Consider the following 57,671-nt stretch of genomic DNA (forward strand, 5'->3'; position numbering starts at 1 on the left):
GCTGACGTCGTCCAGGGCGTGCACCGTGCCGCGTCGCAGCGCGATGTCGGTACGCAGGTGCCGCAGTTCCAGCAGCGATCCGGACCGGTCGGACGCCTGCGCGGCCCCGGCGGTCGAGTTGATCGGTGCGCTCATTTCCCTACTTCCCCTAGCGGCGCCGGAGGCGGACCTCGAAGGCGTCCCTCAGCCCGTCGCCCATGAAGTTGAAGGCGAGCACGATGAGGATGATGGCGATTCCGGGCGGATACAGCAGCCACCAGTGGCCGCTGTAGGTGTCCGCGAGCCCGTCGGAGAGCATCCCGCCCCAGTTCGCGGCCGGCGGCGGGACACCGAGGCCGAGGAAGGACAGGTAGGCGACGTAGAGGATCGCGTCGGCGACCTGGAAGGTCGCGTTCACGATCACCGTGCCGATGGCGTTCGGCACGATGTGCCTGCGTACCGCCCGGCTGCCGGTGCCGCCCATCGCCCGCATCGCCTGGACGTACTCCCGGGAGCGCAGGCTCAGTGCCTCTCCCCGGACCAGCCGGGCCGGGCCGAGCCAGGCGAAGGCGCCGATGATGAGGATCAGCATCGGCACGCTCGGCGTGACGATCGCGGCCAGCAGCATGAAGAGGAAGAGCGACGGGATCGACATCATCGCGTCGACCACCCGCATCATCGCGGTGTCCACCCAGCCACCGGCGAAACCGGCGACCGCGCCCCAGACCGTGCCGAGGAAGGTGGCCAGGATCCCCGCCGCCAGCCCGACCACGATCGAGGTCTGCCCGCCGAGCATCAGCCGGCCGAGCTGGTCGTAGCCGACCCCGTCGGTGCCGAGCGGGTGCCCGGCGCCGGGCGCCAGGTGCACCTGCGTGAGGTCGGTGTGCACCTGGTCGGTGTGGTAGAGGAGCGGCCCGAGGAAGCAGACCCCGGCGAGCAGTACGAACAGGCCGAGGCCGACCAGGGCCAGCCGGTTCTCGCAGAAGACCGCCACCCCCTGCCGCCACAGGCCGCGTACCGGGGCGTCGTCGGGGGCGGCCGGCTGCGGTGCGCGTACCGGGCCGGTGGCGCCCACCTCGGTCAGGGTGGTCACGAGGTGCTCCCCCGGAGTCGTACCCGCGGGTCGACCGCGGCGTAGAGCAGGTCGGCGATCAGCGCACCGAGCACCGTCGCCACCGAGAGGATCAGGGTGACGCCGAGCAGGATCGGGAAGTCGCGTTTGAGTGCCGCCTGCCAGAACAGGTGCCCCATGCCCGGGAAGTTGAACAGCGACTCCACCACCAGGGCACCGCTGAACAGCGCCGGCAGGTACATGCCGAGCAGGGTGATGACCGGGAAGAGTCCGTTGCGCAGGGTGTGTCGGACCACCACCCGCCGCTCGGAGAGTCCCTTGCTGCGGGCCGTCCGGACGTAGTTCTCGTTGAGGTTGTCGACCATCGAGGAGCGGACGTAGCGCGAGTAGACCGCGATGGTGACGATCGCCAGGGTGACGGTGGGCAACACCAGCCCGGCCGGGTCGGCCAGCACCTCGCCGACGGTGAAGCCCTGCGGTGCCTCCGGCGGCAGGATCGGCCAGAGCTGGGAGAATCCGATGATCAGCATCAGCCCCATGAAGAAGATCGGGGTGGCGTACGCCAGCAGCGACAGCGAGGTGATGGCGTAGTCCGGCCAGCGGTTGCGGCGTACCGCCTGGATCACGCCGAGCGGGATGGCCACCACGATCGCCAGCAGGGTGGAGAGCAGCGACAGCACCATGGTCTTGGGCAGCCGCTGGCTGATCGCCTCGGTGACCGACTGGTTGAGCTGGAACGAGTAGCCGAGGTCGCCGTGCAGCAGGCGCTGCACGTACATGCCGTACTGCTGGATCCAGGGCCGGTCGTAGCCCATCTCGTGGTTGAAGGCCGCCAACTGCTCCAGCGTCGCCTCCTTGCCCAGCGTCGCCCGGGCGGCGCCGCCGGGGAGCAGGTGCAGCAGAACGAACGCGATCACAGTGACGAGTACGACGACGATGAGAGCCTGGCCCAGGCGCGTGACGAGGTACCGGACCACGGGCGGATCCTCCCCGGTCGGGGGCTCCGGCGACGCTCGCGAGGGGCGCCGCCGGAGCCGGGACGGTCAGTTTCTGCCGACTACTTCCAGGACCAGTCCTGGAAGTACATGTTGTTCATCGGGTCCTGCGGTTCGACGCCCTGCAACCCGGACTTGTACGCCGAGATCTGGAACACCGGGTTCGGCATCCAGAGCACCGGCAGGTCCTTGGCCAGGAAGTCGTTGTACGCCTTCAGCGCGGTGTCGTCGCCGGAGAACTGGGTCGCCTCGATGAGCTGGTCGGCCTGGGAGTTGCTGTAGCTGCCCAGGTTCACCGGCGCGTCGGTGGCGAAGAGCCGCTCGCCGCTGGCGAAGGCCGGGTAGTACCAGCTGCCCTGCGAGCCGAAGAAGGACATGTCCCACGAGCAGGTCGCCTCGGTCGGCTTGCAGGCCGGGGTGACCGCGACCGAGTCCGGCACCTCCTTGATGGTCAGCTCGATGCCGAGCTTGGCCATCTGCGACTTGATCTCGGCGAACATCTTGGTGGTGGCGGCGAACCCGCTCTGGCTGGTGACGGTGAAGGCCAGCGGGGTGCCGGCGGCGATGCCCTCGCCGCACTGGTTCGCCCCGGCGCCCGCGCTCTGGCAGGTGGTCTGGCCGTCCGGTGCCACCTTCCAACCGTGCGTCTCCAGCAGTTCCTTCGCTTTGTTCGGGTCGAAGGAGTAGACGCAGCCGTTCTCGGCCGAGCCGGCGGTGCCCGGCTTGGGCGGCACCGGACCGCAGGTCGGTTCGGCCATGCCGGACCAGATGACCTTGTTGATGGTCGGCTGGTCGATCAGCATCTGCATCGCCTGGCGCAGGTAGTCCTGCTTGAACAGCACGCCCGTCTTCGGGTTGTTGAAGTTGAGCTGGAGGTAGGTGATGGACCAGCCGTACCAGGGAGCGATCGTGTAGTCCTTGGACTCCAGGTAGGACTTCTGGGACAGGTTGGCCGCCGGCACGTAGCCGTAGTCGATCTCACCGGCCCGGAGCACGTTGAACTCGGCGTCGTCGCTGGTGAACGGCCGCAGCACGATCTTCGACAGCTTCGGCTTGTCGGTACCGGAGTAGCTCGGCTGCGCGGCGAGCACGACCTCGCCGTTCGGGACGTACTTCTCCAGCTTCCACGGGCCGCTGTTGACCTTCCAGAGGTCGTTGCTGGCGTACGTCTTGGGGTCCTTCGAGGCCGCCATCAGGAAGTCGAAGACCTTCTTCGCCCCTGCCGGGGTCTTGTCCAGGTCGCTCACGCTCGCGGTGGCGGAGTCCTTGTCCCAGACGTGCTGCGGCATCGGGGTGATCCGGTTGAGCTGGTTCCCGACGAACCACGCGGTGTTGTAGACCTGGGTGGTCGTGACCGAGAAGGTCTTCTCGTCCTTGATCGTCCAGGCGGCGATGTTGTCCGGGAAGCCGCCCTTGCGGTACGACGCCCACTTGTCCTTGTTCGCCGTGACGACGTTCCACCAGAAGTCGATGTCCCGGGTGGTGATCGGCTTCCCGTCGGACCAGGTGTTGTCCTTCAGCGTGATCGTCAGGGTCTTGCCGCCGTCGCTCACCTCCGGCGGGTTGGCCAGCGACCGCTCGGTGTCGATGTTGTACTTCGCCGTACCGTCGAGCCGGTACTGGTAGAGCGGGCGGTACTGGGCGTTGCCGAAGATGGCGTTCTCGCCCTGGGTGAAGCCGGGGGCCGAGATGGGCAGGATCCAGTTCGGGGTCCGGAAGGCGACGGTGGCGGTGTCCTTGCCCTGACTTCCGCCCTTCCCCGACGAACTGCTGTCGCCGCTACAGGCGGCGAGGCCCAACCCGAGGGCGAGCGCGCTGGCCACGGCCACGGTGCCGCGGAGTGCGCCCCGGTGGAATCTGCTCCTCATGAGTCTCCTCGATCGATGTGCGCGTGCCCCGCGTCGCCGGGCGCGAGGGGCGTCGCGTCCAGCCACCTGGTGCTTCCCGAGCGATCAATGCGGAGAATGTATAGGCGATTAAGTTTCTCGTCAACGAAATTAACCTACTTCCTTCGCAGACTTCGGTCAGGCTAGGATCAAAGCCGCCGAAGCTCGTCCGCTAACCTTCGCGGTGATCCCCGTCCCGTACCTGCGGTAGCCGCAAGGGAACCCGGACGATCCGGCTGGAAGAAGGAGAGGTATGTCGGACCCGTCGATCTCCGCGACCCTGCGCGACCAGACGCTCAGCCTGCTGGCCAGCGGCGAGGCCACCTCCCGGGCCGACCTCGTCGAGGCGTTGCGGGTGGCGCCCTCGACCGTCACCGGAGTGGTGCGCCGGCTGCTCGACGAGGGCGCCATCCTGGAGGAGGGCGTCGGCCGCTCCACCGGCGGGCGGCGGCCCCGGATCCTGCGACTGCGGGGGCCCGAGGGCGTCTTCGCCGTCGCCGAGCTCGGTGCCCGGCACGCCCGGGTCGGCCTCTGCACCCCGGACGGCCGGCTGCTCGCGGCCGAGGAGATCGGCATCGACATCGCCGCCGGCCCCGGCGAGGTCTTCGAGGTGGTCGGGGACGCCTTCACCCGGATCCGCGCCGCGACCGCCCCCGGACAGGCCCTGCTCGGGATGGGGGCCGCCATGCCCGGCCCGGTCGAGTTCCCCCGGGGCCGGCTGATCGGCCCCGCCCGGATGCCGGGCTGGAGCGGCGTCGACGCCCGGGCCGAACTCGGGGCGCGGTTCGACGTACCGGTGGTGGTCGACAACGACGCCAAGGCCGCGGCGATCGGCGAGTACGTCACCCGGGGCCGGGACACCGGCGACATGATCTACGTCAAGGCGGGTACCGGCATCGGCGGCTGCCTGGTCAGCGGCGGCCAGATCTACCGGGGCGGCCGGGGGCTCAGCGGCGACGTCACCCACGTACGGGTGGCCGACAGCGGTGAGCGGCAGTGCTCCTGCGGCAGCCGGGGCTGCCTGGAAACCGTCGCCAGCGGTGCCGCCCTCGCCGCCCAACTGGCCGAGCAGGGCCAGCCGATCAGCACCACCCGGGACGTCATCGCCGCGGTCGTCGACGCCGAACCGGCCGCGGTGACGCTGGTCCGGCGGGCCGGCGGGCTGCTCGGGGTTGCCCTCTCCGGCCTGGTCAACTTCCTCAACCCCGACGCCGTGGTCATCGGCGGAGCCCTGTCCAGCCTGGACGTCTACGTCGCGGCGGCCCGGGGGATGCTCTACGAGCGGTGCCTGCCGTCGATGACCCAGTCCCTGTCCATCGAGGCCAGCCTCGCCGGCCCGGATGCCGGCCTGGTCGGCCTCGGGCATCTGGTCCGCGCCGTGACCGACGCCCGACCCGCCTGAGGAGTTCCACCCGTGCACCGTCCCCTGCGGATCGCCATCGGCGGCATCCACATCGAGTCCAGCACCTTCTCGCCGCACCTGAGCACCGCCGACGACTTCGAGGTCACCCGGGGCGACGCGCTGCTGGCCCGCTACGCCTGGCTCTCCCCGGCCCAGCCGTGGGCCGCCGACGTCGAATGGCTGCCGCTGGTGCACGCCCGGGCGCTGCCCGGCGGCGCGGTCGACGCGGCCAGCTACGACGGCTGGGCCGCCGAGATCGTCGACGGGCTCACCCGGCTCGGCCCGGTCGACGGGGTACTGCTGGACATCCACGGCGCGATGAGCGTGGTCGGCCGGACCGACGCCGAGGGCGACCTGGTCAGCGCCATCCGGTCGATGATCGGGCCACAGCCGTACGTCTCGGCCGCGATGGACCTGCACGGCAACGTCTCGCCGGTGCTCTTCGCCGGCTGCGACCTGCTCACCTGCTACCGCACCGCGCCGCACGTCGACGTCTGGGAAACCCGCGAGCGGGCGGCCCGCAACCTGGTCGAGGCGCTGCGCCGGGGGCAGCGCCCGCACAGGGCCCTGGTGCACGTGCCGATCCTGCTGCCCGGCGAGATGACCAGTACGCGGGTCGAACCGGCCCGCGGACTCTACGCCCGGATCCCCGAGATCGAGGCCCGGGGCGGCATCGTCGACGCCGCGATCTGGATCGGCTTCGCCTGGGCCGACCAGCCCCGCTGCCGGGGCGCGGTGGTGGTGACCGGCACCGACGCCGAGGCGACGACCCGGGCGGCCCGGGAACTCGGCGAGCACTTCTGGGCGGCCCGCGACGAGTTCGCCTTCGTCGCACCGACCGGCAGCCTGGACGAGTGCCTCGACACGGCACTGGTCGCGATCGGGGACCCGGCCCGGCGCCCCTTCTTCGTCAGCGACTCCGGTGACAACCCCGGGGCCGGCGGCGCCGACGACGTCACCTACGCGCTGGCCCGGATGCTGGCCCGCCCGCAGATCCGGGACGGCGGGGTCCGCGCGGTGTACGCCTCACTGGTCGACCCGGACGCCGTGGCGCAGGTCGCCGACCAGCCGCTCGGCGCCCCGGTCAGCGTCCCGGTCGGCGGCCGGATCGACACCCGCGAACCCGGTCCGGTACGCCTCGACGGCGTACTGGAGGCGGTCGCCGAGGACCCGGACGGCGGGCGGTGCGTCAGCGTACGGGTGGGTGGCCTCAGCGTCTTCGTCACCTCGCGGCGGATGCAGTACCGCCAACTGGCCTCGTACGCCCGGCTGGGCGTGACGGTGGACGACGTCGACCTGGTGGTGGTGAAGATCGGCTACCTCGAACCCGAACTCTTCGAGGCGGCCGGCGACTGGCTGCTGGCGCTGACCCCGGGCGGGGTCGACCAGGACATCGAGCGGCTGCCGTACCAGCGCCTGCTCCGGCCGGTGTTTCCGCTGGACCGCGACTTCGCCGCGGACCTCACCGTGGCGACCCGGTGATTTCGCCGATCGTCAGCGCCCGGTCCGACACCTCGCCTCCCGGGGACCCGTCCGCCGGTCGCTGCGTCCTCGCGGTCGACGTCGGCGGGACGACCATGAAGGGCGGCGTCTTCGACTCCGACGGCCAGCTCCGGCACTCGGTCGTGGTGCCGTCCCGGGCCGACGGCGACCCGGTCGGCGCGCTCCGGGACCTCTGCCGGCGGTTGCGCGACGCGGCCCTCGCCGGCGGCGCCACGCCAGCCGGGATCGGAGTGGTCACCCCGGGCATCGTCGACGAGGACGCCGGCCTGGTGCGGTACGCCTCGAACATCCGGTTCCGCGACGTACCGCTGCGCGCGCTCGTACACGACGACCTGGGGTTGCCGGTGGCGATCGGGCACGACGCCCGGGCGGCCGGCGTCGCCGAGGCGGTGGCCGGGGCCGGCCGAGGGTTGGCCAACTTCGTGCTGCTGCCGCTCGGCACCGGCATCGCCGCCACGGTGGTGCTGCACGGCGAGCCGGTACCCGGCACCGCCTGGTCGGCCGGGGAGGTCGGGCACATGCCGGTGCACCCCGGCGGGGAGCCGTGCCCCTGTGGCCAGCGCGGCTGCCTGGAGGTGTACGCCTCGGCCGGCGGCCTGGCCCGGCGCTACGCCCGGCTCGGCGGCACCCCGGGGCTGGACAGCCGGGCCATCGCCGCGGCCGCCTCGACCGATCCGCTGGCCGGCTCGGTGTGGGACACCGCGACCCACGCGCTGGGCATCGCGCTGGCCACCCTGACCCTGACGCTGGACCCGGCCCGGATCGTGCTCGGCGGCGGTCTGGCCGAGGCCGGCGCCCAACTCTTCGACCCGGTACGCGAGGCGCTGCGCGCGGCGCTGGCCTGGCGGACCGCGCCCGAGGTGGTGCCCTCGGCCTTTGGTGTCCAGGCCGCCCAGGTGGGTGCCGCGATCCTGGCCCGGCGTGCGGCCGGGCTGCCCGTGCCGGACGGTTGGGCGGCACCGGTCTCCGCACCCGTCGGCTCCTGAACCGCAGCCGGTCGTCCCGGGGACACCACCGGGGCACAAGATCGACGGAACAGGCGCCGTGGCCCATAATCGGTGCGGTGCCGTACGCCGGCACCACGTCCGGCCCCGGGTCGGCCGCCTCGGCCACTCGACCGACCCGACCGGTGAACCGACTCCTCGGAGGTACCGTGAGCGACACCAGTCCGGCCGCGAAGCTGGACACGAACGTGGCGCACCCCGCCCGCCGGTACAACTACTGGCTGGGCGGCAAGGACAACTTCGCCGCCGACCGGATCTCCGGCGACCAGGTCGCCGCCGTCTTCCCGACGGTCAAGCGGGCCGCACAGGAGAACCGCCGCTTCCTGCGACGCGCGGTCGGGTTCCTGGCCGGCGAGGTCGGCATCCGGCAGTTCCTCGACATCGGCACCGGGCTACCGACCGCCGACAACACCCACGAGGTCGCCCAGCGGATCGCACCCGAGTCCCGGGTCGTCTACGTGGACAACGACCCGCTGGTGATGTCGCACGCCCGTGCCCTGCTGACCTCCTCGCCGGAGGGCCGCAGCGCATACATCGAGCGGGACCTGCGGGAGCCGGAGTCGATCCTGGACGCCCCGGAACTGCACGCCACCCTCGATCTGCGCCAGCCGGTCGGGTTGACGCTGGTCGCGATCCTGCACTTCGTCCGCGACTTCGAGGACCCGTACGGCGTCGTCGGCCGGCTCGTCGCCGCGCTGCCCTCCGGAAGCTACGTCGTCATGTCGCACGGCACCTACGACGGGGTGCCGGCGGAGACCGTCGCGAAACTGGAGGAGGCGAACGCCGCCTCCGGCGGGCTGAGCCGGCCCCGCAGCCTGGGCGAGTTCACCCGGTTCTTCACCGGCCTGGACCTGGTCGAGCCGGGGGTCGTGCCGATCGGGCACTGGCGACCGGCACCCGGCAGCATCCCACCCGAACCGGTCGACATCTGCATGTACGGCGCGGTCGCCCGGATCCGCTGAGCCCCCGGGCGCCCCGTCGGCCTGAAGAGTTCCTTGAGCCGGCCGGCCTGACCTCCGCCGGACGAACTGGATAATGGACCGACCATGGCCGAACGAAGCCTCGTCCTGTTGGACACCGACATCGGCAACGACATCGACGATGCCGTCTGCCTCGCGTACCTGCTGGCGCAGCCGGGCTGCGACCTGCTCGGCATCACCACGGTCAGCGCCGAACCGGAGGCCCGGGCGGCGCTGGCCAGCGTACTGTGCCGGGCGGCCGGGCGGAGCGTGCCGATCCTCCCCGGCGCCGCCGAGCCGCTCGCGAGCCCGCCGGTGCAGGGTCCGCCGCCGCAGGCCGCCGCGCTGGCCCGATGGGAGCACGAGACCTCGTTTCCGACCGGAGCGGCGGTGGAGTTCCTGCGGCAGACCATCCGCGCCCACCCGGGCGAGGTGACCCTGCTGGCGATCGGGCCGCTGACGAACGTGGCACTGCTCTTCGCGGTCGACCCGGAGGTTCCCGCGCTGCTGCGCTCGCTGGTGCTGATGGGCGGCGCCTTCACCTCCGTACCCGGCCCGGAGTGGAACATCCACTGCGACCCGTACGCCGCCGCCCGGGTCTACGCCACGCCGGTGGCGGTGCACCGCTCGGTCGGCCTGGACGTCACCACCCGGGTGCGGATGGACGCCGGCGCCTTCCTGGAGCGCTGCGCCAACCCGCTGCTGCGGCCGGTGGCCGACATGGCGGCGTCCTGGTTCGCGGAGCGGCCGGAGGTCACCTTCCACGACCCACTTGCCGCAGCCACACTCTTCGCACCATCGCTGTGCACCTTCGCACCGGGCGAGGTCTCCGTCGACACCGACCTCGGGCCGGCCGCCGGGACCACCACCTTCCGACCGGCGGACGGCGGAAACAGCCCGGCTGCCGGGTTGGGGCCGCACGAGGTCGCCGTCGAGGTACGCCCGCAGGCGGTCCTCGACCACTATTTCGAGGTGGTCGACGCCGCCGGCTGAGCGGTCCCCGGATCAGCGGCGGCCAACGAGGCTTCGGCTCCGCGTGCTGGCCGACACCGACGCTGCCGCCCGGCGAAAACGCGGTGGCCGACAGTCAGGCCGGCACCGTCCACAGTGGTCGGCGACGGGGCGCGGCTTCGAGCTCGTCGGCGATCGCCCGGTACGCCGGCTTGGCCGCGAGTTCGTCGTCGTAGGCGAGCGGCCGGCGCGGCGCGCCGTCCTCGCGCGGATAGTCCTCCTCCAGCCAGGTGTACCGGTCGGTGAGCCCGAAGGCCATCACCGCCTTCACCGCCTGGTGCGAGAGTGTCACGTCGAGGTAGCGCCGGTAGACGTCGGCGACGGCCGCGTCCCGGACGGCGACGTCGGCGGGCAGCCCGTCGTCGAGTACGTCGAGTTCGGTGATCAGGATGTCCAGCCCCCGGTCGGCGACCTCGGAGAACCAGTTCAGGTAGGCGTTCGCCGCGAACCGGTCGGCGAACCGGTCGGCCAGCAGGTGCGCCTGCACCCCGAGCGCGTGCACCGGCACACCGTCGGCGAGCAGCCTGTCGATGACCTGGAGGGTGGCCCGGCGCCGGGGACCGGGCTCGTCGCCGTACTCGTTGACGGTCTCGAAGCCGAACTCGTTGAGCACCAGTACCGCCGACGGGTCGGCGTCGTGCGCGACCTGGAACGCCTCGGCGACGTACGACGGCCCGATCGTCTCCCACCACGGCACGTCGGTGCGGAATCCGCGCTGCCCCTCCGGACTGGTCACCTCGTTGGCCACGCTCCAGGCGTCGACCCGGCCACGGTAGCGCCGGACCACCGCCTCGGCGGTGCCGAAGAGGAGTTCGCGCGCCTGCTGCTCGGCCATCCCCCACAGGTCGTCCTCGGTCCAGCCCTCGCCGAACCCCTCGTCCCAGACCAGGTGTGCGCCGAAGACCCGCATCCGCTGGCTCTCGGCGTACCCGATGATCTGGTCGGCGTAGCTGAAGTCGAGTTCCGCGTCCGGGGTGGGCTTGAGCCGGTACCAGAGCAGGTCGTCCTCGGTGAAGAGCAGGGTCGCCTCCCGGCCGACCAGGTCGAGGTAGGGGGTGTCGGGCATGTGCCAGGTCGCCAGCGAGGTGCCGAAGGCGAGGCCGTTGGGCCTGGCGAGCTTCCACAGCGGCGGGCGGGGTGCGCGGTTCCGGCCGGCGGTGGCCGGGCCGGCCACCGCGAGGGCGCCACTGGCCAGGCCGGCGGCTCCGGCCGCACCGAGGATCAGGGATCGGCGGGACAGGCGCGTGTCGTTCATGGGATTGCCTCCTCGCAGGGACGGTGCCACGAGAGTTGCAAAACGATTTGTTCGACCTGTGGCAGGGAGCCTACGACCGGCCCGCACCGGCGGCAAGAGACCGGCGCCGGATCTGTTGCCCGGCTCGATTCGGACCGGTTACGCTGCCCGCGACCCGTAGCCAAACGTTTTGCATGACGGAAGGGGTCCCGCGTGAGTCGGCTTTCCCTGGGGGTCGTCGGACTGGGTGAGGTGGCCCAGGTCATCCACCTCCCGGTCCTGCGCTCGCTCCCCGAGCTCTACGACGTCACCGCCGTCTGCGACATCTCCCCCGGCCTGCTCGACCGGGTCGGCGGCGGCTACGGCGTACCGCACCGGCACGCCGACGTCACCGAGATGCTCGACCGCAACGAGCTGGACTGCGTCCTCGTGCTCAACAGCGACGAGTACCACGCCGAGGCGGTGGTCGCGGCGCTCGACCGGGGCGTGCACGTGCTGGTGGAGAAGCCGATGTGTCTCAGCCCGCGCGAGGCCGAGCAGATCATCGCGGCCCGGGACCGCTCCGGCGCCACCGTGATGGTGGGCTACATGCGGCGGTTCGCCCCCGCGTTCGTCGAGGCGACCCGGCGGATCGGCGAGCTGGGCCCGATCAACTACGCCCGGGTGCACGACATCATCGGGCGCAACCAACTGATCATCGACCAGACGGTGCTGGTGGACCGACCCACCGACGTGCCCCGGTCGGCCGTCGAGGCGCGCTGGGCCAGAGGGCGGGCGCTGGTCGCGGACGCGCTGGGCGAGGTGCCCGACGTGCTCGCCGGGGCGTACCGGCTGCTCTGCGGGCTGGGCAGCCACGACCTGTCGGCGATGCGCGAACTTCTCGGCCGGCCGCGCGGGGTGGCCGCCGCCCGGCAGTGGCGGGACGGCCGGTTCCTGGCCGCCCTGCTGGAGTACGACGACTTCCTGGTCACCTACGAGACCGGCGTCGACGAGCAGCTCCGGTTCGACGCGCACATCGAGGTGTACGGCGAGCACGCGACGCTGCGGGTGCAGTACGACACCCCGTACCTGCGGCACTTCCCCACCACCCTGGTCACCGAGCAGACCCGCGGCGCCGGACTGCACCGGTCGGTGTCCCGCCCGCACCTGAAGGACCCCTACACGCACGAGCTGGAGTACTTCCACGAGGTCGTCACCAAGGGCGGTGACCCGAAGACCGGACCGGAGGACTTCGTCGAGGATCTGGAGCTGTTCGCCGAGCTGATCCGGGTGATGGCGGCCCCGCCGGGCAGCCGGGCGTGAGGCAGAACCGAAGATAGGTCGAGTCCCGCCGGAGATAGTCGCCGCGCCGGCCCCGGCGACTCGCCTAGCGTCGAGTCCGACGAGGTCACCGCCGACGGCGGCGGCCACCACCGGTCGCCACCGTCGACGGCGGCCACGGTTATCAGGAGGTGTGCGGTGCTGACCCCGCAGGATGTCGACTTCTACCGGACGAACGGCTACTACCTCAACCGCGCCCAGCTCTTCTCCGCCGAGAAGCTGGACACGCTGGAACAGATCTTTACCGAGCACCTCGCCGACAAGGGCGACAAGCTCTCCGACGAACTCGACACCCCGCACTTCCGGGACCCCCGACTGCTGGACTTCCTGCTCGCAGACGAGGTGCTCGACCTGGTCGAACCGCTGGTCGGGCCGGACATCGCGCTCTGGACCAGCCACTTCATCTCGAAGGACCCGCTGGTCGGCCGGGCCACCCCCTGGCACGAGGACAGCGCCTACTGGAACGGCCGGCTCAGCGAGTACGACCGGATCGTCACCGTCTGGCTCGCGCTCGGCCCGAGCAACCGGGAGAACGGCTGCATGCGGGTCATCCCGGGCAGTCACGACGGCGGCGGCTTCTCCGAGTACGTGCCGACCGACAAGACCGTGCAGACCTTCCACGCCGAGATCCCCGGAGTGGACGAGAGCCGGGCGGTCTACTTCGAACTGGAACGCGGGCAGTGCTCGCTGCACGACGGGCGGATCATCCACGGCGCCCGGCCGAACACCAGCGATGTCCGGCGCACCGGCTACACCATGCGGTACTTCCCGGCCTCGGTGAAGGTGCTGCCGGTGCCGGAGAACGAGGGCTGGCAGATCTGGCTGGCCCGGGGCCGGGACAGCGCCGGCAACACCTACCAGCCGGGCCCGCGGTGAGGCTCGGGCTGCTCACCGCCTGCCTGCCCGGCGAACCGCTCGACGCGATCGCCGGGTGGGCCGCCGGGCACGGCTACCAGGGGCTGGAGGTGGCGGCCTGGCCCCGCGAGCCCGACCGGCCGTGGCAGGCGAGCCACCTCGACGTACACGGCTTCGACGCGGCCGAGGCGGACCAGGTCCGCGCCCTGCTGGCCGGGCACGGCCTCACCGTCTCGGCGGTGGCCTACTACGAGAACAACCTGCACGCCGACCCGGCCACCCGGGAACGGATCCACCGGCACCTGCGCCGCTGCGTGGACGCCGCCGCGCTGCTCGGCTGCGAGCACGTCGGCACCTTCGTCGGCCGGGACGTCACCCGCACGGTGACCGAGAACCTGCGGCTCGCCGAGGAGATCCTGCCGCCCCTGGTGGCGTACGCGGCGGACCGGGGCGTACGGCTCGTCGTGGAGAACTGCCCGATGGAGGGCTGGCACCCGGACGGCTACCCGGCGAACCTGGCGTACTCGCCGGAGCTGTGGGACTGGCTGGGCGGGCTCGGCCTCTTCCTCAACTTCGACCCGTCCCACCTGGTCTGGCTGGGCATCGACCCGGTCGCGGCGCTGACCGGGCACCTCGACCTGGTCCGGCACGTGCAGGCCAAGGACGTGCAGGTCGACGCCGCCGCCCGGAACCGGTTCGGGGTCTTCGGCCAGCTCGTCGGGAAGCCGTCGCCGTGGACCAGCGGCTGGTGGCGCTACCGGGTCCCCGGCCTCGGCGAGGTGGACTGGCGCCGGCTGGTCGACGTCCTCTACGAGGGCGGATATTCGGGCTTCGTCTCGGTGGAGCACGAGGACCCGGTCTGGTCCGGCTCACCGGAGCGGGTCCGGCAGGGCCTGGTGATCGCCGAGCGCACCCTCGGCCCGCTGCTCGTCGCCTGACCCGCCGACCCGTATCCATCCACCCACCCACCGCCCCCACCGCGCAAGGAGCCCGAGGCATGCAACGTGGCGTGTACTTCGACGCCTGGTTCCCCCGACAGCACTGCTACCACCCGAGCCTGCCGCCCCGGCGGCTCCGCATGATCGACGACCTGGTCGACTACCGGGCCACCACGCTGGTCTGGGCCTCTCTCGGCGGCGGCTCGATCTCGCTGCCCTACCTCGAACAGGAGGCGTTCGGCCCGGTCGACGCCCGGGCCCGGTTCTACGGCTTCGTCAACGACAGCGAGTTCATCGCCGCCGCCCAGGCCCGGGGCATCAAGGTCTTCGGAATCGTCTTCGAGGCGCAGGGCTGGGAGTTCCCGGTCGAGCTGACCGCCGACGAGGACGAGGTCCTCGCCCTCAACGAACTGCGCGGGGTCGGGCACCGGGACTGGCTCGGGCTGCGGGAGTTCGGCCAGAACCGCTATCCGTTGCTCTGGAAGCCGGTCGAGCACTACTTTCCGGGCGGCCTGGTCAACAGCGACGGCGAGCCGGTGACCGACCTGATCGAGGAGTGCTGCGCCCGGGACATCCGGCAGACCGCCCTGCACGCCCGCTGGGTCGAGTGCCCGGACCGCGAGCACCAGTGCTTCTACATGGACCGGAACAACCCGGTCTGGCGCGAGTACCTCAAGGCGGTCATCCGGATCCAGATCGACGCGGGCGTGGACGGCGTACAGCTCGACGAGACGGAGCTGCCGCTCGGCTCGCTCCAGTACGGCGGCTGTTTCTGCAAGGACTGCATGAAGGGCTTCCGGGCGTACCTGTCCGGGCTGCCGCCGGAGGAACGCGACCCGCTGCTGGACGGGGTCGACCTGGAGACGTTCCACTACGGCGACTGGCTGCTGGAGCGCGGCTACGACTTCACCGACCGGCACGACGCGACACCGCTGTTCGGGGCCTACTACCGGTACCAGTGCGACGCGATCCGCCGGCACTTCGCCGAGCTGGCCGCGCACGCCCGGCAGTACGCGGCGGGCAAGGGGCGGAAGGTGCTGGTCTCCGGCAACTTCTTCAACATGGACCCGCAGTACCTCGGACTCGCCGACGACGTCGACGTGATCGTCACCGAGATGCGCAACACCACCCACCGGCAGCCGGAGTGGTACCGCTACGTCGCCGGCTTCGCCGGGGACAAGGACGTCATCGTGGTGGAGAACCCGTACGGCGGGGTGGTGCCGGAGCTGGTCGAGCTGCTCAAGAACGGCCGGGGGCACGACCTGCTGCGGCTGTCCTGCTACGAGGCGGCCGCGTTCGGGGTGAACATGGCGGTGCCGTACGGCTCCTGGATGGGTGCCACCATCGAAGACTCGTTCTACGTCCCGCACGAGGTGGCGGCCGAGATCCAGGGGTTCCTCGCCGACCACGAGCGGCTCTTCGCCCGGCGCAGCCGCAACGAGGTGGCGGTGGTCTACAGCGTGGAGAGCAACCGGGACCTGGTCGCCCGGGCCGACATCGGCGACAACCTGCGCAACGCCCGGGACGAGAGCGTACGGGTGCCGTACCGGGAGGTGACCTCGGCGCTGGCCGGCGCCGCCGTACCCTTCGACGTGCTGCTCTTCCCCGACGACCGCACGGCGCCGGACCGGATCACCGCCGACGACCTGCGGCGCTACCCCACCGTGCTGCTGCCGGCCTGCACCCACCTGACCCCGGTGCAGGTGGCGGCGCTGCGCGGCTACCTGGACGGCGGCGGCCGGGTGGTCCGGATCGGCGGGCTCGGCGAGAACCTCGACGACGGCGACCGGTCGGCGCTGCTCGGCCACCCGGGGCTGACCGGATCCGGGCCGGAGGACCTGGCGACGCTGCTGCCGCACGGCCGGCAGGTCGAACTTCGCGCGCCCGGCGGCACCGCCACCGTCGCGGCGAACATCGCCGGGCTGGCGGACGGGTCGGCCGCCGTGCACCTGGTGAACTACGACTACCGGGCCGCCGACGACCGGGTACGCCCGGTCACCGACCTCGACCTTCGGGTACGGCTGCCGGAACGGCTGCCGGCGGCCACCGCGTACGGCTGCGACGGCACGGTCACCCCGCTCGACGTACGGGTCGACGGCGGCTTCCACACGGTGCGGCTCGACGCACTCGGCCCGTACGCCATCGTGGTCTTCACGGCCGGCCCGGCAGCGGGTTGAGGAGAGGGGTCCAGGGATGCGGATAGCGGTGCTGACCGGTCCGGAGCGGTTCGAGATCGCCGAGGTACCGCCGCCGGAGGTCGGCCCGGACGAGCTGCTGGTCCGGGTCGCGGCCAGCGGGGTCTGCGCCTCGGAACTCGCCGCCTGGGCCGGTGACCCGCCGGTCGACTACCCCCGGCATCTCGGCCACGAGGTGAGCGGCACCGTCGCCGCGGTCGGCGCCGAGGTCGACTCGTTCGCCGTGGGTGACCCGGTCGGGGTCTGGGTCACCTCGCACGGCTTCGCCGAGTACGTGGCCGCCAAGGCCGCGCACTGCCGACCGGCCGGCGACGTACCGCTGGACGAGGTGCTGGCCGAGCCGCTGGCCTGCGCGGTCAACGCGGTGGAGGAGGCCGACGTGCGGCTCGGCGACGACGTCGTGCTGATCGGTGCCGGCTTCATGGGCAACCTGGTGCAGTCGCTGGTCCGGCTGCGCGGGATCCGGCAGCTCGTGGTGGCCGACACCCGGCCGGACGCGCTGGACCGGGCCCGGGCGCTCGGCGCGACCCGGGTGGTGGACGTCCGGCACGAGTCCCTGGCCGAGGTGGTCGGCGAACTGACCGGCGGGCGGGGCGCGGACCTGACGTTCGAGTGCACCGGCGGGCAGGCGGCGCTGGACGCGGTCGGCGAGGTGACCCGGATGAGCGGCCGGATCGTGCTGGTCGGCTTCCACCAGGGCCGGCCGCGCCAGATCAACCTGGCGCACTGGAACTGGATGGCCTTCGGCATCGTCAACGCGCACTACCGGGACGTCGGCACCATCATGCGCGGGATGACCGTCGGCATGCGGCTGCTCGTCTCCGGGGCCGTCTCGCTGCGCACCCTGGTCACGCACCGGTTTCCGCTGGCGGAGGTGGACGCCGCCTTCCGCGCCGCCCGGGACAAGCCGCCGGGCTTCGCGAAGGCGACGGTGACCTTCGACTGACGCACCATAGCAGCGTCCGTCAGGCGGAGCGCCGGACCACCAGCGGGCAGGGCAGCACGATGGTGCGGCCCTCCCCGGTGTACTCGCCGGTCATCCGGCTGAGCAGCAGTTCCCCGGCGCTCTGCCCGGTCTGGTACGCCGGGTTGCGCACCGTGGTGAGCGGCGGGTTGACGATGGTGGCCGCGTCCACGTCGTCGAACCCGACGACGGCGACGTCGTCCGGCACGGTCAGGTCCCGTTCGTGTGCGGCGTCGATGGCGCCGATCGCGGTCAGGTCGTTGGCGCAGAACACCGCGTCCGGACGGCGCTCGGGCGGCAGCGCCAGCAGCCGGTGCATCGCGGCCCGGCCACCCGGCCGGGTCCAGTCGCCGCGCACCATCAGCTCCGGCTCGACCGCGAGCCCGTGCTCGCGCAGGGCCCGCCGGTACCCCTCGTCGCGCGCCGAGCCGGTCGCCTCCGGCCCCTCGATCATGCCGATCCGGCGGGCGCCCCGCCGGATCAGGTGGCTGACGGCGGCGTGCGAACCGACCCCGTCGTCCGGGGTGACCAGGTCGACGTGCGGGTCGTCGTCGAGGGCGCCGCCGACGCAGACGGCGGGGATGCCGAGGCCGGCCGGACCGGTACGCAGCTCGGCGGTGACGTCGCCGGCCGCCATCACCACCCCGTCCACGCCCCGGTCGCGCACGTCGGCCAGGAAGGCGTCCTCCCGTTCCGGTACGCCGTCGGTGTTGCAGACGTAGCTGCCGTAGCCGGCCCCGTCCACCGCGTCGGCGAGCCCGCGGGTGAGTACCGCGTAGAACGGGTTGGTGATGTCCGGTACGACCACCGCGACCATCCGGGACCGCCGGGTACGCAGGCTCCGCGCCACGTTGTTGGGGCGGTAGCCGAGCTGCCGGATCACCTCGCGGACGGTCTCCTGGGTGGCCTCGGCGACCCAGCGCTTGCCGGAGAGCACGTGGGAGACGGTGGTCGGGCTCACCCCGGCCAGCTTCGCCACCTGCACCAGGGTCACCCGGGTCTCGTCGGGCCCGGGTGCCGGCGGGCGTGTCTCGGACATCGACCTCGCCCTCTCGCATCGTTGACCGCTGCGGTGTCGGTCCGTACGGTAGCAAAACGTTTTCCTGCGAGGACCGGACGGAGGAACCCGGGTGACCCGACTCCTCGACCGGTACATGATCGACGGGCTGGTCGCCGACGGGCTGGTGGCGGGCGGTTCCGGCGTACAGGTGATGCGCCCGCAGCTACGGGACGTACCGGCGCACTGGCACGACTACTACGAACTCGGCTACGTCCTGGGCGGCACCGCCCGGCACGTGGTCAACGGGGTATCCCGGCCACTCCGGCCGGGCGGCGTCTTCCTGCTCACCCCGACCGACTTCCACGAACTGCACGTCACCTCGGAGACGCCGCTGACCTGCTACAACGTCGTCGTCGAGCCGGATGTCGCGGAGCGGTGGCTGGACCGGGCCCTGCCGGCCCCGCCCGGCGTCGCCGGCCCGCCCTGGCTGACCGACGACCCGTCGTTCGGCCCCGACTTCGACCGGCTCTGGCGGGAGTCCTCCGGCCGGCGCCCCGGCGCGGCGGCGCTGGCCGACGCCGTGCTCGGGTGCATCCTGATCGAACTCGCCCGGCACTGCGCTGATCCGGTCACGGCGGGGGCGGAGGCGCCAGCCGGGCCACGGGGCGGCGCGGATCCGGCCGGCGGCGACATCCGGCGGGCGGTGCAGTACATCGAGCGGCGGTTCCGCGAGCCGCTGACCCTGGCCGAGGTGGCGGCGTACGTGCACCTGTCGCCGAACTACTTCAGCGAACGGTTCGGCCAGGTGGTCGGCACGTCGTTCCAGAGCTATCTCCAGGCCCGGCGGCTGCGCTTCGCCCGGTCGCTGCTCGCCTCGACGAGCCTCGGGGTGACCGAGATCTGCCACGCGGCGGGCTTCAACAGTCCCTCGCACTTCGGGCGCGCGTACCGGCGGCGGTTCGGCGCGGCACCGTCCGCCGGTCGTACCCCGGATCCGTCGCCGCCGGACGAGCCGGCGGCGCCCGATCCCGGCTGACCGCGGCCAGGTGAACCGCTGATTACCAGGCTGTTGCGTTTGTTACCCGAGATCTCTTGACATCGCCGGCCGGGCAGATGACCCTAGCCGCAGCATGCCAAACGTTTTGCACCTAGGTACAGCCGTGGTCCCACCACATTGGCGGCAACGACATAGGGAGCTGATCCGATGAAGCATCGCTCGCCCCGCAGGTTCCTCGCGGTGGTCGCGGCGGCCATCACCGCCGCCTCGGCCCTGGTCGGCTGTTCCACCGGCGGTTCGTCCGCCACCGAGCACGGTGCCGGCGAGGGTCCCGTCCCCGAGCCGACCGCGCCGGTCACCATCTCGTTCGCCTCCTGGGTCGGCGAGCAGCCGGAGATGAAGAAGCTGGTCCAGCAGTTCCAGACCGAGCATCCCAACATCAAGATCGAACTACAGAACGTACCCGCCGAGGAGGCGAACGAGAAGCTGACCGCGCAGGTCGCCGGAGGCAACCCGCCGGACGTGGCCTTCATCGACGCCAGCACCACGGCCAACTTCGCCTCCCGCAAGGCCCTGGTCAACCTCGACAACTACCTGCGACGCAGCGAGATCGTGAAGGCCGACGCCTACGTGCCGGCGTTCAAGACCTTCACCACCTACGAGGACAGCATGTACGGGCTGCCCTTCGACGGCGAGTCGACCGCGCTCTTCTACCGGACCGACCTGTTCGCCGCCGCCGGCCTGACCGGGCCGCCCACCACCTGGGAGCAGTACGAGGCCGCGGCGAAGGCGCTCACCGACCCGGCGAAGCGGACCTACGGCCACGCGATGTTCGCCAGCTCCCCGGAGGCGGCGTACTACTGGTACCCCTGGCTGTGGCAGAACGGCGGCAAGCTGCTCTCCGACGACGGCAAGGAGGTGCTGTTCAACAAGGACGAGGGGAAGCGGGCCGCCGAGTACTACGTCAACCTGGCGAAGTACGCGCCCAAGGACTACCTCAACTCCAACTCGTACGACGGCCGCCAGGCGTTCGCCAACGGCCAGGTCGGGATGTACGTCGCGGGCTCGTGGTTCGCCGGCACCCTCGCCGACGAGTTCCCGGCGATCGACGGCAAGTGGGCCACCGCGCCCTTGCCGCAGGGCTCGGCCGGCTGCGGCACCACGATCGCCGGCGACGCGCTGGTCATCTTCAGCCAGAGCGAGCAGGCCGACGCCGCCTGGAAGTTCATCGAGTTCCTCTCCAAGCCCGAGAACGTCGCCCAGTGGACCTACAAGTCCGAGGACGGCACCACCCTCCCGCCGATCACCAGCCTGCTGGACTCCCCCGACCTGGTGAAGACCAAGCCGGTGCTGGAGGGCTTCGCCGCCGCCATGAAGTGCGGGGTCAGCAACGTCTTCGCCAACCCCGACTGGCCGAAGATCGAGGAAGCCCTCAACGAGCAGCTCGCCAAGGCGATCTACGGCGAGCAGACGGCCGCCCAGGCACTCGACGCGGCCGCGGCGGAGGCCGAGAAGATCATCCGATGAGCGTACCCGGCAAGCTCCGGCGGGCCTGGCGGGAGCGGTCGGCGTACGCCTTCCTGGCTCCCGGACTGATCCTCTTCTCGGTCTTCACCGTCTTCGCGCTCGGCTTCGCGTTCTACCTGACGTTCCGGGAGTGGAACATCCTGGAGCCGGAGAAGCCCTTCGTCGGGCTGCAGAACTACCGCGACATGGTGCAGGACGAGGACTTCCGCCGGTCGATCATCAACACCGCCTACTTCACCGGCGCCTCGGTACCGCTCGGCATGGCCGTCGGGCTGGGCGTCGCCCTGCTGCTCAACCAGCCGATCCGGGGTCGCGGCCTGCTGCGTACCCTCTACTTCCTGCCCAACATCACCCCGTTCGTGGTGGCGGCCATCGTCTGGAAATGGCTCTACAACGGTGACTTCGGCCCGATCAACTTCTACCTGCTGAAGACTCACCTGATCAGCCAGCCGCTGGTCTGGCTGTCCGACAAGAACCTGGCGATGCCGGCAGTGGTGCTGATGAGCGTCTGGGCCAGCGTCGGCTTCTCGATGGTGGTCTACCTGGCGGCGTTGCAGGCCATCCCGACCCAGCTCTACGAGTCGGCCCGGATCGACGGCGCCGGTCCGTGGGCCCGGTTCCGCCACGTGACGCTGCCGATGCTGGCCCCGTCGACGCTGTTCCTGATGGTGATGGGGATCATCGGCTCGTTCCAGGTGTTCACCCAGATCTACATCATGACCGGCGGCGGCCCGGTCAACCGGACCACCACGATGGTCTATTACATCTACGAGGCCGCCTTCAAGTTCTACGAGATGGGGTACGCCAGCACGCTCGCGTACGGGCTGTTCGTACTCCTGCTGGTCTTCACGGCGATCCAGCTCCGGCTGTACCGGAGGGCGGACCTGTGAGCGACCCGAACCGAGGAGCCGCCGTGACCGCCACCGTGCCGGATCCCCCGGTAGCGCCGACCGCACCGGCCCGCACCTCCGGACCGGCCCGCCGGCCGGTGCTGGGACGCCGGCTCTGGCTGGCCGTCTGCTATCTCATCCTGGTGCCCGGCGCGATCCTCTTCGTCGCACCGTTCGCCTGGCTGGTCAGCGCCTCGTTCCAGCACGTCGGCGACATCTTCTCCTGGCCGCCGCAGTGGATCCCGGAGAACCCGACCCTGGACGGCTACAAGGGCTTCTTCGGCATCGGCAAGGCCGGCGAACTGGCCCAGGGCAGCGAGGGCGCCTGGCGGTGGTTCCTGAACAGCGCCTTCGTGGCCACCTCGGTCACCGTGCTGCAACTGTTCTTCAACTCGCTGGCCGCGTACACCTTCGCGAAGCGGAAGTTCCCCGGCCGGGACGCGATCTTCCTGCTCTTCCTGGCCACCATGATGGTGCCGCCGCAGGTGACCCTGATCCCGAACTACCTGGTGCTCAAGCACGTACCGTTCTTCGGCGGCAACGACGCGCTCGGGGCCGGCGGGCACGGCTGGCTCGACTCGTACTGGGGGCTGATCCTGCCCGGCGCGGTCAGCGCGTTCGGCATCTTCCTGCTCCGCCAGTACATGCTGGCCATTCCCGACGAGTTGCTGGACGCGGCCCGGATCGACGGCGCCAGGGAGTTCCGGGTCTTCTGGCGGGTGGTGCTGCCGCTCTGCGGTCCCGCCCTCGCCGCCACGGCGATCTTCACCTTCACCTATGCCTGGGAGGACTTCCTCTGGCCCCTGATCGTCATCTCCAGCTCGGACAAATACACGGCTCCGCTGGGTTTGGCCCTGTTCGTGGTGAAGAATCGGACATCCTGGAACCTGCTGATGGCCGGCTCGGTCGTCGCCACACTTCCCATGATTGTCACCTTCCTGGTGTTCCAACGCCGGTTCATCCAGGGCATATCGATGAGCGGACTGAAGGGTTGACCGAAAACGACAGCCGCTCGACCGGCGCGGCCCGGGCGCTGGTCGAGGAACTCCTGAACGACGGCGACGGGGTGCTCCGACTCGCACCCGCCTTCGTCGCCCGTGACCTGGTGCCGCCCGGCCGCCGGCTCGGCCTGGCCGAGGACGCCTACGACCTCGGCGAGCGGGGCTTCGTCTGCGAGCGCTGGCTCGGCTCGACCACCCGGGCCGACAACCGGATCGGTCCGCCCGACGAGGGGCTCGGGCACGTCGTCGACCGCGACGGGCGGGCCCGGCTGACGCTGCGCGACGCGGTACGCGCCGATCCGGCCGCCATCATGGGCGCGGCGTACGCGGCGAGCCACCCGCACGGGCTCGGCCGGCTCGCCAAGCTGCTCGACTACGGCGCACGGATCCCGTACCACATCCATCCACCGCAGCGCTTCGCCGAGCTGGTCGGGCGGCGCTCGAAGGACGAGGCCTACCACTTCCCCGCCGGAGTGGAGAGCGGCCCGCACCCGGAGACGTTCTTCGGGGTGCACCCGTGGATCGTCCGGGAGCGGGCGTACGAGGTGCTGCTGCCGTACCTGGTCGACTGGGACAGCGACCTGATCCTCCGGCACGCCCGGGCCTACCTCCAGGTCCCCGACGACGGCTTCGCGGTGCCGTCCGGGGTGCTGCACGCGCCCGGCACCGCGCTGACCGTGGAACTCCAGGAGGACTCCGACGTCTTCGCCATGTTCCAGGCGCTCAACGCCGGCCGGATCATCTCCAAGGAGCTGCTCTTCAAGGACGTCCGGCCACAGGACCGGCAGGCGCACGGCGAGCGGTTCCCGCTCGGCTTCGTGGAGTGGGAACTCAACGGTGATCCGTACTTCTACGAGAACAACCACCTGCCGCCGCACCCGGTCGACCCCGACGGTGCGACGGACGGCGGCCGGGAGTGGTGGATCTTCTACAACACGCCGAAGTTCAGCGGAAAGAAGCTCGTGGTGCCGCCCGGCCGGACCTACCGCTGCACGGAGCGCGGGGTGTACTCGATCCTCGTCTGGTCCGGCACCGGACGGTACTGCGGCCACGACGTACGCGGCGGCGACGCCGACCGCGACGAGTTGCTCGTCTCGTACGACGTGGCGACCGCGCCGCACCCGGTGCAGAACACCGGCGAGCGGGACCTCGTGGTGTTCAAGTTCTTCGGTCCGGACGTCAACGACGCTCCGGTGATCCCCCGGACCACGGCGATCTGACACCGAGCAGCCGCGAGCGGCACCGGCTTCCGGCCGGAGGTGCTCGTCCGGGTGGCGGCACCGGTGCCGGTCCGGCTCTCCCCCATCGCTGCGGCGGCGACCGTCACACCGTCGGCCATCGTTTCGGTTCGCATGCCCGGAACCCCGGCTACCGGTCGTGCTGAAGATCCGTATCCGCTGGTAGCTCCGTCGGTAAGGGTGCACCGAACCGACTCCGGGAACAGTCGAGGCTTGTCAGCCTCATGTGAAATTGCATACTGTAGTCAGCATAACGCATACGGGAAGGCACGCCGCTGCTGCGTCGCCTCGGCGCCGCGCGGACGTCGTACGAGAAGGGAGCAGCCCGTGCGAGTTGCAGTGCTCGGAGCCGGCGCCATCGGCGCGTACGTCGGTGCGTCCCTGTGCCGGGCCGGGGTGGATGTCCAGTTGATCGCCCGCGGCGCACACCTGGCCGCGCTGCGGGCACACGGAGTGCGGGTACTCAGTCCCCGGGGCGACTTCGCCGCGCACCCGCACGCCACCGACGACCCCGGCGAGGTCGGGCCGGTGGACTACGTGTTCCTCGGCCTCAAGGCGCATTCCTACGCCTCGGCGGGGCCACTGCTCGAACCGCTGCTCGGCCCGGAGACCGCCCTCATCGCTGGGCAGAACGGCATCCCGTGGTGGTATTTCCACAAGCTCCCGGGGCCGTACGAGGGCCAGCGGATCGAGGCGGTCGACCCGGGCGGGGCGACCTCGGCGGTGATGGCCCCGGAGCGGGCGATCGGCTGCGTGGTCTACCCGGCCACGGTGATCGAGTCACCCGGGGTGATCCGGCACCTGGAGGGGACCCGGTTCTCCATCGGGGAGCCGGACGGCACGGTCTCGCAGCGCTGCCAGCGGTTCAGCGACGCGATGGTGGCCGGCGGGCTGAAATGCCCGGTCGAGCCGCGGCTGCGGGACGACATCTGGATCAAGTTGATGGGTAACGTGTCGCTGAACCCGATCAGCGCCCTGACCAGGGCCACCATGGCGGAGATCTGCGAGAGCCCGGGCACCCGCCGGGTGGTCGAGCAGATGATGGCGGAGACCCTCGACATCGCCAGCCGGGTCGGCAGCACGCCTGAGATCTCGATCAGCAAGCGGGTCGAGGGGGCCCGGCGGGTCGGCCACCACAAGACCTCGATGTTGCAGGACCTTGAGGCGGGCAAGGAGATGGAGCTCGACGCCGTCGTCGCCGCCGTGGTGGAGATCGCTGACATCACCGGTGCGCCGGCACCCACGCTGCGCACCATCTACGCCGCGACCGAACTGCTGGCCAAGACCATGGCCCGGCCGGCGCCCACCCCCAGCATGACCGCGGCCTGACCGGTCGCCACCACCACCGGCGTACCGGCGAGGCGTCGGCGCAGGTATTGCACTCGCTCTGCCGACAGAATACTGTATGCAGACTTCCTAGCTGGTCCTTCCGGGCACCGGGATCCGGTGCCGGTCAGCCATCGACGGGACGCAGACGTTACCGACCCCCGTTCCGGCCCGGCGATCTCGCCAATCAACAGGACACCCGACGCCCTGGAGGCTCCCGTGACCCTGATCCGAAAGCCAGGTACCGCCTGGGGTGACGTCTTCGCCCGCTGCCGTGAGACCGCGCCCGAGGCCTTCGCCGAGGACCGCGTCCGCAACTACTGGGGCGGCCGGTGGCGCTCCGACGGTGACCCGGTTCCGGCCACCTCACCGATCGACGGCACCGTCATCGCCGGCCCGCCCCGACTGACCGCGGCCACCGCCACCGAGGCGGTCCGGGCCGCCGCCGACACCCATCGCACCTGGTCGACCGTGCCGCTGGCCGAGCGCAAGGCCCGGATCACCGCGACACTCGACGCCCTCGCGGCACATCGCGACCTGCTGGCGCTGCTGCTGGTCTGGGAGATCGGCAAGCCGTGGCGGCTGGCCACCACCGATGTCGACCGCTGCATCGAGGGCGTCCGCTGGTACGTCGAGGAGATCGACTCCATGCTCGCCGGCCGCTCCCCGCTGCCCGGCCCGATCAGCAACATCTCAAGCTGGAACTACCCGATGAGCGTCATCATGCACTCGGTGCTGGTGCAGGTGCTCGCCGGAAACGCGGTGGTGGCGAAGACACCGACCGACGGCGGGGTGAGTTGCCTGACCCTGGCCGTCGCCCTCGCGGCCCGGCACGACCTGCCGATCACCCTGGTCAGCGGCGGCGGTGCCGAACTCTCCCCGGTGCTGGTGGACTCCCCCGAGATCGCCTGCGTCTTCTTCGTCGGCGGCCGCTCCGCCGGCAGCCAGGTCGCCGCCGGCCTGCTCAACTCCAGCAAGCGGCACGTGCTGGAGCAGGAGGGGCTGAACTGCTGGGGCGTCTGGGAGTTCAGCGACTGGGACGGACTCGCGGCCAACGTCCGCAAGTCCTTCGAGTACGCCAAGCAGCGCTGCACCGCCTACCCCCGGTACGTCGTACAGCGGTCGCTGTTCGACCGGTTCCTCGCCGCGTACCTGCCGGCGGTCCGGGACGTCCGGTTCGGGCATCCGCTCGCCGTCGAGCCGGGACAGGACGGCTTTCCCGACCTCGACTTCGGTCCACTGATCAAGGACGCCAAGGCCAAGGAGCTGACCGACGTGATCGACGCGGCGATCGCCAAGGGCGGCGTACCGCTCTACCGCGGCTCGCTCGACGACGGACGGTTCCTGCCCGATCAGGACCGGTCGGCGTACCTGGCGCCGGTGGCGATCCTGGCCCCGCCGCCCTCCTCCCCACTGTTCCACGCCGAGCCGTTCGGACCGGTCGACACCATCGCGCTGGTCGACACCGAAGCCGAACTGCTGGCCGGGATGAACGCCAGCAACGGCGCCCTGGTCGCCTCGCTGGCCTGCGACGACGAGGCGACCGCGCAGCGGCTCGGCGCCGAGTTGCGGGCCTTCAAGGTCGGCATCAACCGGCCCCGGTCCCGGGGCGACCGGCAGGAGGTCTTCGGCGGCCGGGGCGCCTCCTGGCGGGGCGACTTCGTCGGCGGCGCGCTGCTGGTGCACGCGGTGACCGAGGGCCCGCCCGGCGAGCGCCGGTACGGCAACTTCCCGACCCACGCCCACTACCCGGAGGTCTGAACCCCATGGCCAAAATCCCCTGCATGGACGCGGTCGTCTCGGTGCTCGCCTCGGAGGGCGTGGACATCGCGTTCGGCTGCCCCGGCGCCGCGATCCTGCCGCTCTACGCGGCACTGCGGCGCAGCGACATCCGGCACCTGATCGTCCGGCACGAGGAGGGTGCCACCCACATGGCCGACGGCTGGGCCCGGACCAACGGCCGGGTCGGCGTCGCGATCGGCACCTCCGGCCCGGCCGGTACCAACATGATCACGGGCCTCTACACCGCACAGGCGGACTCCATCCCGATGGTCTGCATCACCGGCCAGGCGCCGACCAGCAAGCTGCACCAGGAGGCGTTCCAGGCGGTCGACATCGTCGAGATCGCCAAGCCGGTGACAAAGTGGGCGGTGCAGGTCAAGGAGGCCGCCCAGGCCCCCTGGATCTTCCGGGAGGCGTTCCGGATCGCCCGCTCCGGGCGGCCCGGGCCGGTCCTGATCGACCTGCCGATCGACGTGCAGCGGCAGGAGATCGAGTGGGACGCCTCGATCGACGCCCCGCTGCCGGTGCCCCGGGTCGAGCCGCACCTGCCCCGGGTCGAGCGGGCCCTGGACATGCTGCTGGCCGCCGAGCGGCCGCTGATCCTGGCCGGCGGCGGGGTGATCATCGGTGAGGCCACCGATCTGCTCCGGGAGGTCGCCGAGGCGCTGAACATCCCGGTCCAGGTCACCCTGATGGGCAAGGGCGCCATCCCGGAGGACCACGACCTCTTCGCCGGGATGACCGGCATCCAGACCACCCAGCGCTTCGGCAACGCGTCCTTCCTGGAGTCCGACCTGGTGCTCGCGCTCGGTGCCCGGTTCGGCGACCGGCACACCGGCGACCTGGAGACCTACCGGGGCGACCGGAAGTTCATCCACGTCGACATCGAGCCGACCCAGCTCGGCAAGGTGTTCGGCCCCGACCTCGGGATCGTCTCGGACACCGGGGCGTTCCTCGCCGCGCTGCTCGACGCCGTACGCCGCAGGGGCGTGCACCGAGACCGCGGCGAATGGGTCTCGCTGGTCCGCAAGCTGCGCGAGACGCTGCGCCGCCGGGACGACTTCGACGCCGTACCGGTGAAGGCGCCCCGGGTCTTCAAGGAGATCAACGAGTTCTTCGGCCCGGACACCTACTTCGTCACCGCGATCGGTCTCTACCAGATCTGGTCCGGGCAGTTCCAGAAGGTCTTCAAGCCCCGGCACTACCAGGTCTGCGGCCAGGCCGGCCCGCTCGGTTGGGAGATCCCGGCGGCGATCGGGGTGAAGTCCGCCAAACCCGACGCCGAGGTGGTCGGGGTGGTCGGCGACTACTCGTTCCAGTTCCTGGTCGAGGAACTCGCGGTCGCCGCGCAGTACAACATCCCGTTCGTACTGATCATGTTGAACAACGAGTACCTCGGGCTTATCCGGCAGGCCGAGATCGGCTACGAGATGAACTACGAGGTGGACATCCACTACGACGAGTACGGCACCGACAATGTGAAGGTGATGGAGGCGTACGGCTGCGCCGGCCGCCGGGTGCTGCGCCCCGACGAGATCGCCGACGCGCTCGCCTGGGCCAGTAAGGAGGCCCGGCGGACCAGCCGGCCGGTGCTGGTCGAGGTGATGATCGAGCGGGAGGCGAATACCGCGCACGGGCTCTCCATCGCGAAGGTCAACGAATTCGAGCCGGTACCGGAGATCGAGTACCGCGACGCGGTCTCCGGCTGATCTGGCCGGGGTGCCGGAACGAACGGCGGGGTGGGTGGCCGTGGGGCCGTCCACCCCGCCGACGCGACCGCGGCACCGGCCGCCTCTCCGGTCGCGCGGCGATATTGCCGCCGCCGGCACGGGGCCGACGATTGCATCTGGGCGACTGTATGCTATAGCCAGGAATCGCCACTCCCGATCGATATCGCAGCCGGAGGTAGTCCATGACCGAATGGGGAGGCTCGGCCTCGCCTGCCGGCGCCAATGGTGGTCGACGACGACTCACCGCGGCCCGCCGCGAGCCACGGGCCGCGCGACAGCCCCTGGAACGGCCCGCGCCGCTACGCCAGGCGGTCTACGACGTCATCGCCGAGATGATCATCAACCGTGAGCTGCGTCCCGGCGAGCACCTGGTCGAGAACGAGCTCGCGGCCCAGCTCGGCGTCAGCCGGCAGCCGGTGCGGGAGGCGCTGCAACGGTTGCAGAGCGAGGGCTGGGTCGATCTGCGCCCGGCACTCGGTGCCTTCGTGCACGTGCCGACCGAGGAGGAGGCGGACCAGCTCCTCGCCACCCGTACCCTGCTGGAGTCCGAGTCGGCCCGGCTGGCCGCCCGGCAGGCCACCCCGGAGCGGGTGGAACGGCTGCGCGAGCTGCAGAACGCCGGCGAGAAGGCGCTGCGCGACGACGACCAGGTGGAGTTGGTCGACGCGAACGCGGCCCTGCACGCGTACGTCGTCGAGATGTCCGGCAACAAGGTCCTCGCCGAGCTGATCGCGATGGTCGACCGGCGGGTGCGGTGGTATTACGCCCCGATCGCCCGGTCCCGGGGCCGGGAGGCGTGGGACGAGCACGCGGAGCTGATCGAGGTGATCGCCAGCCGCAACGGCCGGCGGGCCGGTGAGCTGATGCGCCGGCACACCGAGCGGACCCGGGAGAGCTACCACCAGCGCCGCAAGGAGGCCGCCGAGCGGGAAGCCCTGGGCTGACCCGCTCCCCCGCGCACATCCGCGCCGCATGTCCCGTCAAGCAGGGCGGGACGTGCGGCGTTTTCACGGGTACGGGTGCGCACCGCTTCCGACCGGCGCACCGCGGCTTGCGGTACGGCGGCGCTGCGGCCGGGCCTTGGCGGTGCCGCCTTGCGGGCCCGGCTGCGCGATCAGGGTCTCGGTTACGCCTTGGCGGTAAGGTCTGCGATCATGGCCTTCTCCCGTGCGCGGACCAAGGCGATCACCTATACCTGCGTCTGGGGCGGATCGCTGGTTCTGGGGCTGATATTCACGATTCCTTACGCGCGAGCCCAGTCGTCGGGTATCCCGACGACAGCGAAGGTGGAGGAGTGTCGCCTCGTCGACGGCGCGGCTCCTGGAAACTCTGACCTGGTCTGCACCGGCTCCTGGGGAGTTGATGGTCAACAGCGTTCCGGGGAGGTCACCGGCCTGGGAGTGGTTAACCATGAGGGCAGCACCGTCCGAGCACGCGTGGTCGGTGACACGGCATATGTCGAAACCACGTGGGCCGGCCCGCTGGTTGCGCTCGCCCTGATTGGAGGGGGCCTGGGAATCGTCCTTCACCTGGGTCTCTGGTTCACTTTCCGGAAGCATGAGAAGGAATCGTGAACCAGGAGAAGCGCGGGGTTCCCGTTGCTTGAACCACGGGATGGCGATTTCGCAGCTCGGGGTCTTCTCGGCCATCCGAACCCGGCCGGGACGGTCTCATTCCTCTCACTCTCGGCGAGGTCCGCCGTCTCCCGGCACACCTGCTAACCCGTGTCCAACCACTTGATCACATCTATCGATGGTCATGGTGGCGCCGACGCCACCAGTACCGAGCCAAAGTAGGCCACTACCAGTGAAGACGCCGACGAATCCAGCAGATACGGCTGGAGTACTACGCCACGCCATGTTGTCCTATCCACGGATCCGGGTCGGACAGGGTTGCACCCCCGGGGCGCACCACGAGGAAAAGTGCCCCTCGAATACGGCCCCGCGGGTGTCCAAGCTCGATCGACATCCCCTCACAGGCGGATGGATTTCTTGTTCATGAACTCCTCGATGCCGGCCCGGCCCAGTTCCCTGCCCATCCCGGAGCGCTTGATCCCGCCGAACGGCAGGTCGGCCTGCGACCCACCAGCGCTGTTCAGATACACCATGCCGGACTCGATCTGCCCGGCAACCCGGCGCAACCGGTGGGGATCCGTGCCCCATACGCTGGCGCCGAGCCCGAACGGCGAGTCGTTCGCGATCGCGACCGCTTCCTCCTCGGTCTCCGCGCGAAAGACCAGCACGACAGGGCCGAAGATCTCCTCGTAGTAGGCGTCCATCTCGGGGGTCACGTCCGTGAGCACGGTGGCCTCGAGATAGGCGCCGGGCCGGTCGATACGACGCCCACCGGTGCGTAGCGTCGCGCCCTGCCGGACCGCCTTCTCGATCTGACCGGCCACCTCGTCGGCCGCCGCGACCGACGCCAGCGGCGGCAACTTCGTCGCGGGATCGCCGGGGTCGCCGGGCACGAAGGTCTCGGCCACGTGCTTGGTCAGGCGGTCGACGAACTCCTCGTAGATGTCGGCGAGCACGATCATCCGCTTCGGCGAGTTGCACGACTGGCCGCAGTTGCGCATCCGGGCCGTCGCGGTGGCCTTCACCGTCTTGTCCATGTCGTCGGTGTCCAGCAGGATCAGCGGGTCGGAACCGCCCAGCTCCAGGACGACCCTCTTCAGATTCTTCCCGGCCTCGGCGGCGACCGAGATGCCCGCCCGCTCGCTGCCGGTCAGGGAAACTCCCTGGATGCGGGGGTCCGCGAGCATCCGGGGAATCTGCGCGCTGGACGCGAAGATGTTCACGTACGCGTCCTCAGGCACCCCGGCGTCGTGCAGGATCCGCTCGATCGCGGCTGCCGACCGGGGGCAGATCGAGGCATGCTTCAGCAGGATCGTGTTGCCGAGGACCAGGTTCGGCGCCGCGAACCTGGCGATCTGGTAGCAGGGGAAGTTCCACGGCATGATGCCGAGCAGCGGCCCGATAGGGTTCTTGGTGATGACGGCCTTGCCGCCCCTGATCTCCAGCGGCTCGTCGGCCAGCAGTGAAGGACCGTTGTCGGCGTAGTACCTGAAGATGTCGACGACAACGCCGACCTCACCGCGGCCCTCGTTGATCCGCTTGCCCATCTCCAACGTCATTGTCGCCGCCAGCTCGTCGGCGCGCTCGGCGAACAGGTCCGCCGCGCGTGACACGATCTCGGCCCGCTCGGCGACCGGTCGACGCCGCCACGACACGTACCCGCGGTGGACACGATCGATCGCCTCACGGACCTCTCCGTCGGTCGCGTTCTCGATCTCCTCGACCAGTTCGCCTGTCGCTGGGTCGGTAACTGTGTACATAGAGATCCAAGCCTCCGTTCTCTACCAACGCTGCGCCGGGCACTCCGTCATTGGTCTGCGCAGTCGTGTCCGGATCGATCAGGCCGGGTCCGGCGGCGGCGACCCGTCAGCCGTCCGGCGGATCCGCACGGGCAGTCGGCACCCCGCCGGGCGGCCCGAGCACGATGCGGGGGGACGCGTTGCGTACCACGGCGAGCACGCGGCCGCGCATCGACGGGCCGCCCACCCGCACCGCGGGTTTGTCGAAAGCGGCGGCTGGTGTTGCTCAGGATGCCTGGGCCGGCCGAGGCACCCGGGCGGGATGTTCGACGCCCTCCTCGCCGACCCGGGCGGTACCGCGCGGTGCGGTCGTCGCTGCGCGCCTTGGGATCCGGGGGAAGCCGGTCGTCCTCACCGCTGCACCGTGATGCCCTTGGGGTTGAGGTGGGCGATGTTGCCGCTCTCGGTTCCGTCGGTGGGGTCGATGACGCAGTCGATGAGCGCGGGCTGGCGTTGTGCCAGGGCCTCGCGCAGCGCGGCGGTGACCTCCGCCGGCGTCGTCGCCCGATAGCCCTTGCCCCCGAATGCGGCGATCATGAGGTCATGCCGGGCCCTGAGGGCGGTCGGCGCCGGGTCGCCGGACGGTGACGCGTCGTCACCGCGGTAGACGCCACTGTTGTTCAGCACGACCGTGACGACGGGCAGGCCGTAGCGGCAGATCGTCTCCAGCTCCATGCCGCTGAACCCGAACGCACTGTCGCCCTCGATGGCGACGACCGGGTCTCCGCTCTCGACCGCGGCGGCGATCGCGTACCCCATGCCGATACCCATCACGCCCCAGGTGCCGCTGTCCAAGCGGTGTCGCGGCACCCGCATACCGATCGTGTTGCGCGCCAGGTCCAGCGCGTTCGCGCCCTCGTTGACGACATAGGTCTGCGGGTTCTCCCGCAGGACGTCGCGGATGGCCTGCAACGCGCCCAGGAACTTCATCGGGTGTGCGGTTTCGGCGGCCTTGAGGCGCTTGGCCATCTTGCCGACGTTCTCTGCGGAGCGGGCCGAAAGCTCGTCCCGCCACTGGGTCGGGACCGCGATCTGGCCGGGTGTGGTCCGGTCGATCAGGGCCTGCATCACCGAGCCGACGTCACCGACGAGCGGCGCCGCGATGGGTTGATTGCTGTCCAACTCGGTGCTGGCGATGTCCACCTGGATGAACTTGGCGTCGGAGTTCCACTGCGGTGCGTCGCCGTGTCCGAGCAGCCAGTTCAGGCGCGCACCGACGAGCATCACGACGTCGGCCCGGCGTAGGGCCAGTGACCGGGTGCTGGCCACCGACTGCGGGTGGTCGTCGGGCAGCAGGCCCTTCGCCATCGACATGGGCAGGTAGGGCACACCGGTGAGCTCGACGAACTGTCGGATCTGATCGTCCGCCTGCGCGTACGCGGCGCCCTTGCCGAGCACGACGAGCGGCCGCTGGGCGTTGGCGAGCAGTTCGATCGCGCGGTCCAGGGCCGCGGGTTCGGGCACCTGACGCGGTGCCGGGTCGACGACCCGCCACAGTGACGCCGCGCCCAGATCCGCGTCGATGACCTCGCCGAGGACCGCGGCCGGGATGTCGAGGTAGACCCCTCCTGGTCGTCCGGAGACGGCGGTGCGGATCGCGCGGGCCACGCCGCGGCCGATGTCTTCCGCCCGGTGTACGCGGTATGCCGCTTTGGCGAACTGTCGAGCCGCCGCCAACTGGTCCATCTCCTCGTAGTCGCCCCGCTGCAGATCGACGAGGTGCCGCTCGCTGGACCCGGAGATCTGCACCATCGGGAAGCAGTTCACGGTGGCGTTGGCCAGGGCTACCAGCCCGTTGAGGAAACCCGGAGCGGACACCGTGAGGCAGATTCCCGGCTTCTTCGTCAGGAACCCGGCCGCCGCCGCGGCGTGCCCGGCGGCGCTCTCGTGCCGGAAGCCGATGAAGCGGATGCCGGACGCCTGCGCCAGGCGGGCCAGGTCGGTGATCGGGATGCCGACGACGCCGTAGATGGCGTCGACCTCGTTGAGCTTGAGCGCATCGACGACCAGATGGATCCCGTCGGTGAGTTTCTGCGCACCTACGAGGTCGCCAGCGTCTGACTCCCGGAGGGAAGCGATGGTCATGATCAGAGTCCTCCATCATCGTCGTGCGACTTCTGCGTACAATATGTAGTTTTGCTATCGATTGTCGGGGTTGACCCGGCCGGCGACGGCGACGACGGGCACAGCGCGCAAGCGCGCACCGGAAGCGACGTCCTCCCCCTGGCTGTCCCTAGAAGTGCATACCGTATGGGGTAGGCAATAATCGTGGACCATGTAACAGCGAGGTGTCTAGGGGTAGCAGGGACGTTTTCCGGGCAGCCTGCCCCGTACCGGCACCGAACGTGGTCGCGCACCGCTCGGGCGACGCGGTGGCTTTGGTCACTAGGCCGGTTTTTTGTATACCGAAGGCGGTATCCTGGAACCGTCGAACAAGGACCTGTCGCCGGACAGGACGAGCGCGAGGGTTTCTGGTGACACCGCACCGGGTAGCTCCACACAGGAGCCGGCGTACCGTCCACACCATGGTCCGGGCCGCGAGGCTGCGGCCCCGCGCGGCCGCTGCGGGCGACCCCCGCCGGTCATCGATCCGGCGACAGACATAGATCCGGCCGCCACGCGACGAGGCGTGACGGCGGAAGATCCGGCGACCCGGGGTGTGCCCGGCCCCACCAGGCACACCCGGGTGTCCTGCCGGACCACCGTCCCGGACGGTCTCAAGCCGCCCGGTCCGGTGCGCACAGTCCCGGGAAGCGTCGTTTCCCGGGAAGACCGACACGCAGGAGTGATGTTGTCATGACCACCTGGCGAACGTTCTCACGTTCCCTGACCCGACTCTCCGACCGGCTGGCCCTGCCGACCGGGTTCCCGGCTGACGGTCGCTCCCTCGGGCTCGGCCTGGCGGCCGCGCTGGAGAACCAGCGTCGGGCCGCCCGGCCGAGCGACGAGGAGATCGAGCGCTTCCTCCACGGCTCCGCCGCGGACGAAGACCTGATCAAGGTCTGACGACCGGTCAGACCGCATCCCGGTCCGCCGTCACGGTGTCGTGGGCACCGGGGGCCTCGGCCCCCGCCCCCTCCGTGGCGGCGGACGGCCGTTGCGACGCGTCCCGCCGGGACTTCGCCAGGCTCGCCACGGTGGTGACCAGCAGCGTACCGACGATGACCCCGAGCGAGACGGCGATCGGCACCGACGGCGCCCAGGAGACCCCGTCGTGGTGCGCCGCCTCCAGCACGAGCTTGACGCCGATGAAGGCCAGGATGAACGCCAGGCCCTTGCTGAGGTACACCAGCCGGTCGAGCAGGCCACCGAGCAGGAAGTAGAGCTGCCGCAGGCCCATCAGCGCGAACGTGTTCGCGGTGAATACCAGGTACGGCTCCTGCGTCAGTCCGAAGATCGCCGGGATCGAGTCGAGCGCGAACAGCAGGTCGGTGGTGCCGATGGCGATCATGACGATCAACATCGGGGTCACCATCCTCCGACCGTTCACCCGGACGAAGACCGACGCGCCCCGGTACGACTCCGTGGTCGGCAGGATCCGCTTCGCGGTACGGAGGGCGAAGTTCTCGGAGAACTCGTCCTCCTGCTGCGGACCGACCAACTTGATCGCGGTGTAGATCAGGAACGCGCCGAACAGGTAGAAGAGCCAGTCGAACCGGGCGACCGCCTGGGCGCCCGCCGCGATGAAGATGCCCCGCATCAGCAGCGCCAGCACGATGCCGATCAGCAGTACCTTCTGCCGGTACCGGACCGGCACCGCGAACCGGCTCATGATGATGATGAAGACGAACAGGTTGTCGACGCTGAGCGAGTACTCGGTGAGCCAGCCGGCGAAGAACTGGCCGCCGTAGCTGACCCCGGCCGTGGCCATCACGACGAACCCGAAGGCGACCGCAGCCAGTACGTAGAAGCTCACCCAGGCCACGCACTCCCGGAAGGCCGGCTCGCGCGGATTGCGAGCGACCAGGTAGAAGTCGAAGGCGATCATCGCCAGGAAGCCGACGATCGTCACGGCCCATACCCAGACCGGCAGGTTCATAACTCTCCTTTGGCTCGGAACAGGGTCGGTCGGCCGGTACCCCGGCCGGCGGCCCGGGCCCGCCTACGACTCTCCCGGGCCTTCCACTGCGCCTCGGCGTGCTGGAGGTAGAAGGCGTACAGCCGGTCGGCCGCCGGGTTGCGGTGCCGGACCCGGCGCAGCCAGCCCGGCGCGATCCGCTCGTGCAGCCAGCTGAATCCGATCGCGAAGCCGAGACTGACGATCGCCTGGTAGGCGAGGAAGCCGAGCAGGTCCGGCGGCAGCGCCGGCCGGCCGACGACCATCAGGCCGACCAGCATCTCGTGGGCGACCCGGGCGACCGGGAACCCGATGAACCAGTAGAGCGCCGCCGGGGCGAAGACGCCCGGCGAGGCGACGCCGGCGCCCAGCAGCAGCCCGAAGCCGCCGCCGAGCAGTACCAGCGGCAGACCGAGCCCCACCCCGTGGGCCAGGGCCCAGTCGATCGGTTGACCGGCGAGCAGGGCGAGCCCGACGGCCGCCACCCCGGCGGTCGCCCCGATGCCGGCTCCCGGCAGGGCGAGCTCACCGAGGTGGCGTACTTTATGGCCGGTCACGGCGTTCCCTCACTCCGCTTGATCATGACAACTCCTCCCGTCGCCTCAGTCGATGACCACGCCGAAGCGGACCAGGCTGTAGACCAGCATGCCGAGGTAGAACACCGCGCCGAACCCGATCACCACGTTCTGCACGATGCCCGGCCGGATCGGCTTGGGCAGCATCCGGTTGTTGACCAGCAGCAGCACGACGCAGTATGCGCCCATCGCGAAGGTGGAGAGGAAGGCCAGTACGTCGAGGATCGCGCCGGGGCCGTCCGCCGGACCGAAGTTCAGGATCAGGATGCCGAACGTGATGACACCCCAGAGGAACCCGGCGTACAGCTTCGACATGCTGAACCGCTTGGCCCCGGGTACGAAGTGGTAGGTCATGTCCGCCTGGCCCCGGGAGAACGAGTCGAAGAGGCCGAGCGTGGCGTTGAGACCGATCAGTGCGATGAAGCCGAGGAAGACCCCGTGCAGCACCGGCGCGCCGGCCGAGGCGAACGCGTCGGCCATCGCGGTCAGCGCCGCCTCCCGCTCACCGTCGCGGATCACGTCCCCGACGCCCGGGTTCTCCCGGACGGCGGTCTGGGCCAGCACCGTGAACGAGATGGTGACCAGCATCGTGACGCCCCAGAAGAGCAGCAGGGCGTCGAAGGTGACCCAGCGCCGCCAGCCCTTCCACTTCTTCATCTCCTCCGGGCTCTCGGTGTCGAACATGAAGCCGCGGGACGGCATCTCCTCCTGCTCACCCGCGTGCCGCAGGCCACGGATCTTCGGGATGTGCGCGCCCATGCCGGCACCGGAGTCCCGCAGGTGCAGCGTGTACCACATCTGCTGCATCCCGGACGGGCCGGCGAAGGCGATCGCACCGACGATCACCGGGAACCAGGCCGCCGACATCGCCTCGCTGGGCAGGTAGCCGAAGTGGAACATCCCGGCGAGGGTCGAGGTGACGTCGCTCCACTGCCCGACGATCGAGGCGACCACCGAGGTGCCGATCACCAGTACGCCGATCAGGATGCCGAGCAGGCCCTCCAGCAGCGGATAGATCACCTTTGCCAGGCTGAACACCACGCCGACCAGGATCAGCCCGACACAGGCGCTGACGGTCCAGGGTATCCCGGTCACCTCCTCGAAGGCGGCGGCGCCGGTGGAGAGGTGTCCGGGCCAGATGTAGACCAGGATCGCCACGCTGAAGAAGAACCACATCAGTGGTTTGAAGACCCGGGCGGCCCCGAAGAAGATGCTCTCCCCGGTCGCCATCGCGTACCGGGCCATCTCCAGCATCACGAAGGCCTGCAGGGTGACACCGATCAGGAAGAGCCACCGGATCTCCGGCCCGAAGATCAGGACCAGTCGGGGCCACATGTACGACTCGCCCATGCCCACGCCGAGCGCGACGAGGAACACGGTCGGGCCGAGCAGGTGGATCGAGGGCGGAGCCTTGGGCAGCTCCCGGATCGGCATCGGTTCGAGTTTTCCGGCCCGCCACACCCGTTCCTCGGTGGGCGGGGCCGGCGGGGTACCGCCGCGCTGCTCGGGCAACGCGGCGGTGCCGGCCGCCGGGGTGGTGCTTGTCGGCTGAGTTGGGTAAGGGCTGTTCGAAGCGTCCACGCTGGACCTCCTGGGGACTGTGACGTCGTACGGAGCCGGAGGACGGGCCGGTTCCGACGCTGGTGTCCGTTGACCCTTGGCCGCGGAGCGGGTCGCCGTGTCGCTTAGTGGCCCCTCCAACTGCCTGGTCGGGTGGAACTGTCGTGCATTGCTCAGCGGCCGTCCGGTTGGCCGCCCAGCAGACCGGCGGAACGTGCCCACCGGTACTTGGCGCCGAGCACCGCGACCGGCTTCTCCGTGGTGTACGGATAGGCGACGATCCCGTGTCGGTACAGGTGCTCGCTGGCCTCCTCGACCTCGACGTCCCCGGCGAGTGAGGCGACCACCGGCTTGTGGATGCCCTTGGCCCGGAACTCCTCGACCACGTCGACGACCAGCTCGGCGAAGACCATCGGCGGGGTGACGATGGTGTGCCAGTAGCCGAGGATCAGCGAATGGATGCGGGGGTCGGACAGGCCGAGCGCGATGGTGTTGCGGTAGGTGGACGGCGGCTCGCCGCCGGTGATGTCCACCGGGTTGCCGGCCGCGCCGAACGGCGGGATGAACTTGCGGAACGCCTCGTCCAGGTCCGGCGGGATCTCCATCAGGGTGAGCTTGTTGTCCACGCAGGCATCCGAGAGCAGTACCCCGGAGCCGCCGGCGCCGGTGATGATGACGACGTTCTCGCCCTGCGGGGTGGGCAGCAGCGGGATGCCGCGGGCGTACTCCAGCAGGTCGTTGAGGCCGGGGGCCCGGATCACGCCGTTGGAGCGCAGGATGTCGTCGTAGACCTTGTCGTTGCCGGCCAGCGCCCCGGTGTGCGAGCTGGCCGCCTTGGCGCCCTGGTCGGTGCGGCCCGCCTTGAGCACCACCACCGGCTTGGTCTTGGAGACCCGGCGGGCGGTGTCGGCGAACGAGCGGCCGTCCTTGAGGTCCTCCAGGTGCATGGCGATGAGCTGGGTGTTCGGGTCGCTCTCGAAGAAGGTCAGCAGGTCGTCCTCGTCGATGTCGGCCTTGTTGCCCACCCCGACGATCGCGGAGACGCCCATCCGGGCGGCCCGGCTGAAGCCGAGGATCGCCATCCCGATGCCGCCGCTCTGCGAGGAGAGCGCCACCCCGCCCTTGACGTCGTACGGGGTGCAGAACGTCGCCGAGAGGTTCTCCGGGGTGTAGTAGTAGCCGTAGATGTTCGGCCCGAGGATGCGGACCCCGTACTCGCGGGCGATCTTGACGACCTCGGCCTGCAACTCGTGGTTGCCGGTCTCGCCGAAGCCGGACGGGATCAGGATCGCCCCGGCCACTCCCTTGGCGCCGACCTCGGCCAGCGCCTGCGGCACGAACTTGGCCGGGATGGCGAAGACCGCCACGTCGACCGGGCCGGGCACGTCGGAGATGCTCTTGAACGCCTTCCGGTCCAGGATCTCGCTGGCCTTCGGGTTGATCGGGTAGATCTCGCCCTGGTAGCCGCCGTTGACCAGGTTCTTCATCACCGAGTTGCCGATCTTGCCGGTCTCGGCGGAGGCGCCGATCACCGCGACCGAGGCCGGCCGCATGATCCGGTTCATGCTGGCCAGGATCTCCTCGTCGGTGAACCGCACAGGCGTGGCGGCGGCGGCCGGGTCGACCAGGATCCGCACGTCCACCGCGGTCGCGCCGGCGGCGGTGGCCAGCACCGGGTTGAGGTCCACCTCGGCCAGCTCGGGGAAGTCGGTGACCAGGTTCGACAGCCGGACGATCAGGTCGGCCAGCACCTCGCGGTTGGCCGGCTCGGCGCCGCGTACGCCGCGCAGGATCTCGGCCGCGGCGATCCCGTCGATCATCGACAGCGCGGTCGCGGTGTCGGTCGGGGCGAGCCGGAACTGTACGTCCTTGAGCACCTCGACCAGTACGCCGCCGAGCCCGAACGCGACCACCTTGCCGAAGGTCGGGTCGGTGACCGTACCGACGATGACCTCGTGGCCGGAGTCGAGCTGCTGCTGCACCTGCACCCCGACGATCTTGGCATCCGCCTTGTACGCCCGCGCGTTGGCGAGGATCGTGTCGTACCCGGAAGCCACCTCCTCGGCGGTGCGCAGCCCGACCAGCACGCCGCCGGCCTCGGTCTTGTGCAGGATGTCCGGCGAAACGATCTTGAGTACCACCGGCAGGCCGATCCGCTCGGCCAGCGCCACCGCCTCGTCGGCGCTGCCGGCCAGGCCCTCACCCGGGGTGGCGATCCCGTACGCCTCGACCACCAGCCGCCCCTCCGGAGCGGTCAGCGAACTCCGGCCCTCCGCAGCGGCCTGGTCCAGCACCCGCCGCACTGCCTCGCGGTCGTAGCTGCTGTCGTTGGATGGCATTACGTCGTCTCCTTCAGGAACGCCGGCGCCGGTGGGGCCGGCGGCCGGGGAACGTGCGGGTTCTGGTCGGACGGGACCGGTGGTGGCGGTGCGGTGGCCGGACGCCGCCGGCGCGGCGCCCGGCCGCTCAGACGGCGCCGGCGGCACGCAGCTCGCCGACCTGCTCCTCGGTGTAGCCCAGCTCGCCGAGCACCTGTCCGGTGTGCTCGCCGAGCAGCGGCGAGCGCTCCACCTCGACGTGCGAGTCGGAGAGCTTGATCGGGTTGCCGACGGTCTTGTACGCCCCCCGGTCGGGGTGCGCGACCTCGACCACCGAGCCGAGCTGGGCGAGGGTCTCGTCCTCGATCAGCTCCCTGGTCGACATGATCGGCCCGCACGGGATGTTGTACGCGTTGAGCTTCTCCATGACCTCCTGCTTGGTGTGCCGCTCGGTCCACTCCTCGATCAGCGCGAACGCCTTGTCGAGTTTGTTGAGGCGCACCTGCGGCGTGCTCCAGGCGGGGTCGTCGGCCAGTTCGGGCTTGCCGATCAGCTCGCAGATCGGCTTCCAGCCCACCGGCTGGATAATCACGTAGATGTAGTCGTTGGGCCCACCGGGGGCGCACCGTACCGCCCAGCCGGGCTGGCCGCCGCCGGAGGCGTTGCCGGAGCGCGGCACCTCGTCGCCGAAAGTCTCGTTCGGGTACTCCCCCAGCGGGCCGTGCGCCAGCCGCTGCTGGTCGCGCAGCTTGACCCGGCAGAGGTTGAGCACCGCGTCCTGCATGGCGACCTGCACCCGCTGCCCCCGTCCGGTGCGGGTGCGCTGGTAGAGCGCGGCGAGGATGCCGGCGACCAGGTGGATGCCGGTGCCGGAGTCGCCGATCTGCGCCCCGGTGGCGGTCGGCGGCCCGTCCTCGAATCCGGTGGTGCTCATCGCCCCGCCCATCGCCTGGGCGATCACCTCGTACGCCTTGAAGTTGGCGTAGCGGCCCGGCCCGAAGCCCTTGATCGAGGCGTAGACCAGGCCGGGGTTGATCTCCTGTAGCCGCTCCCAGGGGAAGCCGAACCGCTCCACCACGCCGGGGCCGAAGTTCTCCACCAGGATGTCCACTCCGGACACCAACCGGGTGAAGACCTCCTTGCCCTGCTCGTGCTTCATGTTCAGGGTGATGCTGCGCTTGTTGCCGTTCAGCATGGTGAAGTAGAGGCTGTCCACGTCCGGGATGTCACGCAACTGGGTGCGGGTGATGTCGCCCTGGCCCGGCGCCTCCAACTTGATCACGTCCGCGCCCAGCCACGCCAGGATCTGCGTGGACGAGGGGCCGGACTGTACGTGCGTCATGTCGAGGACCCGTACGCCCTCCAGTGCCTTACCCATGCCAACCTCCTGTGCGCGCCCCGCCGTGCACTGCCTGCCGTGGAGCTGAACCTCGGTTGCCCTGCCGTTCGCGGTTGCCGTGGACCGGTCGCCCGGTCCGCCCCCTCTTCGGGATTGCATACCGTATGGGGTAGGCAATATCGTGGCGCATGTAACAGCGGAGTGTCTAGGGGGTAGCGGGACGTTTTCCGCCGAAGCCAGCGAGGCCGAGGCGGTGCGGTCCCCGCTCGTCGACCCGGGCCAGAGCCCGGTTCCGCTGCCCAGCACCCCATCGCCGGTCCGATCTCCACGTCCGGTCCGATCGCCACTCCCCCCGTCTCTCCGCCCGCCCGTCCGGGACAGCCCACGCATCGGGCGGAGGCAACCCACCGAAGGTCGAGAAGAAGGGAGGCCCGGTGGACCTGTTGGAGCACCAGGCACAGGAACTCTTCGCCAAGCACGGCGTACCGGTCAGCCGCAACCGCGTCGCCAGTACGCCCGACGAGGCCCATGCCGCCGCCGCCGAGATCGGTGGACGCGTGGTACTCAAGGCCCAGGTCAAGACCGGCGGCCGGGGCAAGGCCGGCGGGGTCAAACTGGCCGACGGACCGGACGCCGCCCGGGACGTCGCCACCAGGATCCTCGGGATGGACATCAAGGGCCACACCGTGCACCGGGTGCTGGTCACCGAGGCCAGCAGCATCGCCGACGAGTACTACGTGTCGTTCCTGCTCGACCGCTCCAACCGGTCGTTCCTGGCCCTCGTCTCCGCACAGGGCGGCGTCGAGATCGAGCAGGTGGCGGCCGAGAACCCGGAGGCGCTGGCCCGGGCCTGGGTGGACCCGGCCGACGGCTTCGACCTGGACGGCGCGCGCCGACTGGCCGCCGCCGCCGGCCTGCCCGACGAGGTACGCGAGGACGTGGCCCGGGTACTCGTCCGACTCTGGAACGTGTTCCGGTCCGAAGACGCCACCCTGGTCGAGATCAACCCGCTGGCCCGACTCGACGACGGCAGCGTACGGGCCCTGGACGGCAAGGTGACGCTGGACGACAACGCCCGGTTCCGCCAGCCGGGGCACCCGCAGTACGTCGACGTCAGCGCCACCGACCCGCTGGAGGTCAGGGCGGCCGAGAAGGGCCTCAACTACGTCAAGCTGGACGGCTCGGTCGGAGTGATCGGAAACGGCGCCGGGCTGGTGATGAGCACCCTCGACGTGGTCGCCTACGCCGGCGAGCAGTACGGCGGGGTCAAGCCGGCCAACTTCCTCGACATCGGCGGCGGCGCCTCCGCCGAGGTGATGGCGAACGGCCTGGAGATCATCCTCGGCGATCCCGATGTACGCAGCGTCTTCGTCAACGTCTTCGGCGGGATCACCGCCTGCGACGCGGTCGCCGACGGCATCGTCGCGGCGGTCGGGCTGCTCACCGCCCGGGGCGAGACGATCACCAAACCGCTGGTCGTCCGGCTCGACGGCAACAACGCCGCGCAGGGGCGGCGGATCCTCACCGAGGCGGCGCTTCCGGGCGTACGGCTGGTGGACACGATGGACGGTGCGGCGCGGCTCGCCGCCGAACTCGCCGGCAAGGGGGCGTGACAGCGATGGCAATCTTCCTCACCGAGAAGAGCAGGGTGCTGGTCCAGGGCATCACCGGTACCGAGGGCACCAAACACACCCGCCGGATGGTCGCCGCCGGCACCAACATCGTCGCCGGGGTCACCCCGGGCAAGGGCGGCCGGGACGTAGACGGCATCCCGGTCTTCGACACCTGCGCCGAGGCGGTCACGGCGACCGGTGCGGACGTCACGGTGGTCTTCGTGCCGCCCCGGTTCGCCAAGGCGGCCGTGGTGGAGGCGGTCGACGCCCGCCTCGGCCTGGCCGTGGTGCTCACCGAGGGCATTCCGGTGCACGACACCGCCGAGTTCTGGGCCTACGCCCGGGCCACCGGCAACCGGACCCGGATCATCGGGCCGAACTGCCCCGGTCTGATCAGTCCCGGTCAGTCCAACGCCGGCATCATCCCGGCCGACATCACCAAGCGGGGCCGGATCGGCCTGGTCAGCAAGTCCGGCACCCTGACCTACCAGATGATGTACGAGCTGCGCGACTTCGGCTTCTCCACCTGCGTCGGCATCGGCGGCGACCCGATCGTCGGCACCACGCACATCGACTGCCTCCAGGCGTTCGAGAACGACCCCGAGACCGAGGCGATCGTGATGATCGGCGAGATCGGCGGGGACGCGGAGGAGCGGGCGGCGGCGTACATCGCCGAGCACGTCAGCAAGCCGGTGGTGGGCTACGTCGCCGGTTTCACCGCCCCGGAGGGCAAGACGATGGGGCACGCCGGAGCGATCGTCTCCGGCTCGTCCGGCACGGCGCTGGCCAAGCAGGAGGCGCTGGAGGCGGTCGGGGTCAGGGTCGGCCGGACGCCGTCCGAGACCGCCGCACTGATGCGCGAGACGTTGCTGTCGCGCTGATCCGCGAGGCGTCTCCGCTGCGCTGGTCCGCGAGGCGTTGCTGTCGCGCTGATCCGCGAGGCGTCACCGCTGCGCCGAGCCGCGAGGCGTTATTGATGCGCTGACCGTCGGCGGAGAGGCCGGGTGCCGGGTCGGGCGGACGCGACCGGCACCCGGCGACCGCCGTACCCGAAGGTCGGCGCCGGTCCGGGCGGAGGCCGACACCTCCGCCCGGACCTCTCGCACGTCCCGGCCCTGGTTTCCGCTACCGGCGGCGGGCTCGGGTGTCCGCCCGCGCTCGGTTGCCGGGTCGGCGGCACCGGTCCCCGGGTGGCGGCCGCGGGCACGACGAAGCCGCCGCGGCCGGACGGCCGCGGCGGGCTGATCGGGGTCAGGCCGACAGGGTGGTCGGAGCCCGCTGGGTCAGCCGGTGTGCTCCGGCGTAGACGTTCATCGAGCTGCCGCGCAGAAAGCCGACCAGGGTGAGCCCGGCGTCCGAGGCCAGGTCGGCGGCGAGCGAGGACGGCGCGGAGACCGCCGCCAGCGCCGGGATGCCGGCCATCACCGCCTTCTGCACCAGCTCGAACGAGGCCCGCCCGCTGACCATCAGCACGGTGCCGCGCAGCGGCACCCGGCCGTTGCGCAGCGCCCAGCCGACGACCTTGTCCACCGCGTTGTGCCGGCCGACGTCCTCACGCAGGCAGTGCAGCCGCCCGTCGGCGGAGAAGAGCGCCGCCGCGTGCAGCCCGCCGGTGCGGTCGAAGACCCGCTGCGCGGCCCGCAGGGTGTCCGGCAGCGTGCTGACCACCTCGGGGTCGAGCCGCATCGGATCGTCGGCCACCGACCAGGCCGCGATCGTACGCACCGCGTCCAGGCTGGCCTTGCCGCAGAGCCCGCAGGACGAGGTGGTGTAGAAGTTGCGCTCCAGCGACGGGTCCGGTGGCGCCACCCCGGCCGCCAGTACCACGTCGACCACGTTGTAGGTGTTGACCCCGTCGGCGGTGGCGCCCGCGCAGTAGCGGATCCCGGCGATCTCACCGGCGGCGCGTACCACGCCCTCGCTGACCAGGAAGCCGGCCGCCAGGTCGAAGTCGTCGCCCGGGGTCCGCATCGTCACCACCAGGGACCGCCCGTTCACCCGGATCTCCAGCGGCTCCTCGGCCGCCAGCGTGTCCACCGGCTCGCTGACCACGCCGTCGACGATCCGGACCAGCCGACGTCGACTCGTCACCCGTCCCATTCCGCCCCACCCCGATCCTCGCTCGGTCTCACCCGTCCGGTCTGCCCCGTTCCACGGTAGGGCCGACCGGGCCTCGTCCGCACTAGAGCCGGTCCGCGCGAAGCGACGACGGCAGCCGGACCACCGCCAGTCCGGGCTGGCGCATCCAGCGGGTCAGCGCCGCGCCGAACAGCCCCAGCGAACCCGCCACCAGGAACGGGACCACCGAGTCCGGAGTGGTCACCACCAGCCCGGCGAGCACGATGCCGAGCAGCCCGCCGACGGCCTTGCCGGTGTAGACGATGCCGTAGTTCGGCACCGTGGCATCGTCACCGAACCAGTCCCGCACCAGGCTGACCAGCAGCGAGTAGCCGGCTCCGGTGCCCGCACCGGCGAGCGCGGCGAAACCCACCACCGCGGCCGGATGGTTGTCGTTGGCCGCCGCCGCGAGCAGGCCGAACTGGGCGATCCCGCCGACCAGCAGGGAGAGCCCGAGAGTGCCGCGCCGGCCGATCCGGTCGGAGAGCGAACTGGTCACCGCCCGCCCGATGCCGTTCGACGCGGCCAACGCGCCGATCCCGGCCACCAGGGTCAGCGCCGGCAACCCCTGGGTGTACGCGGCACCGGCCAGGTACGCGATGTCGAACAGCGCCATCGTCGCGGTGAGTACCACCACCACGAACATCAACGGCAGCATGCCGCTGCGTACCGCCGCGCGGGGTGGGTAGGGCCGGGCCGCCGGGCGGTTGTGCGGGATGCTGCGGTTGAGCCGCCGGTCGACCGCCCAGCGCTGCGGGTCGATGTGTGCCGGCCACCAGTTGCGCGGCGGCTTGCGCATCAGCACGCCGCAGCCGGCCACCACGGCGAAGACGGCAACCGCGGTCCCGGTCAGCACGGCCGACCGGTTGCCGGCGTCCAGGCCGTAACCGGCGAGGACGACGAACGGGATCGACCCGTAGCCGAACGCGGCGCTCACCACCGCCACCCGGCCGGCGATCCGCTCCGGGAACCACTCGGTGACACAGGCGATGCAGGTCATGTAGACGAGTCCGGCGCCGACGCCGCCGAGCACCGAGTAGCCGAGCAGCACGGTGCCGAGGTCGGCGCGGTGCGCCAGGGTGAGCAGGGCGGCGAGGCAGCAGGCGGCGCCGACGAGCATCGGTACGGCCAGCCGGCCGCCCAGCCGTTGGTACCACCACCCGGCCAGGGGCGAACTGGCCGCCTGGCAGACCACCCAGAGGGCGAGGACGCCGAACGCCTGCCACAGGCTCCAGCCGTTCGCGTCGAGCAGGGTGGGCAGGGCGGCGCCGTAGCCGTACTGGAACAGGCTGATCGCCAGCATCGCGGCCCAGGGCAGCAGCAGCATCCACGCCCGGGACCGGCCCAGCAGGGCGCGGTCGGTCTCGCCGACCCGGTAGCGGCGGCCGTAGAGGTCGCTGATCTCGCGCACCGCCGTGTCGTTGCTGGAGTCCGTCATCTGGTGCCTCCAACTGGCCACTGTATACTGTATGTTGAGTGCACTATTCTCTACCACCGACGGGCGACTGTCCAGGTCGATCCACGGGCGAGCGGATCGGCTGGCCGGGTTTCCGAGGTCATGACGTCGACGGCGCAGCGAGGAGATGGGCATGAGCGTGCTGGACGAGTGGACCCGACAGGCCATCGAGGAACTCGGTCTCGACCCGGACGTGCTGGACCAGCGGCTGGTGCTGGACGTCGCCCGGGACGTGGCGCACGGCGTGACCCGGCCGGCCGCACCGCTCGGCACCTTTCTGCTCGGTGTGATGGTGGGCCGGGGCGCGACCCTGCCCGAGGCGGCGGACCGACTGACCCGGCTCGCTGCGGAGTGGTCCCGGCGGGACGCCGGGCGATGAGCGCCGTCGCCTGGCCCGAGGCCCGGCGGTACGCCCGGGGCACCGCCCGACCGCTCGGCCCCGTCCCGCGACCCCTGCCCGACACCGTCGGCTCCGCCCTGGCGGTCCCGCTGGTCGCCCTCGCCCCGCTGCCGGCGTACAACTCCGCCGCGATGGACGGGTACGCGGTCGCCGGCCCCGGCCCGTGGCAGCTCACCGGACGGGTACTGGCCGGCGACCCCGGTGTCCCGGCTCCGCTGACCGACGGAGACGCCGTCGAGATCGGCACCGGGGCCGTGGTGCCGGCCGGCGCCGACGCGGTGCTGCCGTACGAGCGGGCCACCCGCACCGGCCGGACGGTGCACGGCGAGATCGAGCCCGGCCGGCACGTACGCCGCCGGGGCGAGGACTGTCCGGTCGGCCAGGAGGTGCTGCCCGCCGGTACCGTCGTCAACCCGGTCGTGCTCGGGCTGGCCGCGAGCCTCGGGCACGACACGCTGACCGTGCACCGGCGGCCCCGGGTCGGCATGGTGGTCACCGGGGCCGAACTGCGTACCGCCGGCATCCCGACGGCGGGACAGGTCCGGGACGCCATCGGGCCGATGCTGCCGGGGCTGGTCCGGGCCGCCGGAGCCGAGCTGGCCTGGTCCACCCGGATCGCCGACGACGCGTCCGCACTGGTCGCCGCGTTGCTGCGCTCCGACGCCGACGTGCTGGTGGTCTGCGGAGCCACCTCGGCCGGCGCCGCCGACCACCTGCGCCGGGCCCTGGACACGCTCGCCGCCGAGGTGCCGGTACGCGGCGTCGCCTGCCGGCCGGGACACCCGCAACTGCTGGCCAGCCTGCCGGACGGCCGGTTCGTGGTCGGCCTGCCCGGCAATCCGTTCGCGGCCCTGGTCGCCGCGCTGACCCTGCTCTCCCCGTTGCTCGGCCGGCTGGCCGGGCGTACCGAACCGGCGACCCTGACCGCGACGCTGGCCGGGCCGGTGGCACCGCACGACCGGGACACCCGGTTGGTGCCGGTGGCCCGGGTCGGCTCGGCGGCGCTGCCGGTCGGGCACGACCGCCCCGGTTCGCTCTGGGGCGCCGCCGGGGCGGACGCGCTCGCGGTCGTGCCGCCGGGCTGGGCCGGCGCCGAGGTCGAACTGCTCCCGCTGCCCGCCGCCGAGACCGCGCTCCCGCTGCCGGCAGCGGCTCCCTGGCGGCCGGGCGTTGCCGCCGCGCCGACCGGACCGGCCCAGCGATCCGGTGAGATCGCCAGCGTGTCGGCGGCACCGTAGTAACCATCGATCCTTGACGAGTCGGCAGGAAGATCGTTAGCGTCGCGGCAGACAGCGGACATCCCATGTCTGATTCTCCCGAGAGGGGCGCATATGTCAGCACGGACGCACCGCAGGAGCCGGCTCAGTCAACCCGCGATCGCCACCAGTTGCGTCGCACTCGTGGCGACGCTGACCGGCGCGAGCGCGCCGTCGGTCGCCGCCGACCGAACCCCGGCCGGCGACACCGCACGCTGTGAAGTCTCCACACCCTTCACCTCCGGCACCGAGGGATACAACGGCTTCCGGATCCCGGCGATCCTGACCACACGGTCCGGCGCGCTACTCGCCTTCGCCGAGGGGCGACTCAGCTCGCTCGGCGACGCCGGCAACATCGATCTCGTGCTGAAGCGGTCGACCGACGGCGGCTGCACCTGGGGACCGCTACAGGTGGTGAACGACAGCGGCCCCAACACCGCAGGCAACCCGGCCCCCGTGCTCACCGCGACCGGACGAGTGGTGCTGCTGACGACCTACAACGGCGGAGAGGCGTCGGAGGCCGAGATCATGCGCGGCGAGGTCCCGGCCGAGCAGAGCCGGCGGGTCTTCGTCCAGTACAGCGACGACGAGGGCGCCCGCTGGTCCGCGCCGCGCGAGATCACCGCGCAGACCAAGGCCGGAAACTGGCGCTGGTACGCCACGGGACCGGGCCATGCCGTCCGGTTGACCCGTGGACCGCACCGGGACCGGCTGGTCGTGCCCGCCAACCACTCCGTCGCGCCGCCGGCCGGCTCACCCGACCTCGGCACCGAGGCCAAGTACTACGGCGGACACGCGCTCTACAGCGACGACGGTGGCGAGAGCTGGCGGATCGGCTTCGTCGACGACAACACCGACGGCTATCTCAACGTCAACGAGAGCACTGCCGCCGAACTCCCCGACGGCCGGCTCTACCTCAACACCCGCGAGCACAACGGCACCGCGCCCGGCAACCGGGCCGACGCCTACAGCCGCGACGGCGGCCAGAGCCTGGAACTGCCGTACCGTCCACAGGCGACCCTCGTCGGACCGGTGGTGCAGGCGAGCGTACTCCAGTTGTCCGGGTCGAACGCGCCGCTGCTGTTCTCCGGCCCCGCCGAACCGACCGGCAGGGCCGCGCTGACGCTGCGGGTGAGCACCGACCACGGCGCCACCTGGCGGCCGGCGCTCGCCCTGTCCGGTCTCCCGGCCGGCTACTCGGACCTGGTCCAACTCGGCGCCAGGACCGTTGGCGTGCTCTACGAGACGGGCAACTTCGGCCCGTACGAGACGATCACCTTCCGGCGGATAGCGATCCGCGAACTCTGAGGGGACGGCACCAGCCGGCGCGATCGCCCGGACTCTCGGCGGTCGGACGAGCCGCCCCCGGTGCGCCTGCGCGCGCTCGGCTCGGCGAAGCCACCGGAAGACGGCGACACCCGGGCGGTCCGCCTCAGCGACGGCGGGGCGGGCCGGCCGGGTCCAGCCAGTCGGCGGCCAGCGTCTCCGCGACCTTTCCGACCAGCTCGGCGGCCCGGTCGAGGCAGGCCGCCTGGTCCGGTTCGAGGTCGGTGAGCGGATACGCCGCCCGGATCCCGGCGTCCCGCAACTCGTCCGGCCCGACACTGACCCGACCGGCGACCGCCACCGTCGGTACGCCGGCCCGACCGGCCGCCCTGGCCACCCCGACCGGTGCCTTGCCGTGCAGGCTCTGGAGGTCCAGCGATCCCTCGCCGGTGACCACCAGGTCGGCCCCGGCCACCGCCTCCGGAAAACCCAGCAGCTCGAGCAGCAGCTCGATGCCGGGCCGGAACCGCGCCCCGAGGAAGCCGAGCGCGGCGAAGCCCACCCCGCCGGCCGCGCCAGCGCCCGGCCAGGCGCTGACCGGCTGCCCCGGGCGGCCAGCCCCAGCCGACCCCGCCGCCCCGACCAGCTCCACGTCCCGTACGGCCGCCTCGGCCAGCCCGGCCCAGCGGGTCAGGCCCGCCTCCAGCACCGCCACGTCGCCGGCGGTCGCGCCCTTCTGCGGTCCGTAGACGGCGGCGGCGCCGGTCGGGCCGAGCAGCGGGTTGTCCACGTCGCCGGCCACCACGAAGCGGGTACGCCGGACCGCCGGATGCAGCCCGGTCAGGTCGATCCGGCACAGGTGGCGCAGCGCCGCACCACCGGGCGGCAACTCGGCGCCCCGCTCGTCGAGCAGGCGTACCCCGAGCGCGCCGACCAGCCCCGCCCCGCCGTCGGTACTGGCGCTGCCACCCAGCCCGAGCACCACCTCCGCACAGCCGTACTCCAACGCCGCCCGGATCACCTCACCGGCACCGCGGCTGCTGGCCCGCAACGGCTCGGGTACCCCGGCCGGCAGTCGGCGCAGCCCGCAGGCGTCGGCCAGCTCGACCACCGCCACGCCGTCGGCGTACCCGAAGGCGGTGCGTACCGGGATCCCGGTCGGACCGGCCACGGAGACCGGGATCCGGCGGAAGCCGGCCGAGACCGCCGCGTCGAGAGTGCCGTCGCCGCCGTCGGCGACCGGGAAGCCGCGTACCTCGATGCCGGGGGCGGCCCGGTGCAGCCCGGCGGTCAGGTGCCGGACGACTTCGGCGGCGGTCAGCGAGCCTTTGAACTTGTCCGGTGCCAGCAGTACGTGCCCCATCGGCGCGACGGCCCGGCCGGATCAGCCGGCCGACCGGCCGGAGAGCTGCTCGACCAGTTTGAGCAGGGCGCTGTGGTCGAGGCCGCCGTCGCCCTGTGCCTTGACCGCGGCGATGAGCTGGGCGACCGCCGCGCCGAGCGGGATCACCACCCCGGCCTCCCGGGCCGCCGAGGTGACGATGCCCATGTCCTTGTGGTGCAGGTCGATTCGGAAGCCGGGCTGGAACTGCCGGGCCAGCATCCCGGCCGCCTTGCGGTCCAGGATCCGGTTGCCGGCCAGGCCGCCGGCCAGCACCTTGACCGCTGCCTCGGTGTCCACCCCGTACGCCTCGAGGAAGACGATCGCCTCGGCGACCAGCTCGATGGTGCCGGCCACGATGAGCTGGTTGGCCGCCTTCACCGTCTGACCGGCACCGGCCGGGCCGACGTGCACGACGGTGCCGCCCAGCACCTCCAGGATCGGCAGCGCCGCCGCGAAGTCCGTCGGTTCGCCACCGACCATGATGGAGAGGGTGCCCTCGATCGCCCCCGCCTCGCCGCCGCTGACCGGGGCGTCCAGCACCCGTACCGAGAGGATCCGGGCCGCCTCGGCGACCTGCCGGGAGGTGCCCGGCGAGATGCTGGTCATGTCGACGTAGAGCTGTCCGGGACGGGCGTTGGCCAGGATGCCCTCGTCGCCGAGGGCGACCGCCTCGACGTCGGCCGAGTCGCGGACCATCGTGATCACCACGTCGACCTGCCGAACCAGTTCGCCGATGCCGGCGGCGACCTTGCCACCGGCCTGCTCCAGGGCGGCGTTGCGGGCTGGGCTGACGTCGTAGCCGACAACGTCGTGGCCGGCCTTGATCAGGTTGACGGCCATCGGGCCGCCCATGATGCCGAGGCCGATGAAACCGATGCTGGTCATTGTCAGCGATCCCCTTCGTTGGTCTGGTCGGCACCGCCACCCCGGTGGTGCCGGGGCAGCCACTCGAAGCTCTCCGCGCTCGGCCCGCTGGGCAGGTATTCCAGGCCGACCCAGCCGCGGTAGCCGGCCTGTTCGAGCTGGCCGAGATGGCCGTCGAGGTCGATCTCGCCGGTGCCCGGCTCGTGCCGCCCGGGTGCGTCGGCGATCTGCACGTGCCCGATCCGGTCGGCGTACTCGGCGAGCACCTTCGGCACGTCGTCTCCGTTGACGGTGAGGTGGTAGAGGTCGGCGAGCAGGGCCAGGTTGCGGACGTCGCGTTCGACCAGCAACTGGTCGAGCACCGCGACCACGTCGGCGGCGGTACGCAGCGGATAGGGCTGCGGGCCGCTGACCGCCTCGACCAGGACGGTGCCGCCGATCCGGGCCACCGCGGCGGCGGCGAAGGCCAGGTTGGCCACCGCCGCCTCCTCCTGGGTGCCGGGGTGCACCTCGGGGATCCGGTTGCCGTAGAGGGCGTTGAACGACCGGCAGCCGGTGGCGGCGCCGATCATCGCGACCAGTTCGACGTTCTCCCGGAACTCGGCGGACCGGCCCGGCCAGGAGACGACTCCCCGGTCGCCGCCGGGCATGTCCCCGGCGAAGAAGTTCAGCCCCACCAGCTGGACGTCGGCGTCGTGCAGGGCGGCGAGGAACGCCTCCACCTGGGCGGCCGGGGGCACCGCCTCGGCGAACGGCCACCAGAACTCGACGGCGTCGAATCCGGCCGCCTTCGCCGCCGCCGGCCGCTCCAGCAGCGGCAGCTCGGTGAAGAGGATCGAGCAGTTCACGTCGTAGCGGAGCTGGTGTCCGGGCACAGGCCCTCCCTGGCGGCTCGGCGACACTGCTATTACCTACAGAATTCTGTATGCAGTATGGAGCCGAGTCAAGGCGTACTCCCTTGCCGCAGGGTGTTCATCGGCCACACCCGTAGCCCTCTTCTGTTGTTGCGGGCTGGTGGCGGCTCAGCCCGCCCGGCCGGTCCGCTTCGCAAGGTCGAGGAACGCGTGCCAGCCTGACGTCCCGGAGACCAGCGTGCCTCCGTCGCGGTCCTTGCTGTCCCGCACCAGCACTCGGCCGGGAAGGTTGTCGGCCGCCTCGACGCAGGATCCGGTATCGCTATGTGACGACTTGCGCCAGTCCAGGGTGGTGTTCACTTCCACTTCTCGACCATCCTCGTGATCAGCTCCAGCCCGGCACTGACCCTGGCTCGCAGTTCATTCGCCCCGTCTCACTCACCTGGACATTAGAGGCGTTTAAACCTCTGCGTAACGCCTCTGATGTCCAGGCGAAGGTCCACAGTCGGGTTGGTACGCGGCAAAGCTGCTGAATTGACAGCGGCACAGCAGCGTCGTGGCCCCGCGCCGGATGCGCGGGGCCACGACAGGGCAGAAACAGTGGGTGCGGCTACAGCAGCCGGGCGGCGGCCAGGGCGAGCGGGTCGAGCGCCTCCGGCTCGGCCTCGGCCCGGAGCCGCAACTCGGCCCGCATCCGCGGATCCCAGAACGCCCGGATGTGCTCGGCGATCGCCGCCGCGGCCTGCTCCGGCGGCTGGTGGTGGAAGTGCACGGCGATCTCGTTGGCGAGTCGGACCTGCGGAGACATTCCGGTGTGCGTCGTCATCTCAGTCCGCCATCGCCGGCAGCCGGGTCTCCGAGGAGGAGACGTCCACCGGAGCCGGCGGATTCTTCAGGCCGACCTGCACCGCCGTGACCTTGTATTCCGGACAGTTGGTCGCCCAGTCGGAGTTCTCCGTGGTGACCACGTTCGCCCCGGTGACCGGGTGGTGGAAGGTCGTGTAGACCACCCCGACCGGCATCCGGTCGGAGAAGACCGCCCGCAGCGAGGTGGCGCCGACCCGGCTGGCCAGGGTGACCTCGTCGCCGTCGTTGATGCCCCGGACCTCCGCGTCGTGCGGATGGATTTCGAGTACGTCCTCCGGGTGCCACGCGACGTTCCCGGTCCGCCGGGTCTGCGCGCCCACGTTGTACTGGCTGAGGATCCGCCCGGTGGTCAGGATCAGCGGGAACTTGCGGGTGCTCCGTTCCCGGGTCGGCACGAACGGCGTCTGCACGAACCGGCCCTTGCCCCGGACGAAGCCGTCCATGTGCATGATCGGCGTGCCCTCGGGCGCGTTGTCGTTGCAGGGCCACTGCACGCTGCCCAGCTTGTCGAGCTTGTCGAAGGAGACCCCGGCGAAGGTCGGGGTGAGCGCCGCGATCTCGTCCATGATCTGGCTCGGGTGGTCGTACCGCATCGGGTAGCCCATCGCCTGGGCGATCTCGGCGACGATCTCCCACTCGTGCTTGCCGGTCTTCGGCGCCATCACCGGGCGTACCCGGTTGATCCGGCGCTCGGCGTTGGTGAACGTGCCGTCCTTCTCCAGGAACGAGGTGCCGGGCAGGAAGACGTGCGCGAACTTCGCCGTCTCGTTGAGGAACAGATCCTGCACCACGAGCAGCTCCAGCGCCTCCAGCGCGGCGGTGACGTGCTTGGTGTTCGGGTCGGACTGCGCGATGTCCTCGCCCTGCACGAAGAGCGCCCGGAAGCTGCCCTCGATCGCCGCGTCGAACATGTTCGGGATCCGCAGCCCCGGCTCGGGCAGCAGGGCACTGCCCCACATGTTCTCGAAGACGCCGCGGACCACGTCGTCGGAGATGTGCCGGTAGCCGGGCAGTTCGTGCGGGAAAGACCCCATGTCGCAGGAGCCCTGCACGTTGTTCTGCCCGCGCAGCGGGTTGACCCCGACGCCCTCCCGGCCAATGTTGCCGGTCGCCATCGCCAGGTTGGCCATCCCCATCACCATGGTCGAGCCCTGGCTGTGCTCGGTGACCCCGAGGCCGTAGTAGATCGCGCCGTTGCCGCCGGTGGCGAAGAGCCGGGCCGCGGCGCGCAACTCCTCGGCCGGTACGCCGGTGAGTTCCTCGACCGCCTCCGGGCTGTTCTCCGGCCGGGCGATGAACTCGGCCCAGCCGTCGAAGTCCTCGCAGCGCTCGTCGACGAAGCTCCGGTCGACCAGCCCCTCGGTCAGCACCACGTGCGCCATCGCGTTCACCACCGCCACGTTGGTGCCGGGGGCGAGCTGGAGGTGGTGGGCCGCCTCGATGTGCGGCGAGCGGACCAGGTCGATCCGGCGCGGGTCGACCACGATCAGTTTGGCGCCCTCGCGCAGCCGGCGCTTCATCCGGGAGGCGAAGACCGGGTGCCCGTCGGTCGGGTTCGCCCCGATCACCATGATCACGTCGGACTTGGCCACCGAGCGGAAGTCCTGGGTACCGGCGGAGGTGCCGAAGGTCTGCTTCAGGCCGTACCCGGTCGGCGAGTGGCAGACCCGGGCGCAGGTGTCCACGTTGTTGTTGCCGAACGCCGCCCGGATCATCTTCTGCACCACGTAGACCTCCTCGTTGGTGGTACGCGAGGAGGTGATGCCGCCGATCGCCCCGACACCGTGCCGGGCCTGGATGTCCTTGAGCTTGGCCGCCGTGTAGGAGATCGCGGTCTCCCAGTCGACCGGCCGCCACTCGTCGGTGATGCTCTCCCGGAGCATCGGGGTGAGCACCCGGTCCGGGTGGGTGGCGTAGCCGAACGCGAACCGGCCCTTGACGCAGGAGTGCCCCTCGTTCGCCCCGCCGTCCTTGTACGGCACCATCCGGACCAGCTCGGCGCCGCGCAGCTCGGCCTTGAACGAGCAGCCCACGCCGCAGTACGCGCAGGTGGTGACCACGCTGCGGGTCGGCATGCCGAGCTGCACCACCGACTTCTCCTGGAGGGTGGCCGTCGGGCAGGCCTGCACGCAGGCGCCGCAGGAGACGCACTCGGAACTCATGAAGTCGGTGCCGCCGGCCGACACCTTGGAGCCGAAGCCGCGCCCCTCGATGGTCAGCGCGAACGTCCCCTGCACCTCGCCGCAGGCCCGGACACAGCGGGAGCAGGCGATGCACTTGGACGCCTCGAAGTCGAAGTACGGGTTGCTGGAGTCGGTCTTCTCGTCGAGGTGGTTGGCGCCGTCGTAGCCGTACCGGACCTGGCGCAGCCCGACCACACCGGACATGTCCTGCAACTCGCAGTCACCGTTGGCGGAGCAGGTGAGGCAGTCCAGCGGATGGTCGGAGATGTACAGCTCCATCACGCCCTGGCGGAGCTTCTCCAGCTTCGGCGACTGGGTGGTCACCTTCATGCCCTCGGCGACCGGGGTGGTGCAGGACGCCGGGGTGCCGCGCCGGCCGTCGATCTCGACCAGGCAGAGCCGGCAGGAGCCGAACGCCTCCAGGCTGTCGGTGGCGCAGAGCTTCGGGATGTCGATCCCGCTCAGCGCCGCCGCCCGCATCACCGAGGTGCCCTCGGGCACCGCGACGGGGTGGCCGTCCACCTCGACGGTGACGGTCGCCGGGCCGGGCTTGGCCGGAGTGCCGAGATCGGGTTCCTTCAACAGGCTCATGACGCCACTCCGCTCCGCTTCGTGCCGTCATGAGGCACATCGGCACTGAGCCGCCTGATTCGCTCGCAACGCTCGCTCATGACGCCACTCCGCTCCGCTTCGTGCCGTCATGAGGCACATCGGCACTGAGCCGCCTGATTCGCTCGCAACGCTCGCTCATGACGATTTGGCCTCCTCGTATCGGCCGGCGGACTTCTCACCCCTCGCGGTGAAGTCGTCCGGGAAGTGCAGCAGTGCGCTGCGTACCGGCATCGGTGTCAGGCCGCCCATCGCGCACAGCGACCCCTCGGTCATCAGCTCGCAGAGATCACCCAGCAGGGCCAGGTTGCCGTCCGGGTCCTGGCCGGCGGTGATCTTGTCGATCACCTCGACGCCCCGGACCGCGCCCACCCGGCAGGGGGTGCACTTGCCGCAGGACTCCTCGGCGCAGAACTCCATCGCGAATCTCGCCATCGCCGCCATGTCGACGGTGTCGTCGAAGACCACGATGCCACCGTGGCCAAGCATCGCGCCAGCCGAGGCGAAGGCTTCGTACTCCATCGGCAGGTCCAGGCCGGTCGCCGGCAGGTACGCCCCGAGCGGGCCGCCGACCTGGACGGCGCGGACCGGCCGCCCGGTGCGGGTACCGCCGCCGTAGGTGTGGATCAGCTCGCCCAGTGTCATGCCGAACGCGGTCTCGAAGATGCCGCCCCGGGCCACGTTGCCGGCCAGCTGGAAGACCTGGGTGCCCCGGGACCGCTCCACCCCGAGCGCCTGGTAGGCCGCCGCCCCCTCGGCCAGGATGGTCGG

General features: G+C 71.0%; 48 protein-coding genes (2 of these 48 cut by a window edge). 26 read left to right on the forward strand and 22 right to left on the reverse strand.

Features of this window, described 5'->3' with window-relative positions; all coding sequences use genetic code 11:
• The 4 genes from ACQEVC_RS38780 to ACQEVC_RS38795 all read right to left on the reverse strand — a co-directional run.
• Nucleotides 1-135, reverse strand: the 5' end (the start) of a protein-coding gene (locus tag ACQEVC_RS38780) for a dipeptide ABC transporter ATP-binding protein (protein ID WP_432888397.1). The gene continues 2,142 nt to the left of window position 1, outside the view; only the first 135 of its 2,277 coding nucleotides appear in the window; the start codon lies at nucleotides 133-135; its stop codon lies off the left edge, out of view.
• Nucleotides 136-148: 13 nt separating this feature from the next.
• Nucleotides 149-1,063 carry an ABC transporter permease gene (locus ACQEVC_RS38785; protein WP_432891939.1) on the reverse strand — a complete coding sequence of 305 codons (915 nt, stop codon included), beginning with the start codon at nucleotides 1,061-1,063 and terminating at the stop codon, nucleotides 149-151.
• 5 nt (nucleotides 1,064-1,068) lie between these two features.
• On the reverse strand, nucleotides 1,069-2,028 hold the full coding sequence (locus tag ACQEVC_RS38790) for an ABC transporter permease (protein ID WP_432888399.1): 960 nt from the start codon (nucleotides 2,026-2,028) through the stop codon (nucleotides 1,069-1,071).
• 80 nt (nucleotides 2,029-2,108) lie between these two features.
• The gene (locus ACQEVC_RS38795; protein ID WP_432888401.1) at nucleotides 2,109-3,914 is read right to left on the reverse strand and encodes a peptide ABC transporter substrate-binding protein; all 1,806 of its coding nucleotides are present in this window, start codon (nucleotides 3,912-3,914) and stop codon (nucleotides 2,109-2,111) included.
• Between the two features lie 271 nt (nucleotides 3,915-4,185).
• On the opposite strand from ACQEVC_RS38795, the gene ACQEVC_RS38800 reads away from it, so the two are divergent.
• From ACQEVC_RS38800 to ACQEVC_RS38820, 5 genes are all read left to right on the forward strand, one after another.
• Nucleotides 4,186-5,334: an ROK family transcriptional regulator gene (locus tag ACQEVC_RS38800; RefSeq protein WP_432888403.1), complete on the forward strand. Its 1,149-nt coding sequence runs from the start codon at nucleotides 4,186-4,188 to the stop codon at nucleotides 5,332-5,334.
• 12 nt (nucleotides 5,335-5,346) lie between these two features.
• Nucleotides 5,347-6,816: a M81 family metallopeptidase gene (locus tag ACQEVC_RS38805; protein WP_432888405.1), complete on the forward strand. Its 1,470-nt coding sequence runs from the start codon at nucleotides 5,347-5,349 to the stop codon at nucleotides 6,814-6,816.
• Complete coding sequence (locus tag ACQEVC_RS38810) at nucleotides 6,816-7,823, forward strand: ROK family protein (RefSeq protein WP_432891942.1); 1,008 nt, start codon at nucleotides 6,816-6,818, stop codon at nucleotides 7,821-7,823. The genes ACQEVC_RS38805 and ACQEVC_RS38810 overlap by 1 nt, the downstream gene beginning before the upstream one ends.
• Nucleotides 7,824-7,990: 167 nt before the next feature.
• A complete protein-coding gene (locus tag ACQEVC_RS38815) occupies nucleotides 7,991-8,803 on the forward strand; it encodes an SAM-dependent methyltransferase (protein ID WP_432888407.1) in 813 nt (270 codons plus the stop codon).
• Between the two features lie 84 nt (nucleotides 8,804-8,887).
• Nucleotides 8,888-9,793, forward strand: coding sequence for a nucleoside hydrolase (locus tag ACQEVC_RS38820; RefSeq protein WP_432888409.1), 906 nt, complete (start codon nucleotides 8,888-8,890; stop codon nucleotides 9,791-9,793).
• 94 nt (nucleotides 9,794-9,887) lie between these two features.
• On the opposite strand, the gene ACQEVC_RS38825 is transcribed toward ACQEVC_RS38820, so the two are convergent.
• Nucleotides 9,888-11,066 (reverse strand): endo-1,4-beta-xylanase, encoded by a 1,179-nt coding sequence (locus ACQEVC_RS38825; RefSeq protein ID WP_432888411.1) that lies wholly within the window; start codon nucleotides 11,064-11,066, stop codon nucleotides 9,888-9,890.
• Nucleotides 11,067-11,258: 192 nt separating this feature from the next.
• Here ACQEVC_RS38825 and ACQEVC_RS38830 point away from each other — a divergent pair, with 192 nt between their 5' ends.
• The 5 genes from ACQEVC_RS38830 to ACQEVC_RS38850 all read left to right on the forward strand — a co-directional run bounded on the left by ACQEVC_RS38830 (nucleotide 11,259) and on the right by ACQEVC_RS38850 (nucleotide 17,299).
• Complete coding sequence (locus ACQEVC_RS38830; RefSeq protein ID WP_432888413.1) at nucleotides 11,259-12,347, forward strand: Gfo/Idh/MocA family protein; 1,089 nt, start codon at nucleotides 11,259-11,261, stop codon at nucleotides 12,345-12,347.
• A 156-nt stretch (nucleotides 12,348-12,503) separates the two neighbouring features.
• Nucleotides 12,504-13,241, forward strand: coding sequence for a phytanoyl-CoA dioxygenase family protein (locus tag ACQEVC_RS38835; protein ID WP_432888415.1), 738 nt, complete (start codon nucleotides 12,504-12,506; stop codon nucleotides 13,239-13,241).
• Nucleotides 13,238-14,158: a sugar phosphate isomerase/epimerase family protein gene (locus ACQEVC_RS38840; protein WP_432888417.1), complete on the forward strand. Its 921-nt coding sequence runs from the start codon at nucleotides 13,238-13,240 to the stop codon at nucleotides 14,156-14,158. The genes ACQEVC_RS38835 and ACQEVC_RS38840 overlap by 4 nt, the downstream gene beginning before the upstream one ends.
• 59 nt (nucleotides 14,159-14,217) lie before the next feature.
• Nucleotides 14,218-16,335: a hypothetical protein gene (locus ACQEVC_RS38845; RefSeq protein ID WP_432888419.1), complete on the forward strand. Its 2,118-nt coding sequence runs from the start codon at nucleotides 14,218-14,220 to the stop codon at nucleotides 16,333-16,335.
• 16 nt (nucleotides 16,336-16,351) lie between these two features.
• The gene (locus ACQEVC_RS38850) at nucleotides 16,352-17,299 is read left to right on the forward strand and encodes a zinc-binding dehydrogenase (protein WP_432888421.1); all 948 of its coding nucleotides are present in this window, start codon (nucleotides 16,352-16,354) and stop codon (nucleotides 17,297-17,299) included.
• A 19-nt stretch (nucleotides 17,300-17,318) separates the two neighbouring features.
• Here the strand turns inward: ACQEVC_RS38850 and ACQEVC_RS38855 are convergent, their stop codons facing one another.
• The gene (locus ACQEVC_RS38855; protein WP_432888423.1) at nucleotides 17,319-18,356 is read right to left on the reverse strand and encodes a LacI family DNA-binding transcriptional regulator; all 1,038 of its coding nucleotides are present in this window, start codon (nucleotides 18,354-18,356) and stop codon (nucleotides 17,319-17,321) included.
• Between the two features lie 91 nt (nucleotides 18,357-18,447).
• On the opposite strand from ACQEVC_RS38855, the gene ACQEVC_RS38860 reads away from it, so the two are divergent.
• The 10 genes from ACQEVC_RS38860 (at nucleotide 18,448) to ACQEVC_RS38905 (ending at nucleotide 30,382) form a co-directional block, all read left to right on the forward strand.
• Entirely contained in the window at nucleotides 18,448-19,353 is a 906-nt protein-coding gene (locus ACQEVC_RS38860) for an AraC family transcriptional regulator (RefSeq protein ID WP_432888425.1), read from the forward strand.
• A gap of 168 nt (nucleotides 19,354-19,521) precedes the next feature.
• On the forward strand, nucleotides 19,522-20,841 hold the full coding sequence (locus tag ACQEVC_RS38865) for an ABC transporter substrate-binding protein (RefSeq protein ID WP_432888427.1): 1,320 nt from the start codon (nucleotides 19,522-19,524) through the stop codon (nucleotides 20,839-20,841).
• Nucleotides 20,838-21,731, forward strand: a complete 894-nt coding sequence (locus ACQEVC_RS38870; RefSeq protein WP_432888429.1) for a carbohydrate ABC transporter permease — start codon at nucleotides 20,838-20,840, stop codon at nucleotides 21,729-21,731. The genes ACQEVC_RS38865 and ACQEVC_RS38870 overlap by 4 nt, the downstream gene beginning before the upstream one ends.
• A 23-nt stretch (nucleotides 21,732-21,754) precedes the next feature.
• On the forward strand, nucleotides 21,755-22,726 hold the full coding sequence (locus ACQEVC_RS38875; RefSeq protein ID WP_432888431.1) for a carbohydrate ABC transporter permease: 972 nt from the start codon (nucleotides 21,755-21,757) through the stop codon (nucleotides 22,724-22,726).
• Nucleotides 22,723-23,952 carry a hypothetical protein gene (locus tag ACQEVC_RS38880; RefSeq protein WP_432888433.1) on the forward strand — a complete coding sequence of 410 codons (1,230 nt, stop codon included), beginning with the start codon at nucleotides 22,723-22,725 and terminating at the stop codon, nucleotides 23,950-23,952. Before ACQEVC_RS38875 ends, ACQEVC_RS38880 begins: the two co-directional genes overlap by 4 nt.
• A 345-nt stretch (nucleotides 23,953-24,297) precedes the next feature.
• Entirely contained in the window at nucleotides 24,298-25,299 is a 1,002-nt protein-coding gene (locus ACQEVC_RS38885) for a 2-dehydropantoate 2-reductase (protein ID WP_432888435.1), read from the forward strand.
• 216 nt (nucleotides 25,300-25,515) lie between these two features.
• Nucleotides 25,516-27,057, forward strand: coding sequence for an aldehyde dehydrogenase family protein (locus tag ACQEVC_RS38890; protein ID WP_432888437.1), 1,542 nt, complete (start codon nucleotides 25,516-25,518; stop codon nucleotides 27,055-27,057).
• A gap of 5 nt (nucleotides 27,058-27,062) precedes the next feature.
• Nucleotides 27,063-28,787 carry a glyoxylate carboligase gene (gcl, locus tag ACQEVC_RS38895; protein WP_432888439.1) on the forward strand — a complete coding sequence of 575 codons (1,725 nt, stop codon included), beginning with the start codon at nucleotides 27,063-27,065 and terminating at the stop codon, nucleotides 28,785-28,787.
• 203 nt (nucleotides 28,788-28,990) lie between these two features.
• Complete coding sequence (locus ACQEVC_RS38900; protein WP_432888441.1) at nucleotides 28,991-29,752, forward strand: GntR family transcriptional regulator; 762 nt, start codon at nucleotides 28,991-28,993, stop codon at nucleotides 29,750-29,752.
• 75 nt (nucleotides 29,753-29,827) lie between these two features.
• Nucleotides 29,828-30,382 (forward strand): hypothetical protein, encoded by a 555-nt coding sequence (locus ACQEVC_RS38905; protein ID WP_432888443.1) that lies wholly within the window; start codon nucleotides 29,828-29,830, stop codon nucleotides 30,380-30,382.
• 398 nt (nucleotides 30,383-30,780) lie between these two features.
• Here the strand turns inward: ACQEVC_RS38905 and ACQEVC_RS38910 are convergent, their stop codons facing one another.
• Both ACQEVC_RS38910 and oxc read right to left on the reverse strand, forming a co-directional pair.
• A complete protein-coding gene (locus tag ACQEVC_RS38910) occupies nucleotides 30,781-32,142 on the reverse strand; it encodes an NAD-dependent succinate-semialdehyde dehydrogenase (protein ID WP_432888445.1) in 1,362 nt (453 codons plus the stop codon).
• 390 nt (nucleotides 32,143-32,532) lie between these two features.
• On the reverse strand, nucleotides 32,533-34,266 hold the full coding sequence (gene oxc / locus ACQEVC_RS38915) for an oxalyl-CoA decarboxylase (RefSeq protein ID WP_432888447.1): 1,734 nt from the start codon (nucleotides 34,264-34,266) through the stop codon (nucleotides 32,533-32,535).
• Nucleotides 34,267-34,977: 711 nt separating this feature from the next.
• Between oxc and ACQEVC_RS38920 the strand changes: the two genes are divergently transcribed.
• Entirely contained in the window at nucleotides 34,978-35,187 is a 210-nt protein-coding gene (locus ACQEVC_RS38920) for a hypothetical protein (protein ID WP_432888449.1), read from the forward strand.
• A gap of 7 nt (nucleotides 35,188-35,194) precedes the next feature.
• Here ACQEVC_RS38920 and ACQEVC_RS38925 read toward each other — a convergent pair whose 3' ends face one another.
• The 5 genes from ACQEVC_RS38925 to frc form a co-directional block, all read right to left on the reverse strand.
• Nucleotides 35,195-36,220 carry a TerC family protein gene (locus ACQEVC_RS38925; protein WP_432888451.1) on the reverse strand — a complete coding sequence of 342 codons (1,026 nt, stop codon included), beginning with the start codon at nucleotides 36,218-36,220 and terminating at the stop codon, nucleotides 35,195-35,197.
• A complete protein-coding gene (locus ACQEVC_RS38930) occupies nucleotides 36,217-36,795 on the reverse strand; it encodes a hypothetical protein (RefSeq protein WP_432888453.1) in 579 nt (192 codons plus the stop codon). Before ACQEVC_RS38930 ends, ACQEVC_RS38925 begins: the two co-directional genes overlap by 4 nt.
• Before the next feature lie 45 nt (nucleotides 36,796-36,840).
• Nucleotides 36,841-38,394 (reverse strand): Nramp family divalent metal transporter, encoded by a 1,554-nt coding sequence (locus ACQEVC_RS38935; RefSeq protein WP_432888455.1) that lies wholly within the window; start codon nucleotides 38,392-38,394, stop codon nucleotides 36,841-36,843.
• 152 nt (nucleotides 38,395-38,546) lie between these two features.
• Complete coding sequence (locus ACQEVC_RS38940; RefSeq protein WP_432888457.1) at nucleotides 38,547-40,712, reverse strand: acetate--CoA ligase family protein; 2,166 nt, start codon at nucleotides 40,710-40,712, stop codon at nucleotides 38,547-38,549.
• Between the two features lie 127 nt (nucleotides 40,713-40,839).
• Nucleotides 40,840-42,069, reverse strand: coding sequence for a formyl-CoA transferase (frc, locus tag ACQEVC_RS38945; RefSeq protein WP_432888459.1), 1,230 nt, complete (start codon nucleotides 42,067-42,069; stop codon nucleotides 40,840-40,842).
• A 395-nt stretch (nucleotides 42,070-42,464) separates the two neighbouring features.
• On the opposite strand from frc, the gene sucC reads away from it, so the two are divergent.
• Both sucC and sucD read left to right on the forward strand, forming a co-directional pair.
• On the forward strand, nucleotides 42,465-43,643 hold the full coding sequence (sucC, locus tag ACQEVC_RS38950; protein ID WP_432888461.1) for an ADP-forming succinate--CoA ligase subunit beta: 1,179 nt from the start codon (nucleotides 42,465-42,467) through the stop codon (nucleotides 43,641-43,643).
• Between the two features lie 5 nt (nucleotides 43,644-43,648).
• Entirely contained in the window at nucleotides 43,649-44,524 is an 876-nt protein-coding gene (gene sucD / locus ACQEVC_RS38955; RefSeq protein WP_432891945.1) for a succinate--CoA ligase subunit alpha, read from the forward strand.
• Between the two features lie 370 nt (nucleotides 44,525-44,894).
• Here the strand turns inward: sucD and fdhD are convergent, their stop codons facing one another.
• Entirely contained in the window at nucleotides 44,895-45,743 is an 849-nt protein-coding gene (fdhD, locus tag ACQEVC_RS38960) for a formate dehydrogenase accessory sulfurtransferase FdhD (protein ID WP_432888463.1), read from the reverse strand.
• Nucleotides 45,744-45,825: 82 nt separating this feature from the next.
• Nucleotides 45,826-47,199: an OFA family MFS transporter gene (locus tag ACQEVC_RS38965; RefSeq protein ID WP_432888465.1), complete on the reverse strand. Its 1,374-nt coding sequence runs from the start codon at nucleotides 47,197-47,199 to the stop codon at nucleotides 45,826-45,828.
• Between the two features lie 151 nt (nucleotides 47,200-47,350).
• Here ACQEVC_RS38965 and ACQEVC_RS38970 point away from each other — a divergent pair, with 151 nt between their 5' ends.
• The 3 genes from ACQEVC_RS38970 (at nucleotide 47,351) to ACQEVC_RS38980 (ending at nucleotide 50,181) form a co-directional block, all read left to right on the forward strand.
• Nucleotides 47,351-47,596 carry a DUF6457 domain-containing protein gene (locus ACQEVC_RS38970; RefSeq protein WP_432888467.1) on the forward strand — a complete coding sequence of 82 codons (246 nt, stop codon included), beginning with the start codon at nucleotides 47,351-47,353 and terminating at the stop codon, nucleotides 47,594-47,596.
• Nucleotides 47,593-48,855 (forward strand): molybdopterin molybdotransferase MoeA, encoded by a 1,263-nt coding sequence (locus ACQEVC_RS38975; protein ID WP_432888469.1) that lies wholly within the window; start codon nucleotides 47,593-47,595, stop codon nucleotides 48,853-48,855. The genes ACQEVC_RS38970 and ACQEVC_RS38975 overlap by 4 nt, the downstream gene beginning before the upstream one ends.
• Nucleotides 48,856-48,948: 93 nt before the next feature.
• Nucleotides 48,949-50,181 (forward strand): sialidase family protein, encoded by a 1,233-nt coding sequence (locus ACQEVC_RS38980; protein ID WP_432888471.1) that lies wholly within the window; start codon nucleotides 48,949-48,951, stop codon nucleotides 50,179-50,181.
• Nucleotides 50,182-50,305: 124 nt separating this feature from the next.
• Here ACQEVC_RS38980 and ACQEVC_RS38985 read toward each other — a convergent pair whose 3' ends face one another.
• The 7 genes from ACQEVC_RS38985 to ACQEVC_RS39015 all read right to left on the reverse strand — a co-directional run.
• Complete coding sequence (locus ACQEVC_RS38985) at nucleotides 50,306-51,502, reverse strand: glycerate kinase (RefSeq protein WP_432888473.1); 1,197 nt, start codon at nucleotides 51,500-51,502, stop codon at nucleotides 50,306-50,308.
• Nucleotides 51,503-51,523: 21 nt separating this feature from the next.
• Nucleotides 51,524-52,408 carry a 2-hydroxy-3-oxopropionate reductase gene (locus ACQEVC_RS38990; protein ID WP_432888475.1) on the reverse strand — a complete coding sequence of 295 codons (885 nt, stop codon included), beginning with the start codon at nucleotides 52,406-52,408 and terminating at the stop codon, nucleotides 51,524-51,526.
• A gap of 2 nt (nucleotides 52,409-52,410) precedes the next feature.
• The gene (locus ACQEVC_RS38995; protein ID WP_432888477.1) at nucleotides 52,411-53,262 is read right to left on the reverse strand and encodes a hydroxypyruvate isomerase family protein; all 852 of its coding nucleotides are present in this window, start codon (nucleotides 53,260-53,262) and stop codon (nucleotides 52,411-52,413) included.
• A 147-nt stretch (nucleotides 53,263-53,409) separates the two neighbouring features.
• A complete protein-coding gene (locus ACQEVC_RS39000) occupies nucleotides 53,410-53,601 on the reverse strand; it encodes a DUF397 domain-containing protein (protein WP_432888479.1) in 192 nt (63 codons plus the stop codon).
• Nucleotides 53,602-53,851: 250 nt separating this feature from the next.
• The gene (locus ACQEVC_RS39005; RefSeq protein WP_432888481.1) at nucleotides 53,852-54,067 is read right to left on the reverse strand and encodes a formate dehydrogenase subunit delta; all 216 of its coding nucleotides are present in this window, start codon (nucleotides 54,065-54,067) and stop codon (nucleotides 53,852-53,854) included.
• Nucleotide 54,068: 1 nt separating this feature from the next.
• Complete coding sequence (gene fdhF / locus ACQEVC_RS39010) at nucleotides 54,069-56,882, reverse strand: formate dehydrogenase subunit alpha (RefSeq protein ID WP_432888483.1); 2,814 nt, start codon at nucleotides 56,880-56,882, stop codon at nucleotides 54,069-54,071.
• Nucleotides 56,883-57,038: 156 nt separating this feature from the next.
• Nucleotides 57,039-57,671 carry the 3' portion of a formate dehydrogenase beta subunit gene (locus ACQEVC_RS39015; RefSeq protein ID WP_432888485.1) on the reverse strand. The gene runs 951 nt beyond the window's last position, so 633 of the gene's 1,584 nt are visible here — the last part of the coding sequence; its start codon lies off the right edge, out of view; the stop codon is at nucleotides 57,039-57,041.

The sequence above is a fragment of the Plantactinospora sp. CA-294935 genome (genome assembly GCF_050936445.1).
Lineage (GTDB): Bacteria > Actinomycetota > Actinomycetes > Mycobacteriales > Micromonosporaceae > Plantactinospora.

Excerpts from the sequence above, each read along its gene's own strand:
- frc (WP_432888459.1), bottom strand. The coding sequence starts at position 42,069 with ATGGGTAAGGCACTGGAGGGCGTACGGGTCCTCGACATGACGCACGTA.
- ACQEVC_RS38925 (WP_432888451.1), bottom strand. The coding sequence starts at position 36,220 with ATGAACCTGCCGGTCTGGGTATGGGCCGTGACGATCGTCGGCTTCCTG.
- ACQEVC_RS38845 (WP_432888419.1), top strand. The coding sequence starts at position 14,218 with ATGCAACGTGGCGTGTACTTCGACGCCTGGTTCCCCCGACAGCACTGC.
- ACQEVC_RS38910 (WP_432888445.1), bottom strand. The coding sequence starts at position 32,142 with ATGTACACAGTTACCGACCCAGCGACAGGCGAACTGGTCGAGGAGATC.
- ACQEVC_RS38965 (WP_432888465.1), bottom strand. The coding sequence starts at position 47,199 with ATGACGGACTCCAGCAACGACACGGCGGTGCGCGAGATCAGCGACCTC.
- ACQEVC_RS38985 (WP_432888473.1), bottom strand. The coding sequence starts at position 51,502 with ATGGGGCACGTACTGCTGGCACCGGACAAGTTCAAAGGCTCGCTGACC.
- ACQEVC_RS38855 (WP_432888423.1), bottom strand. The coding sequence starts at position 18,356 with ATGTCCGAGACACGCCCGCCGGCACCCGGGCCCGACGAGACCCGGGTG.
- ACQEVC_RS38820 (WP_432888409.1), top strand. The coding sequence starts at position 8,888 with ATGGCCGAACGAAGCCTCGTCCTGTTGGACACCGACATCGGCAACGAC.
- ACQEVC_RS38795 (WP_432888401.1), bottom strand. The coding sequence starts at position 3,914 with ATGAGGAGCAGATTCCACCGGGGCGCACTCCGCGGCACCGTGGCCGTG.
- ACQEVC_RS38940 (WP_432888457.1), bottom strand. The coding sequence starts at position 40,712 with ATGCCATCCAACGACAGCAGCTACGACCGCGAGGCAGTGCGGCGGGTG.
- ACQEVC_RS38975 (WP_432888469.1), top strand. The coding sequence starts at position 47,593 with ATGAGCGCCGTCGCCTGGCCCGAGGCCCGGCGGTACGCCCGGGGCACC.
- ACQEVC_RS39005 (WP_432888481.1), bottom strand. The coding sequence starts at position 54,067 with ATGACGACGCACACCGGAATGTCTCCGCAGGTCCGACTCGCCAACGAG.
- oxc (WP_432888447.1), bottom strand. The coding sequence starts at position 34,266 with ATGACCATCGCTTCCCTCCGGGAGTCAGACGCTGGCGACCTCGTAGGT.
- sucD (WP_432891945.1), top strand. The coding sequence starts at position 43,649 with ATGGCAATCTTCCTCACCGAGAAGAGCAGGGTGCTGGTCCAGGGCATC.
- ACQEVC_RS38990 (WP_432888475.1), bottom strand. The coding sequence starts at position 52,408 with ATGACCAGCATCGGTTTCATCGGCCTCGGCATCATGGGCGGCCCGATG.
- ACQEVC_RS38800 (WP_432888403.1), top strand. The coding sequence starts at position 4,186 with ATGTCGGACCCGTCGATCTCCGCGACCCTGCGCGACCAGACGCTCAGC.
- gcl (WP_432888439.1), top strand. The coding sequence starts at position 27,063 with ATGGCCAAAATCCCCTGCATGGACGCGGTCGTCTCGGTGCTCGCCTCG.
- ACQEVC_RS38825 (WP_432888411.1), bottom strand. The coding sequence starts at position 11,066 with ATGAACGACACGCGCCTGTCCCGCCGATCCCTGATCCTCGGTGCGGCC.
- ACQEVC_RS38870 (WP_432888429.1), top strand. The coding sequence starts at position 20,838 with ATGAGCGTACCCGGCAAGCTCCGGCGGGCCTGGCGGGAGCGGTCGGCG.
- ACQEVC_RS38850 (WP_432888421.1), top strand. The coding sequence starts at position 16,352 with ATGCGGATAGCGGTGCTGACCGGTCCGGAGCGGTTCGAGATCGCCGAG.
- fdhD (WP_432888463.1), bottom strand. The coding sequence starts at position 45,743 with ATGGGACGGGTGACGAGTCGACGTCGGCTGGTCCGGATCGTCGACGGC.
- ACQEVC_RS38980 (WP_432888471.1), top strand. The coding sequence starts at position 48,949 with ATGTCAGCACGGACGCACCGCAGGAGCCGGCTCAGTCAACCCGCGATC.
- fdhF (WP_432888483.1), bottom strand. The coding sequence starts at position 56,882 with ATGAGCCTGTTGAAGGAACCCGATCTCGGCACTCCGGCCAAGCCCGGC.
- ACQEVC_RS38865 (WP_432888427.1), top strand. The coding sequence starts at position 19,522 with ATGAAGCATCGCTCGCCCCGCAGGTTCCTCGCGGTGGTCGCGGCGGCC.
- ACQEVC_RS38900 (WP_432888441.1), top strand. The coding sequence starts at position 28,991 with ATGACCGAATGGGGAGGCTCGGCCTCGCCTGCCGGCGCCAATGGTGGT.
- ACQEVC_RS38920 (WP_432888449.1), top strand. The coding sequence starts at position 34,978 with ATGACCACCTGGCGAACGTTCTCACGTTCCCTGACCCGACTCTCCGAC.
- ACQEVC_RS38970 (WP_432888467.1), top strand. The coding sequence starts at position 47,351 with ATGAGCGTGCTGGACGAGTGGACCCGACAGGCCATCGAGGAACTCGGT.